This is a genomic window from Paenibacillus solani (genome assembly GCF_050475945.1).
Taxonomy (GTDB): Bacteria; Bacillota; Bacilli; order Paenibacillales; family Paenibacillaceae; genus Paenibacillus_AQ; species Paenibacillus_AQ solani_A.
Genome location: NZ_JBCMXJ010000018.1, coordinates 57672 through 115342 on the forward strand (window position 1 = coordinate 57672; position 57671 = coordinate 115342).

The following is a 57671-nucleotide window of genomic DNA, read 5'->3' on the forward strand; positions in this document are numbered from 1 at the left end:
AAGGGTACAACCGTTATACAGTGGAAGAGCTGACACGACCGTTTGAAGTAACGGCCAGCCTGGTGGGTGCGAAGTACTTGCCTGTATTTGCGGTTCATAATGCCATGCAGCTGACCGATGAAGAGCTGCAGCGTCATGCCGCGGATTTTGCGATCTATGTTGTGGATACTGTGGAATCGAGATAAGATTCAAAGCTAAAATTAATATAACTGATCTATGGCCTGGCGGCAGAAGCTGCTGGGCTATTTGGCGTGCTGATTTATTTCCGGGGTGATAGGACAGTAGGGAAGGGTTACTCATGAGCTGCTTCCTAAATAAAAATGATAGGAAAACACACGTTGCAATGTAGAGATGGTTATTTTATACTCATACATAGATTTACGATACATAGTATATCTAGGTATTGGAGTGATAGAGGAATGAGTATTAACAAAGAGCTGTTGAAAGGCAGCACCGTTATTTTGCTGCTTACCGTGTTGAATAAGCGTGAAATGTACGGGTACGAGCTGATCAAGGAGATCGAGCAAAGCTCGGACGGGGTATTCCTGATGAAGGAAGGCACGTTATATCCGATCCTGCATACGCTCGAAGCGGAAGGTTGGCTGGAATCTTCCTGGAGCCAGCATGATGGACGTAAACGCAAATATTACCGGATTACCGAGCGCGGCAGGGAGCAGCTCCGTGAAAAGACCAAGGAGTGGGTCCGGTTCCGTACAGCTGTGGATACCGTCATTGGGGAGGGAAGTTAGGATGCGACCGGTTGAAGAATACAAGGTTGTACAAGACTTTCTGAGCCGCGTGTGCAAGCAAGTGCGAGCCAGAACCATGCATCCGGAGATTCGCGAAGAGCTGCTTGGCCATATTGAAGAGCGGACAGAGCTTCTAATGCTCGAGGGCAATGCCGAGGAGCCAGCGGTACAGGAAGCGGTGAAACAGATGGGGGCTCCCGAGGAGATCGGGAAAAGCTTGCATTTGGCCCATCGACCTCAGTTAGATTGGAAGCTGCTCGTTTTGCTGGTCTTAATGACGATGATTGGGTTGTTCGGGGCACTGAGTATCGATAATGCGGGAACAGAAATATTGTCGGACTTTTTCATAAGAAAGTTAGTTTTCTTCTGCATAGGCTTGATCTTCCTCATTGTCCTCTATTTCCTGGATTACAGAAAGCTCAAGAAATACTCCGGTATTCTGTTTTTTATCACGCTATGCCTCATGGCGATGACGGAGTTTTATGGGACCAATACTAACGGGGCCAACCTCTATCTTTATTTTGGACCTATTGTGATTCCCATGCTGGGAACGGTTTCCGTCTTCCTTCTCCTATTGGCAGGGGCAGGTATGAAGCCTGCAAGCCAGTGGGGTCCTTGGGAGGGCGTGCTGCAAATTCTGTATCGGGGCATTCTGCCTGTTTTTTTGTACGGTTGGAGTGACTCGATGGTGTATTTATTTGTTTACGTGCTTGGGTTCCTGATGTTGACCTGGACTTCGAAGAAGAATGTCAAGCAATTTGCTGTCTTGACGGTATTTTCGTTAGCAGGATTAGCCTATATTCTATTTACAAAAAGACTTTATCTCATGTGGAGACTGGAGGGACTCACAGACCTTGAGGGGAACGGCGGTTATCACATGCGGGTCATTGCAGATGCCGTTTCTTCTGCTGGCTGGTTCGGTCAAGGGTTTGCCGCACCTAATCCGGGAATTCCGTTCGTTTACAGCGACTCCATATACCCCTATTTGATTTATTGCTTCGGCTGGTTGTTTGGCATTGCGGTCGGGATGGTTGTTCTGTTGTTCCTCGCCAGAATGTGGAGCATATCGAGTGTACTCCACGACTCCTATGGGAAAAATATAGTGACCTGTATTATCGTTGTTTTGGGCCTGCGTCTGCTTATTCCGATCATTATGGGATTGGGTGTGGTACCCCCAGTGAGCCTAGATTTTCCTTTTATTTCATATGGCGGAACCAATCAAATCCTGGACATGGCAGCTGTCGGCCTGCTCCTCTCCATCTATCGACGCAAAAATATGATTCCAAGCGGCATGGGGGAAGCAGCTCCAATGAAGGCAGCCTAGCGTCTGTTTATTACCGCTATCGAGATGTTAAAGCTTTTACCACAGCCATCAAGCAGGATGTAACGTTATATAAAGATGCCTCTGAAGAAACCGTTCTCTTGAAAGAAACGGTTTCTTTATTTTGCGTCCGGGTTAAATTTGATTAAAGACATTTGAGCAGATAAGGAAATTCATGATTTTGGCTAATTTCGAAGAAAATATCTCTCCATATGGAATAAGTAAATTTTATTAAAATTAAATCCATGTTATATTAAATTTACTAACGCCTGTGGAGAGGGGATAGTTTAATGAGTGGTTTGAAGGAAATTGCGAGGCTCGCGGAGGTTTCGGTGTCTACAGTGTCCAACGTGCTTAATGGGCGCAAAAATGTAGGCGCGGAGACGAGGGAGCGGGTGCTGAAGTTATGCTCAGAGCACGGCTATTTCCCGCATAAGTCTTCCAAATCCGATAAAAACAATACCATTATTTTCGTCTTCAGCGACTTTGATCGCGATTATTATTTAAAGATCATCAAAGGCATCAGCCATTGCCTCACAGAGAATGGATATGACCTCATCATCTGCACGAATAAATCGAGCACGAATTTTATGCGCAGCAAGTTTGCAAGCGGTACCATAAGTCTGGACCGGAACATGACGGACGAGTACTTAATATCTGTGGCCACGCCGCAATTCCCCGTCGTTCTTATGGACCGGATTATTGATAACGAGTACGCAAACACCAAAAGCGTCATTGTCGACAACTACCCGGTCATGTGTGAAATGGTTCAGGCGCTCGTGGATAAACAGTTCAAAACATTCGGCTACATCGGCGGACTGGAGTTTACTTTAGATCACAAGGAACGTTTTGCCGGGTTTATGGATACGCTTTCAAAGAATGGCATCACATTTGATCGCCGTAATTACTTCCATGGCGACTACAGTGAAGAAAGTGGATACCAGGCTGCCAAAATCCTAATTCTAAGCAATGCCCTGCCGGAGGTGCTGGTCTGTGCAAACGACAACATGGCACTGGGTGCGATCAAGGCATTGGAAGAGAACGGGATAAAAATACCCGAGGACATTTCCATCACCGGATTCGATAATTCGGATGCGGCTGCGATGGCCGGCTTGACGACGATTGCGATCCCTCGTTACGAGAGCGGTTATCTCGCAGCGAAGGAGCTGCTTGAGATGATCAAGGGGACAACGGGCAAGGAGCCCTTTAAACTGAATGCCACCATCCAGTGGCGAAAATCCGTGAGATAAATTTTATGTGTGAAACTAGTAAAATATTAATCATTTTACTAGTTTTTTTACTTAATAGTTTTATGAAAACGTGTACATTCTTTATTGACATTCCAGGTAAACAGCCCTATGATTGGTTTGTAAACGTTTTACTTTATAGAGTCCTTAAGGGGAGGCGTGTCACTTGAAGAGAGTAAAAAAAGTACTAAGCGTGTTGACCGCAACGGCTTTGATTGCAACACTTGCAGCTTGCGGCGGTACATCTGACAAAGATTCCGGATCCGCATCTGGAGGAGACAAACTAAAGAAAATCACACTCTTCCAATCGAAAGTCGAAATTACAGAACCTCTTGAAGCCCTGGTTAAAACTTATAAAGAAGAAACGGGCAATGAGGTTGAAGTATGGGGTGCCGCTGGCGACGCTTATCAACAGCAGCTGGTAGCCAAGCTCGGAAGCAACCAGGGACCAACGATATTCAGCGTGGCTCCGGGCCCGGAATCCGAGAAGCTGAAATCCTATTTCTCCGATTTGAGCAGCGAAGAGTTTGTTAAGAACATTGCACCTGATATGGAATTGAAGGTTGACGATAAGACTGTCGGCATTCCATACGGTGTAGAAGGCTTCGGTCTTGTATACAACAAGGATCTGGTGGATCCGGCTAACGTAAAAGACCTGGATTCCTTCACTAAGACGCTGGAGCAGCTGAAGGCTGATGGCAAGAACGGTTTAAGCTTGTCTCAGGAGGCTTACTTCCTGATCGCACATATCATCAATACGCCGTTTGCGCTTCAACCTGATCCGATCGCCTATATCGATCAGCTGAACAAGGGCGAAGTGAAGATGGCCGATACGAAGGAGTTCCAAGAGTGGGCGAAATTCATGGACGCAATCAAGGCGAACACCAAGAACCCGCTTGAAGTGAAGTATGACAGCCAGATGGGCGACTTCGCTACGGAAAAAACGGCTATGGTGCATCAGGGTAACTGGAGTTACTCCATGCTTGCAGACTTCGGTGACTTCGGCTCCAAGGTCGGCATGATGCCATTCCCGCTCGCAGGCAATGACAAACTCGCCGTCGGTGTAGCGAGCTACTGGGTCGTAAACAATCAGGCGGATGCTGACGAAGTCAAAGCCGCGAATGCTTTCCTGAACTGGCTGTTTACCAGCGAGACTGGCAAGAAAGCCATCGTAGACGACTTTAAATTCATCCCGGCGTTAACGAATATTGAAGCAGGGGACCTGGATCCACTGTCACAAGCGGTGCATGAAGCAACAACGAAGGGTGAGACAATCACTTGGGCACTGAACTACTTCCCATCGGGTATCGTCACCAACGACTTGGCTCCGGCTACGCAGGAGTTCTTCATGAATCCGAGCATGACAGGCGAGCAGTTCCTGCAGAAGCTCGATGAAGTGTGGGCGAAAGCATCGAAATAATCGAGGCCAAAACGGAATCATCTGAAATAACAATTCCATCATATCGAAAGCCTAGCCTCAGACGTTCTGTAATGAGCGTTAGGCTTTTGTTTTTTCTAACATGAATTCAAGATTTGATGCCGCCTTGCAGGAATCAATCGGACGGAAAGAAGGTATGAATGATGAGCAACAGAAAGGATAAAGCCTGGTTTGCCCTGTTTACAGTGCCGCTTCTGTTTATTTTTACGACGGTAGTGATCATCCCGTTCATCATCGGGGTTGTGTATTCTTTCGTAAAATGGGACGGCATTCCGGCAAATCCCAAAGTATTCGTAGGATTGGATAATTACGTGCAGCTGTTCCAGGACGATCGATTCTTGTCATCGGCTTGGCATACAGTCCAATTCACGCTGCTGGCGCTGATCTGCGTCAATGTGTTGGGACTTGCATTTGCGCTGCTTGTGACGACGAAGCTCCGCTCAAGAAACGCGGCACGCACCATGTTCTTTATGCCCAACCTCATCGGCGGTTTGATCCTGGGTTACATCTGGCAGTTTATTTTTACGGATGCCTTCAGCTTCCTTGGTGAGAAAACCGGGTTTGACAGCGTGTTCTTTAATTGGCTGCTGCATCCACAGTTTGCATTGTACGCGATCGTTGCGGTATTCACCTGGCAGCTGGCAGGTTACACCATGATCATCTACATCGCGGGTATCCAGGGCATTCCGGATGAACTAATGGAAGCGGCCAAGGTCGATGGTGCCAACCTGTGGCAGCGCCTGAAGGGTATCGTGTTCCCGCTGTTAATGCCTTCGTTCACGATCTGTTTGTTCCTGACACTGTCCGGGGCGTTCAAAATCTATGATGTGAACCTGTCGCTGACCAAGGGCGGTCCGAGCAATGCGACAGAGATGTTTGCTATGAATATTTTTAATGAAATTTTTGCTTACGGTAATTATGGATTAGGTCAGGCCAAAGCGATCATCTTCTTCCTGATTGTTGCCGGACTTACGCTGACACAAGTGATCATCACGAAGAGAAAAGAGGTGCAGATGTAATGAAGAAATCAGGCAAATGGTTGCTCGATATCCTGCTGTTCCTCGCTGCGTTGGTCTTCTTGTCTCCCGTCTTCATCATGCTGATTAACTCGTTTAAGACTCGTGCCGAGCTGTATGAGAATGCGCTTGCGCTTCCTACTTCCTTCAGCTTTGAGTACTATAAATCGGCGATGGAGAAGATGAATTTCTTTACCGCTCTGGGCAACTCGCTGTATGTCACCATCATCTCGGTAGTTATCGTTATCATACTCGCCTCCATGACGGCATGGATGCTGGTACGGACGGACAATAAGCTGAGCAAGATCATCTTCTTCACGTTTGTAGCGACCATGTTGATTCCGTTCCAGACGCTGATGATGCCGCTGATGCAGGTCATGGACTGGATCCGCACCAATCTGCATATTCCGATGCTCAATACCCATGAGGGTCTGATCTATATGAACATTGGCTTTACGTCCAGTATGGCGGTCTTCCTGTACCACGGGTTTATCAAATCGGTGCCCGTAGCACTGGAGGAGGCGGCTACCCTTGACGGCTGCTCCAAGCTGGGAGTGTTCTGGCGAATCGTGTTCCCGCTGCTGACGAACATCAGTGTAACGATCGCGATTCTGAACGTCATTGCGCTGTGGAACGACTACCTGCTCCCATCGTTGACGCTGTCGGACAAAGGGCTGCGGACCATTCCGCTTTCGACCTTCTATTTCTTCGGAGAATTCACGATTGTGTGGAACCAGGCAATGGCTGGCTTGACGCTGACCATTATTCCGGTTGTGATTTTCTATATTTTTGCGCAAAAATACATCATCAAAGGGATTGCAGCAGGTGCAGTAAAATGAAGCGGATCATTACGAGAGCAGACGATTACGCTTCCAGCCGTTCTGCCAATCTTGCGATTGCCGCTGCGGTAGAGGCAGGATTCATCAAAAATGTGTCCATCATGGCGCCCGGTCCTTATCTTGCTGAGGCCGCGCAGCTGTTGGCACATCGCAGGGATATCTGCTTCGGCTTTCATATGACGCTGAACGCAGAGTGGGATCATGTACGCTGGGGACCTGTTACCGCGAAGGAACAGGTTCCTTCGCTTGTCGATCAGGCTGGATACTTCCATCAGCATCCGAGTCTGTTTCAACATCATCCGCCCTCCCTGGAGGAAATCCTTACAGAGTGCGATGCCCAGTTTGATAAACTAACCGCAGCAGGCTTCAACATCTCTTACGCCGATTCCCATATGCTGCCGGAACGCTTCATTCCCGGGCTGCAAGAAGAGCTTGACCGCTGGATGGAAGCGAAGGAGCTGATTAATCACCGCTATTATTACAACTTTTTCCCGGGCGGTGTGCCAAGCGGAATTGAGTCGTTTGAAAAGGTGCTTGGCAGCCTGACAGACGATCAGTACTTCTTTTTGTCCCATCCGGCACTGTATTCAGAGGAAATGGTACAATGCGGCAATGCTGAAGTGGACGGAGAGGAGCTCGCACGAGGGCGGCATCAGGAGGCATCCTTCCTTACACGGAAGGATTTGAACGAGATCAGTGAGCGATGGGGCTTCCGTGCCGTACGATATGATGAAGCGGTACCGATGTCAGATGTATAATGGAAGGTAATGATGATTGATAATCTCATATAGGCGAATCTGTCCGCTTATTTTTTAAACCCAATAACTGTACCTACAATATGCTTGCTATGAATCGGGCCAAATGTAAAACTATCGACACTCCTCCACCAACTATCGCCTATAACAAAATAATGTTCCGGGGGAATTGCGGTTTCTTTAACGTTCTGATGAAAATAATCATTAAACTGGCGAGGATCTTTCCCATTCTCTTTTGCCCATTTCATATATTCCTCCTCGTTCATTCCGTGATGCCTAGCGGTGCCATAAAAAGCATCAAGACGCAGATCATTGATAAAAACTTGACCTTTTTTTACTTTTAACTTTTCTCCCGGCATTCCGACAATCCGTAAAATTTTGGCCTCCGGTATATACGGGAATTTGTTTTTTAACTTTTCTATAGGTGTTTCGATGTACACCACATCACCTCTGTTAAATTCACGTTGATTGGGGTTAACAACAAATTTCCCCCACTCACCTGAATGATACTCAAATGTCCCCTGATCCATCTCATCGATTAGGTTTTCTACTAGAATGGTATCTTCAGGCACCTCTTTCATTTCACTAACGTAATAAGGGGTCACTGTATCACTAATTGTTTGAGGTGTCGATTTTTGAATATCACAACCGGTTACCAAGATTGAAAGAATGACTACTAACCATACGATTCTCATCTTTCTCCTCCAAAGTATAAAAATTAAATGCGATTTGTAGGTATATAAAATTATTAACGAAGTATTAGACATCATGACGATCATCTTCTTCATGACTACTTTACTACTACATATAACGGAAGCTATTCCTTAAGAGTTACGAAAATAATAAAATTAAGGACATCGCCATGTTTAGCCAGTTTTATCTTCAGAAGGGAGTCTGAGAGTTGCATTCTCAAGCAGTAATACATAAAAAAGCCTCCCCATTTACATGGAGAGGTTTTTTTGCATGTTCTATTCAAAATCGTTCGGATACCAACTTCGCCTGTGTGAACAAAAGCAGGTAATCACGGCCGCCGGCCTTGGAATCGGTTCCGGACATATTGAAGCCGCCAAATGGGTGAATGCCCACGAGTGCACCGGTGCATTTTCGGTTCAGATACAGATTGCCGACATGAAATTCCCGCCGGGCCTGCTCCAAATGAGCACGGCTGTTGGAAATTACAGCACCCGTCAGCCCATAGTCGGTGTTGTTGGCGAATTGGATCGCTTCAGCGAAAGAGGCTGCCTTCGTGAAGGCGACCAACGGGCCGAAGATTTCTTCTTGGGAAATACGTGCGGTGCTGTCCACATCCGCAAAGATCGTCGGCTGAATAAAATAACCCTCCGGGTCTCCAGGGAACCCCCCGAGCACGAGTCTTCCTTCAATCTTTCCAATATCGATGTATTGCAGAATTTTACGGTAGGCTGTTTCATCGATGACAGGTCCTACCTGTACCTCAGCATGAGAAGCGTTCCCGATCACCAGCTTTTTGGAGCGATCGATCACCTTCTGCAGCACGGTATCATAGACGTCCTCATGAACAATGGCTCGGGAGCATGCAGAACACTTCTGTCCGGAGAAGCCGAAAGCAGACGCAGTGATGGCATCCGCAGCGAGATCCAGATCGGCTTCGTTGTCCACGATGATCGTGTCTTTTCCACCCATTTCGGCTATGACACGTTTGATCCATTTTTGACCTGGTTGTGTCTTGGCCGCGCGTTCCTGAATCCGTAATCCCACGTCACGGGATCCTGTAAAACTGATGAACCTTGTCAGCGGATGGTCCACAAGATAGTCTCCCACCTCCTGACCCGGACCAGGCAGGAAGTTAACGACACCCGGAGGCAGGCTGACTTCTTTCAGTAACTCCACGAATTTGGCAGCGATGACCGGAGTGGTGCTCGCGGGCTTCAGCACAACCGTGTTGCCGGAGACGATAGCCGCTGCTGTCATGCCGGCCATAATCGCGAGTGGGAAGTTCCACGGAGGAATGATGATGCCAACGCCAAGCGGGATGTAATAGAGATGATTCTCTTCCTCCTCGTGGACCGTCAGCGGCTGGGGTGCACTCAGGCGCTGCATTTCACGTGCATAAAATTCCATGAAATCGATCGCCTCGGCTGTATCCGCATCCGCTTCGGCACGCGTTTTGCCGGCTTCGAGTGTCATCAGCGCAGAGAATTCGAGCTTACGTTGTCTTAAGATTGCTGCTGCCTTGTAAAGGTATCGTGCCCGCTCATTCGGATCGATGTGCTTCCAAGTCTCATAGGTAAGCGCTGCTGTCTGGATGGCTTGCTCTGCAAGTGTAACATCCGCTTGAGAAACAATCCCAATGACTTGTTGTTTACGAGATGGATTGAACGATTTAACCGTGCGCTCCGTCTGGATGTAGGTACCGCCAATAATGAGCGGATAGGTTCTACCAAGCTCAGCTTCGACTGCCGTAAGGGCAGACTCGTATAACCTGTTGTTCTGTTCATTTCTGAAATCCAGGAATGGTTCATTCCGAAAAGGTATGCGCATGGGGAGGCCCTCCTTCACGAGATATGCTGCAGTTTCATCGATGGCCCTGCTGTTCAATAAGTTTGGATGAGAGTGAGCTCTTAGTGTAAATAGACTATGTTAGATATGTATGTGTCCCTGCATGGCGTCATGATTTTTGCATATGAGTTAAGATAGGTGCTTTTTTTATAATAAAATTCAGCATAATTTGTAATATTCGTTTTAAGTTTTCCTTGTACAGCATACGGACAACGAATACGCTCGGGTTCAATCAGCATATTGGCATTGGACAGTCGCTTCATGCATTTTGCACATCTCACCTTCTAAGGGGGCCCTTATGGACGGAAATGAGTTTTACCGCAAAGTGATCTTGACGATATCCGGTAACAAAATCGTGAAGTGGTTGTCGATCAAGTATGGCCGGAGGCTGGCGGGCCGCTTTATAGCCGGGGATACGCTGGATGAAGCACTGGATGAAATTGAGAGGTTGAACGAGAAGGGGATTCTCGTCACGCTAGATCATCTGGGCGAAGGGATCCGTACGCTGGACGAAGCAGCCGGTTACCGTGAAGAATACTTAAGGCTTGTGGAGGGGATCTCGAAACGGGGCGTAGAGTCCCACATATCGCTGAAACCGACGCAGATGGGGATGGTTTTGGACCGTGAACAAGCTTACGAAAACATCAAGCAGGTGGTAAGAAGGGCAAAAGAGCACCGTAATTTTGTCCGTCTGGACATGGAGGACTCACCGTATACCCAGGCAACGATCGATATGGCGCTGCGGCTTCATAAGGAAGGGCTGACCAATGTGGGCACCGTACTGCAGGCCTATTTGTTCCGAACGGAGGAAGATGCCAAGCATTTGATAAAAGCCGGTGTCCACCTGCGGCTCGTGAAGGGGGCATACAAGGAGCCAGCAAACATCGCTTTTCAGCAGAAGCGGGAAGTCGTGAATAACTATAAGAAGCTGATCAAATTGCATTTCGATCAGGGGGTCTATGTTGCGATTGCCTCACACGATGACCACATCATCGACTGGGTGAAGGTGTTTGCTGAGCAGAGCTGCATAGACAAACAAGATTATGAGTTTCAAATGCTGTACGGGCTGCGGATGAACGATCAGGCCGCGCTTGCGCAGGATGGTTACCGGATTCGGTGTTACATGCCTTATGGAACGATGTGGTACCCATACTTTACACGGCGGCTGGCAGAGAAGCCTGCCAACCTGATGATGGTGCTCAAAAATATGTTCAAGTGAGACAATAACGAAAAAATGTCAAAACGCCCGCCATCCTGCAACCACAGGTAGGCGGGCGTTTTTCTATGATGCTGCCAAAATGGACGAAAATTCAAGCTCCGCAGGTATTATTCACCCGACAAGGTGTGATCGCCGCTCAAATATTTCTCAGTCAGGATGGAGAGCAGGCGAATGCCAACTTCGTTCTCTCCGCCTTCGGGAATGATCAGGTCGGCGTATTTCTTGGACGGTTCAATGAACGCCTCATGCATCGGCTTAACGGTTGTCAAATACTGATTATGGATCGACTGAATGGTCCGGCCGCGGTCCTCGATATCACGTACGACCCGGCGCAGCAGGCGCACATCGGGATCGGTATCCACAAACACTTTAATGTGAAGCAGCTTGCGCAGATTCTCATCAGACAGCACATGCAGACCTTCAATGATGACAATCTTATTCGGCTTGAGCTCGATGGTCTGATCCGTGAAACGGGCGTGAGCAGTAAAATCATAGACCGGAGCGAAGGCGGGTTGTCCGCTTTTTAAAACACCGAGATGCTCGATGAGCAGCCCATTGTCAAAAGCGAAAGGATGATCATAGTTGATCGCTTCGCGTTCCGCAAAACTGAGTTCTTGATGGTCTTTATAGTAGTTATCTTGTGAAATAAATGTCACTTTATCTGAACCAAGACGGTTGATGACAGAACGGGCAACCGTCGTTTTGCCTGATCCGGTGCCGCCGGCGATACCAATAATGAGCATAGCGAACCATAACCCTCCCTAGAGTTTACAATTTTTTTATTGTAGCACAGCATGTCCTTTATTTCACTATGGGATAGAGAGCAAAATGATGGGATTTCCTGATTTTCTTTATTCTTACCACGGAATAGTAAACCGAATCTGTATGACTTATCATAGAGGATATCATGACAACAATTGAGAATGTCTCGGAGGGAATCATTCATGCTTAATACCGCTATTTACCAGTGCAAGCCCGCCATATATCTTCAGCAGGGAGAGAATCGGGTAAGCATCGATTGGAGCCGCTATGATGCTGTGGCCCTGAGCGATACCGTTACGGGGCTTGACCCGAGCGAAGCGACGGAGGTTCGTGCCTGCTGGAGCTCCGACTGCTTCTACGTGCAGTTTGTTTGCGAGGATTCCTATATCGTCTCGGAGTATCGGCATCGGGATGACCCGCTGTATGAACAGGATGTCGTGGAGTTGTTTATAGATGAAGCAGGAGAGGGTTTGGAATATATCGAGCTTGAGGTAAGCCCGAACAATGTTATATTTGATGCGCGGATCCAAAACGATGGGCAAAAGTCGATCACGGACAGTGATGCAAAGTGGGATCTTACCGGTCTTCTGACCACGGTAGAAAACGATGGTAAGGGAAATTTGGTTTACGAGATTCACATTCCGGCGCAGAACTTTCAGAATCCGCCGCAAGCGGGACGAAGCTGGAACGTAAATTTTTACCGCATTGACGAGGACACCAACGGAAATCGGGGATATCAGGCATGGAGCCCCACCGGAGAGGTCAATTACCATATACCCTCGCGGTTCGGAAAGCTGGAGTTTGTGGATGCCATATAGCATGTACGCCCGGATATTGAAGAGGTGGACTACTAAGTGAAACCGGATGAAAGAAGCACCCCTAATGCCCAATAACCTTGCCATAAGTCGTCCCTTAGGAGTGATGAAGATTCAGCGAGAGGAGGTGACAGCATGAAAGGCAAACGAATTCTATGGGGAGTGACCGTACTGATTGCAGTCTCGTTGTTGATGCCGGGTTACTTTATTGCGCGCACGTATGGGCTTTTCCAGAATGAGGTGGTCCTGACTAAATACCAGCTGGCTGTCGATGTGGACGGTGAACAAGTGGATGCTTGGCCGCTGCTGGCCGGCTTTGCCGCCACCGATAAGCAGGGGGGAACTTCGACCGTTGTACTACAGGCTGGAAGGGTCGGACCTCAATATGCTGTTTCAATTGGCGTATGGGCATTTCGAGGTGGAGCCCTCGGAGGATAATCCTTTCTTGGCAGGGAGGGTCAAGTATGAACATCTGGAGAATGATTATATCCGAACGCGAAAAGAATATGTGAATGCAAAAGAATACCGTGAGGAATATATCTTCTATGACCATCGTAAGGAGCCTGTATTTACATATGATCCGCACGCCAAGGCGGATGGGGATATGGTGAAAAAGATTATCACCGCAGGCATGACACGCTCCAATGGCCAGGGAGGATCGGGAGTCGTGGAGGACAAGTACTTAAATGTCACCCGGTTGTTTGAGGAGCAGCTGGGCATCAGTATGCGGGTTCAGGTGGATAAGGAACGCAGGCTGGCCACGATTCAGGTGGAGCGGCTTAAATAGAATTTTTGAAAAAGAGGTGTCGTACCATGCAGCATATGAAATTGACTCAAGAGGTGGACCTTACCATCTCGCATCATCAGATTCAAGTCCGTTCGCGAGATTTTGATGAGGAGTTATGTCAGTGGGGAGAAATCAATATCAAGCAGGGGGCGGTCATCCATCCTGGTTATCTAACCTTTGATCCGATTCCTGACGATGCTTTCGGCGCTTGGGTAAAGCTAGCCTTAAAAGAGGCGTTCACGGAAGATCCGAACGCGGAGCGGCGGATGGTCGTACCGTTTGACGTTCTGGATCCCGGGAAGCTGGAGCTGTTGTCCGTCATGTCGAACGCCGTTATTGAGCTTCCGCTGGAAGAAGGGCGTTATGCGCTGTATTACGAGATTTGTGAGGATGAAGAAGTATATTACCGTCTGACTTTTGTGCGTGAAGGAGAGGATATTCAAGCCCGGTTTTTGATGGACGATGAATGGGGCGGCAGGGCTGGAGAGGCTTTGTCGGAGGGGCATTGTTAACAATCTTCCCTATGATTGATATAAGAAGAGGCCGTCTCCGTGTTGGAGAGGCCTCTTTTCTTGCGTCCATGCTGTTGTTCCGGCTTAGCTAACTCTGTATGGAAAGCAGAAACGATGAATTGCGTTGGAATTTGTTATTGTGCTGCTGTCACCGTAATATCTCCATGCTTGCCGTGATCCGCATTCAGGTTCAGCACATCCGTTAGGAAAGCAAGCGGAACATAGACATGGCCTTTGTTCATGACGGGAGCGGAGCCGAGCGAGTGGGGAGCCATTTTACCAAATGCATAGGCATCCTTGTTCAGTGTTACCGAACTCCATACGGCACCCTTGGAGATTTCGGCGGTTTTGCTCTTACCGTTCCACTTTACCTCGAATTGAAGCTGACGCAGCACATGGGCTGCTGGGACCATAATGTTGCCACTTTTATCCTTGTAATAAGCATCTGACTTCAATACGGCCGAAACAGGCTTTTCTTCGGATGCTTTACCTGGCAGCTTCACAGCAAACTCCGGTGTTCCCGTGGATCCTGGGGCGATGCTGTATTTTTGGAATACGATATAGGCCGTCCCGTTCTTAACATAGAAAGCTTGTTCCGCATCGATACCCTGGAATCCATCTTCGTTCGCGAAGTAATTGTCCTGATCCGCGGCAATCGCTGTTTTGACCGCTGTATCGACGATCGATTTGTAATTCTTACCGAATAGGTCCTCCAGCGTCACGAGCTGGGCTTCGGCTTCGTTTGTGAAGTTATACGTATCCACGCGGGGATCGCCGTTGTTCATTCCCATGCCTTCGGTGATCACCTTGAGGGAAATCAGATTGTCGTTCGTGCCGTCCGATGTGAGCTCGTAGTTGATCGTCAGCTGATAAGGGCGCATGGTAAAGCCGTTCTTTTTCGCACTTGCCGCCGTTTCGGCTGCTTCCTTCTCCCATTTGGTAATATCCTTATTAGCATGAGATTCGATGATGTCGTTTAGCTGATCTTGATACTTGGCATCGGCCAGACCCTGAAATACAGGAATTTGGATGTTCGTTTCCAGCCATTTCTCTTTGGATTGCAATGTTTTGGACGTGACCAATGGCAGTGCCTTGGCAGGAGCCTTTACCTGTTCCGTACTCGCCGCAGCTTTGGTTTCAGCATGGACATGAGCGGATGGCAGGCCCGAAGCGGATATCATCAGAATGCCAGCTAATCCGGCAGCAGCCAGGGTTTTGGTTAATGGGGTTGTATTTCTCACTGTTTTCATCATAATTACCTCCAGGCTTATGTTTATGTTTGTATTGCTTTGCAACAGGGATCGGAAGAACGATCTGCAATAGTAGTGTTGAACGATAAATTTACCGGATGTACTCGTTGCTGACGAGCAGATCTTGAATCACTTCCGTTGGGATCGTAAATTCCACGACGCCCATATAACCGGGAGCAACATCGTATTCGTTAAAACTGATGACCAGTTTGCCGCTTGGACTAATATAGAAGTTCTGGTCCTTGTCGATCGTTTGGAACAGATCTTCCGGTAACTCTGGCTCCACTCCAGGCTGCTCAACCCAGTAGATGTTGTCCGGATTATCCTGCATCTGCTGGCGCATCTGTTCCTTGATATTGTCGCTGATGACCTGGATATAAGAATCATCCTTGAACAGGCTTGGCAGTGTGATCACCAAATGGTTGATCTTGTCGATCGTATCGTACTGTCTGGATTCGGCCGAGCCTCCGGCAGACTCCACAACATAGCGCAAAAGAGTCAGCAGCTGTTCATTATCCGTGACCACTTCATAACCGCTGTCGAGGCTCAGATGTCCGCCGCCTTCCTGATTGAGCTGGGCAACTTCGTCTTTGAAGTTTTCATACAGTTTCTTGTTTTCTTCGAGGTATTTGTTATTCAGCGTTTGCTCTAGCTCCGTATTGCCCAGATTGGAAATGCCGGGCGTCTCGATATGCACTGCCGTGTTGTCGTCCTGCTCGGCGTATTCGCGAATGGTCATGACCTTGACGATCTCACCCAGAACGGGTACATCGGACATGGCTTTAGCGAAGGCTGGACTCGCGTTCACGCCGGCAAACAACAGTGCGCAGGCAGCGGCAACGCTGGCGATCCACGGTAAAGCTCTATTTTTTCTTCGTCTGGTTGCTATGGTCTTGTTGACAATCGAGCTTAATTCATCGGGAATAGGAGTGCTCTCGTACTGCTCTTTCATCCTATTCAGCTTGTCATGCATTATCGTTGTGCCTCCTCTTGATCTTCCTCACTTAGGTTCACCCGCAGTCTCTGTAGTCCCTGGTATAACCTCGTTTTTACCGTGCTGACATTCTCGTGGAGCACCTCGGCAATTTCGTCAATCTTCATATCTTCGAAGAACCGGAGAATAATGATGGACCGATATTTGTCAGGCAAATCGTCCAGAGACTGAGCCAGATCCAAATTTGGATAATGGTCATGGCTGCCGGGTAATATGAACTCCAGGTTCTCGTCGTCCATGACGTGGACTTTTTTCTGTTTTCGAATGAGATCCAGGGAGGTTGTGACAATAATTCGGAAAAACCAGCTTTTTAATGAACCCGTTTGCTTTAGTTTTTCCACGGATAAAAATGCTTTGTGGATCGCGTCCTGAACGATATCGAGGGCATCCTCTTTATTTCTGACGTAGCTGTATGCCAGCCTATAGGCGCTGTCTTGATTTTCGGTTATGCATTGGATAAGAAGCTTCTCAAGCTTCCGGCCGCCTCTCATGTAAATATGACACTCCTTTGGGCCCGCGCGGGTAACCATCAATTGCAATTGACTTACGGAAGCAAGACGTGCGAGTCTTTCAAAAAGTTTGATTTTGCGAAAAAAAAATTTCTAAAGGCGTTTCTGTCTTCATATTCAACTTATCCTTCAACAATCGCAACAAGAAAAAGCCCCCAGTTTTCACCGGGGGCTTGCAGACTCATCGTTATTCGCTCTCATATCTCTTAAGAATAATCGCTGAGTTATGTCCGCCGAAGCCGAAGGAATTGGACATGCCAATGTGGAGCGTGGCGTTTCTGGCCTCATTCGGCACATAGTCCAAATCGCAGGTTGGATCGGCATGTTCAAGATTGATCGTTGGCGGTATAACGCCTTCTTGCAGGGATTTCAGAAGGGCAATGGCCTCTGCGCCGCCAGATGCGCCCAGCATATGCCCGGTCATCGATTTGTTGGCCGTTACCGGGATGCGGTATGATTCCTCGCCGAACACCTGCTTGATAGCTGCTGTCTCCGAACGGTCACCGATGACTGTGCTTGTAGCATGGGCGCTGATGACATCTACATCGGCCGGAGAGAGGTTCGCTTCGGACAACGCCAGCTTCATCGCTCTTGCCGCGCCACTGCCGTCTTCCGGCGTAGCGACCATATGATAGGCATCCGAGCTGGCGCCGTAACCAATGACCTCTCCCAGTATGACCGCGCCCCTGTTTAGGGCATGGGAGAGTGACTCCAGAACGAGGATGCCAGCACCTTCTGCTATGACGAATCCATCGCGGTCTGCATCGAACGGCCGGCTCGCCCGGCCCGGTTCATCATTACGTGTGGACAGGGCGGTGGCATTAGCGAAGCTGGCTAGCGAGATATCCGTCAGCGCGGCTTCGGAGCCTCCCGCGATAATGATGTCGGAGCGGTCGGCCTGGATGTTAAAGAAAGCTTCGCCAATCGCCGTATTGCCGATCGAACATGCCGTAACCGGGGCAAGCGTAGAACCCAGCGCCTTATATTTAATGCTGATGAGCGCTGCCGCCATATTGGGAATCATCATAGGTACCAGGGTTGGACTGACCCGTTCGGGACCCCGAGATGACAATGTGTTGCTCTGATTCAACAAGGTTTGAATGCCACCGATGCCGGAGCCTACGTAGACTCCCATACGCTCATGATCAATCTGGTCAAGATCAAGGCCCGACTGGCTTATGGCCTGATCCGCCGCAGCCACTGCAAACTGGCAGAAGCGGTCCATACGCCGGGCTTCCTTCGTGCCGAACAAAGCGTTTGCGTCAAATTCCTTTACGGCGCCTGCAATTTGTACTTTCTGCCTCGATGTATCGATAGTTTCTATATGTGTAATACCGGATTCTCCCCGTACAAGCCGGGACCAAAACGTTTCCACGTCATTGCCCAGCGGCGATACGATTCCCATACCTGTAATTACGACTCTTTCCATAGATCCACAGCCTCCTTAAGACTTTATAACTTGTCAATCTTAAGGTTATAATGTCACGTGTAGTATCCTATTACAAGATACCGTTTATCCTAGTATAAATACTGCTATCCTAAATGAATGGAGATGGCTTATTCGATGAATTCCCAGGTTAGGCTTCAAGCGTTGTCGGCTTTCTTAAAAGGACAGCGCGCCAAAATCTCACCCGAGTCCGTCGGTCTACCGTCCGGTACCCGGAGGCGAACTCCAGGCTTGCGCAGGGAGGAGGTCGCCCAGCTGGCCGGTGTCAGCACCACCTGGTACACCTGGCTGGAGCAGGGACGCGACATCAAGGTATCGTCGTCCGTGCTGGACTGCGTCGCAAGTGCCCTGCAGCTGAACGCGGACGAACGCAGATATCTGTACTCCCTGGCGCTGGAGAGCGGGGCAGAGCCTTATACGGGTAAACACGAGGCGGTTCAGATCAGCCCGTCCCTGCAAAAAATCATCACCGAGCTGAAGTATTGTCCCGTTATGATATCCGATCGTATGTGCAACATCGTGGGGTGGAACCGAGCGGCAGCGTATGTGTTCCTTGATTTTGACCGCATCCCGCCGGAGGAGCGGAATATGATCCGGCTGCTTTTCACCCGCAGGGAATTTCAACGCCTGGCGGTGAACTGGGAGCAGTTCGCCAGTGGCTTCCTGTCCATGTTCCGGTCGTACTACGGGCAGTATGTTGAGGACGCGTGGTATGACCGTTTTTTGGAGGAGATGAAGAATGGGCATCCGGAGTTTAACCGCATGTGGGAGCAAAGCCAGGTCAGTTATGCCCCTGAAGTGCATTTGGAATTCCGTCACGCCAAGGCTGGCAAAATGGTGTATGAGCTCACATCGCTGAAAGTGTATGGAGCGGATGACCTGCGATGCAGCATCTATACGCCCGCCCCCGATACGACAACGGAAGCAAAGCTGCGGCAGTTGATGGAGGAGAAGTGAGCGAGTAATATTATTATTGAGATTGATATATATAATGTCAGACATAAATAGGGGTAATGTCATTTGGAATATAACCTGGAATGGTACCGAGTTTTTTATTGGACAAGTAAGCTGGGGAGTTTGACTAAAGCTGCGGAGAAACTTCACATTACCCAGCCAGCGGTCAGTCACACACTCAAACAATTAGAGAGTAGTCTTGGCGGTCAACTTTTTTTTCGTACTTCAAAAGGAGTTGTTTTAACAACGGAAGGAGAAGTCCTGTTCAACTACGTAGCACAGGCAATGAATTTACTTGAAATAGGGGAAAAGAAAATATCAGAGATGCAAGATTTGACTTGTGGGGCAATTAGCATTGGTGCAAGCGATACACTTTGCAGACATTATTTACTGCCACGTTTGGAGCAATTTCACAAACAATACCCCGAAGTTCGAGTGCACGTTACAAACCGTACTACGCCGGAGACCATTTCGTTACTGAAAGAGGGCAAAATTGACTTTGGAATCGTGAATCTGCCTGCTGAAGATCAAAAAATTGATTTTCGCAAAAGCTCAACCCTTCAGGATTGCCTCGTTGGTAATCAGGAGTACTCTTCGTTAGCCAAGAAAGTCCTCCCTCTTGAAGACCTGGCACGATACCCTTTATTACTCCTTGAACCTGGAAGTAACACTAGGGATTTTTTGGATAATTATGCTTTGACACATGGGATAAATCTCGAGCCTGAGCTTGAGCTAGGCAGTCTTGATCTTCTAGCACAATTTGCACAAAGTGGTTTTGGTCTTACGTTTATGGTGCGCGAATACATAACCGAGGAGTTAACTACAGGGAAACTTGTAGAGATTCCCCTATTCCCACCGATACCAGAACGTCATGTTGGAATTGCCACGCTTAAAGGCATGCCACTGTCGGCAGCATCAAGGCGTTTTTTAGAGCTCTTATAAATGTACAATGAAATCTCTCCTAGGGTAAGGATGGATGGTCCCTCCATTTTACTAATGAGGGGTTTCTTTATGTTTGACAAACTGAAAAGAGGGTCGTTCCTCAGTCACTATGAATGACTAAGGGACGACCCTCTTATGCTTACGATATCTATAGAACGATGTACCGATTAAACCCAATCCCGCCGCAGCGTGAAGAGATCCTTCAGCTCATCAGTAGACAGCTCGGTTATCCAGCCCTCGCTGCTGGCGATGATCTGATCGCTCAGCTGCTGCTTGCTCTCCAACATCTCATCGATCCGCTCTTCGAGGGTCCCCATGGAGATAAACTTGTATACCTGGACATCCTTGGTCTGTCCCATTCGATAAGCCCGGTCGGTTGCCTGATTCTCGACCGCAGGGTTCCACCAGCGGTCGAAGTGGAATACATGATTCGCAGCGGTCAGATTCAGACCGACGCCGCCGGCCTTGATGGAGAGGATCATGACATTCGGCTGCTCCTCGGGCGGCAGCGTCCGGGATTGAAATTGCTCAATCATGCGGTCTCGTGTCCGCTTGGGCGTGCTGCCGTTCAAGTATAGAACGGGCTCCCCAAGCTCTTGATTCAGCACCTGCCGCATCATTTCGCCCATGCCGATATACTGGGTAAAGATCAGGCAGCGCTCGCCCTCATCCCGCAGCTCCTTCACCATGGACAGCAGCCGCTCGAGCTTGGCCGAACGGTTGATGACGGCCTCGGTGTTGAGCAAGCCGCCCGCTCCCGGCAATTCCGGTAGCGGCTCCTTCGTCAGCAGGGCCGGATGATCGCAGAGCTGCTTGAACTGCGTAAGGGCTGCCAGAATGGCCCCTTTGCGTTCGATGCCCTCTAGCTTTTGCATGCGTTCCAGGAGGCTGTTCACGGTCTGGTCGTACAGGGCGCCTTGCTCCGCCGTGAGATGGATATAGGTCTTCATCTCGTTCTTGTCCGGCAGGTCGAGCTGAATCGCAGGATCCTTCTTCTTGCGCCGTAGCATGAAGGGCTTGATCAGCTTCTGAAGATCGGCTGTACGCTCCTCGTTCTTGTCTTTCTCGATGGCCTGGATAAATCGGAGATTGAACGCCCGCAGGCTGCCGAGATAACCGGGGTTGATGAAGTCATAGATTGACCACAGCTCGGACAGCCGGTTCTCAATCGGTGTACCGGTTAGCGCCACGCGGTGACTTGCCGGGAAGCTGCGCACCGCGGCGGATTGCTTGGTATCGGCATTTTTGATATTTTGGGCTTCGTCAATGCCGATTGCTTCCCACTTCATATCTCTTAACATCTCCTGATCGAGTGTTGCCGTCGCATAGGATGTAAGAATAATGTCCGCTTGATAAGCCTCTTGATAGAAATCCTCGCTGCTGCTGCGCTTTCCGCCGTAGTGAAGCATGACCTGGAGTGACGGGGCAAACCGTTCCAGCTCCTTCTGCCAATTGCCAAGCACCGAGGTCGGGCAGATCAGCAGGGAAGGGAGACGCTTTTCTTTTCGTTCCAGTGTTGTCTCCTTCACGTGCAGCAGATAGGCGATAAACTGTACAGTTTTGCCCAGACCCATGTCATCGGCAAGGCATGCGCCAAGGCCGTATCGTCGCAGGAAGGCTAACCAGGCAAAGCCGTCGTGCTGGTATGTCCGCAGCTCGGCCTTAAGTCCGGCCGGGACAGGGGGACTCGGCCATTCGCTTTGCCGGCTGAGCTGGCCGATAAGCTTCACGAAATGTTCATTCAGCTCCACTTCAAGCTTGATTCGTTCCGGGTCTCGCGTTTCCTCAGCATCCTGCTGTTGCTGCTCAGATTCATCGTTGTTTCCAAGCAGATGAAGATGCAGAATATCTTGAAACGATAGACCTTCCTCACGGTCTACGCCCGCCATCATCTGGCGGATTTGAGCGACCAGAGCAGGGTCCAGCGGTATCCACTGACCCCGGAATCGTACAAGCCGTTCGTTCCGGGCAACAAGCTCTGCGAATTCAGCCTCGGAGAGGTTAGCTTCCCCGATGGCGATGCGCCAATCGAAATTCACCAGTGCATCCAGACCGAACAGGGAACCACCGCTGTTACGCTCCGCGCCCTCGCCTTCGCCGGAGCGGACTTTCGCGCGCAGCTTGGGTTTCTTCCTGCTGGCGGCTTCCCACCAGGCGGGCAGCAGCACCAGCCATCCTGACTGAAGCAGCCGCTGGCTGTCGATCGTCAGAAATTGCCACGCCGCCTCGTCAGTCAGAGGGTTTCCGAGCACGTCTTCAGCAGGAGCATGAATCACCCGCTCCGGCAATGCGGCCCGCAAGCCTTGGAGCCAGCCGGAGGATCGCTCCATAACATGATCCGTCCAAGACTCCGGGCATGCTCCGTATGCATGCCCGTCATCAGCCAGACGGACGGCGACAAGCGCTGCTGCGTCCAACTTGTCCTGCAGCACGAGCCGAAGACGCCATTCGGCTTCTTCCTCGTCCGGCTCAAGCAGTTGCAGCAGGGGGCGGAACGGAGCCGTGTCCGGCCGCCACCCGATGGCGATCAGCCAGGACTTTTCATCCATGCCCTCGGCAGCGGTACGGTTCGGCGAGAAGAGCAGAGGATACTCTCTGCGCAGGTCGGCCGCCGCCTCTTCGCTGCCGTAATATTGCTCCTGCACAGCAGCCGAGAAGGCAGCCCGCAAGCCGTCCTCCCATATTTCATCTCCGTTCAGCAAAGCGAGGCGAACCTGTTCTTCGGTCGTGAAAGCCTCGGTATCCCAGACCCATTGTAGCTTGCCTGACTTGTAGGCATTTAAGCTGGGCGCATATTGTTTATTCTGAATGCAATTTGCCAGCGAAGGCGCAATCTCAATGAAGGGAAGGCAGTTCTCGTCCCATACCCATTCAATATGTTCAAGGAGCCGGCCATCCGCGAAGAAGGGGATGACTTGCTCGGAAGGCAGGACGACCACTTCCATATCCTGCACGGATTGAACGGCAAGCTCTGTTCCGTAGAAGGAGGCTTCGTGCCAAGCGAATAAACGGTGCTTCAGGTATTGTCCCGCTAAGTAACCCCGCATGACGGTAGACCCGTAAATTACGGCATCTCCGTATTCGCTTAATGCGATATGAACGGTGATGGTTTCAGTATGTTTGCTCATGATATCAGCTTTCCTCTCCGAAGCTCTTCCTGGAAGGCGCGAAGCCGGCTGTTGCGAACGGACAGGGAGATGATGAATACATCCCAGCGCTCCTGCTGCTTGAGCTTCTTATATAGCTTGGCCAACCGTTTGAGCAGCTTAACGGCTGCTTTATAGCCGGCCCGGTTCTTATGAAGAATGTATCGCTCGACAGCCTGATGGTAAAAAGGCAGCAGCAGCTCGGGCGCATTCTTCTCAATGGGGGCCAGCTCGCCAACCCGAAACTCCAGCGGTTCACGGCCTGTGCTTAATTGGTAGTCGATCCATTCCCGCCATCTGCCATGTGTGATCAAGGCATTCTGGTAGATGTCCTTCGAGTAAGGAAGCATGTCGGCGAGACTCTTCCACATCCGCTCAGCTTTTTCCGGCAGATGCTGAATGACGGCATCCCAGTAGAATTGATAGCTTCCCAGATGCTCACTGCGATGACTGCCAAGCAGCGGGCCGATCTCTGGAAGCCAGCGGGCCAAGCGGTCCCATTGCTGCCTTGCATGCAGCATGCCGAAGAAGCCGAGCACGGCTGCCGGGGGAAGGATGCTGACCTTATCCGCTTCCCGAATCAGGCTCCACGCTTGTTCGTCTTGACCGAGGTAGAAGGACATTAGTCCCTGCGCCATATACCACGAGGCGCGCGCGAGGGAGCTGCCATATTCGGATTCAGCTGCTTGCAGCTGATCTAATTCTTCTCTGATCGTACCTTCACTTGTTTTCATAAGCGGGTAGATCCAGTATATCCAGAGCTGCATATAGACCTGGGTGTAAAATTTACGATTCCTAGGTTCAGTCAGCATACTCTGTCGCACAAGGACATTGGTTTCAGATAAACGCTGGCCAAAAGCTTCCTTAGACTCGCTGTCCTCCAGTCCCTCCTTGAAGATGCGCTCGATACTAGCCTGGATATGATCCGCAGCAACCTGCGTGTGATAGCCGATATAAGAGCCGGAAGAATTCCAGGCACTGGTCGGCTGTTTAACGAGCTTCCCCAGAACGAATAAATGGGCATGAAGCTCATATAAAGCATCCATATCCGGCGGCATCGGTGGCTTGATGTGATGAAGGGAGGAAAGGGCATTTTTGGCGTAAAATGAATTCTGCGTATTTGTCCCCAGCGAAGCCGTGCAAACTTCAAATAACTCATGCCATGCAGAGATGGGCAGCTCGGGCAGATGGTCTGCCTTGGCTCTCCAGCTCGATGTTCCGGGAGACGGCCGTTCCTGTGTGTAACGGAGATTAGTCTCGCTTCGGTCATAGGTAGAGCTCGCGGTATACGTAGTGGAATGCGCATTAACGAGAGCATGGATGGAACGACCCTGGAGCTGGGCATAATCCAGCAGAACCGCAACCATATGCTTGCAACCCTCCTTAACGGGACAGCTGCACTCGCTCTCATCCAGGGCAGTAAGATGAAGCTGGACATGATAGGTTTCCGTTCCGTCCACAGCAGCTTCGAGGATGCCGGAAGCGTCCGAATACTCCATATCATGAACGCGGCCTTGCTTGTAATATTGAAATCCCCGCTTGATCGTCAGATCGCTGAAATAACCGGCGGTTTGCTGAATAAGCGCCTGCCATTGTATATCATCTAAAGTTTGATTTGGGTTCATTATCGGTTGTCTCCTAAGAGAAAATAATTCTGAGTATCCATCCATTTAATCTATCACATTCCTATAGATGAAGAAACAAGCCGGAGATCTTGTGCAGGCAGTCGGCTCCGGTCATGTCGGATGTCCAAGTGGATCATGAGGTGAGAAGTTCAGGCAGAACTTGGGGAGGAGGGGTCATGGAAACAATTGCTGCATATCACAACACGCAAAAGTCTCCCATTCCGAAGGACCGGAACAGGAGACGTCTTATTCTGTACATTGTAAGCAATGTGCCCTGTGCGCACGGTGTTTGGTCCGGGGCAAACTCGTATGGCTAATGGTCACAAATACCTTCTGACTTAGTCGGGTCCTTTACTGGTTACCATTTCTTAGTGGCCCAAACTAAGTCCATCTTCATAATCGCCGGTTTCTTTTCTCATCAATATAAATTTCTAGTAGAGTTATGGCTCGAATCATCAATTTGATAAGCAGATATAATGCATATAATCCAAGCAGCATGAACAGTCCATTGATGATGAAAAACAACATGGGCCATATGCTGAATATGGAACTCCCCATCATTATGTCGCTCACCTCCCTCCAAGGCTTTATTCTTACTGCAAACCAAACCAATAGCGAACATTATTGCTGCCTCATCTTTAGATGGTCTTATCCAGCAGCCTGGATACAGGGGCGGGAATCATCTGAATTCAGGACATATCAATAGTGTCCATCCCGGATGAACGCCAGCTTCGCTTGCGTGCAAAAATTCCATAATATAACAACCTTAACACAACATAAGCAATTATGTGATGATTTTCTTTTGCAAAATGAAGGAAAACCAACCGGGCATATGTCAGGAAAGTTACAGTTACAAGGAGATTTACTTTTTGTCTATTTCTCTTAAAAATCGACAAACTTCTCCCGGTCACGTTACGTCTAAGTTATAGTTAGATATATATTTGGATCCCCAAGGAGAATCAGAGATTATGAGAACTGGCAAATGGACAAAAAAAGTCGCAAGCAGTGCTGTGGCCCTCACCATGCTAATGAGTACAATGGCTCATGCCAGTGCGGCGCCCAAGCAGGAAATACAACTAAATATTAATCATTGGATGGTGACGCTCGATGTTGATTACGCCATCAAGGACCAGACCACATTAGTTCCCTTGCAAGCTATGAAGTATTACCTGGAATCCATGGGCCTGCATTGGAACAACAAAACCAAGACGGTAACAATCAGCACGGGTGCCGATCAGGTCGTGTTAGAAATGGGAAGCCAGAAGGCGAAGGGAGACAGCAAGGTATATTCACTATCTACTCCTGCGTACTTGAAGAATGGCCATGTTATGGTTCCTATTCGATTTATAGCGGATTTGTACGATGCACAGGCAGGCTGGGATAAGAAGGAACGCATGGTCTACCTCTATATGCCGAAGGTCGACGTATCGACCTCGGAGGAGAACGGTTATGTGAAGCTTTACCCTTTCAAAGTCACGAAATATGGAAGATATGAAGGCATGGTGGTCGAGGTAGAAGGGAGGAAGCGGGTATTTAAAGAATGGCATGGTGGAGACGGTACACGTAAACCCATCGTTCATTACCAGGATGTTACGGGCGATGGCAAGCCGGAAGTGGTTGTGTTCTATGTAAATGGGACCGGCACGGGGCTATATATGGGGGAAATGCACGTAGTCGACGCAGAAACGTTGAAAGAAATTCCTATTGAATCATTAGAACAGGCCGTATCGACTTATGTACAATCCAGTATCAAGAAGTATGCCGATCACTTCCTTGTTAAGGTTACAATTGATGGGAAAGAAAGCGTCCAGAGGTTTGAGGATGACTCCGAAGATAAAGGCTACTTATATGACAAGGTTGGTTTTGGGGCTGTGGTTAATCATAGTCTGGTGAATGGGAGGCTTCAGACAACGGCTGCGGGAAGCATAAGCCCAGCCGGCTTCGCTGGTGAGATTAAGATGACTTATCGGTTTCAGGAGGATCTGAATCAGTTCGTGGTGGATACCATTGAATACAGTTTGTCAGATGAAGGACGATAATGTAATGCCATGAATCATGAGAACTACACATACACGCATTCGACTTTTTTGTCATGAATAATATTTCAAAAGTATATAAGAAGAACACGGTTCTTGGCAGAATGACATGATTCATGAACCAAAAGGGCGCTGCGGCGTCCTTTTTGCGCTGTCTGCACTTGAAAATAAACGTTATTTTCCCATTTTCTGAAGCTCAAAATTCGATAGGTAACAAGCTGCGCAAACAACCTGGATTTAAACAATTTTTCCCTATCTATAGGCCTTTATTACCATTTACTTGAGTCTAAAGATTCCTCTAAGATAGTTAATAAATCTGACACCTTTTTCACTTTGTATCAAAAAAGTTAAAAAAGTAAACGCATTCAATGTTAACAAATATGACAAGCCCATACCATATGGACATTGAACGGGGGAGCGTGTATGCAACAATGGCTTGGGAAATCGCTGAAGCATAAATTATCCATATTGATTATTATTGCTACGCTGGTGCCGCTGCTGTTTCTGGGGATTTTCTCTTTTAACATAGCGAAGAGCCTAACTGAGGAAAAAGCGAAGATCACAGGGATGAACACTCTCCGTCAGCTGGAAGCTTACCTGGACACCATGGTCAAGGATGTAGAGAATATGTCGCTGTTTCTCATCGGTCATACCGGTGTGCAAGCCTACCTCAAAACGGAAGAGAGCAATTACGTCCAGCAGACGACTATTATCAATTTCCTGACGAATTTGGCCTTTTCCAAGGACTATATCGCCAACATCATCATTGAGCCGCTCGGCAGTAAAGATCATATTTCACACAAGTCGTTAGTACGCTCCGAATTCAGGAATATTACCGAGGAGATTCCGGATTATTATGACCAGCATCCGAAATGGTGGTCCTTCGTTCATCGGCAGTGGACCTTCGAAGGGGTAAGGAAGGTCATCACGCTGGCCAGACCGATTCGGAGCACGGATAAATATAAGCCGATCGGGAATTTGCAGATCAATCTTGATCAAGCCGTTATTGCAAATCAATTCAGGCAGGCTGTACTGGAGAAGACGGGCTTTGTCCTTCTTCTGGACGAGAACAATCGGATTATTGCCGGACCGCCCGATATGGAGACCAATATGACACTGGCGGATTACTATCCTTCGATTCAAGAGTTCGACGGACTTAGCGGAAATATGGACTATGGCGAGGGAAGCAATAAGAAAACCATTCTATATAAGAAAATGTCCAGCGTAAACTGGAAGTTGGTCGGCATTATTCCCTCTCAGGAATATCGCTCCCAGAACCAATATTTCATCAAATTAACCGTGGTCGCTGTAAGTGTAGCCATTCTGCTGGTCATTATTCTGGTCCTTTTTCTGATCCAGAAAATAACGAATCCTCTGTCTGTATTAACCAAGTTCCTCAAGAACGCAAGTCCGGAAGAACCCCTGCCTGCACTGCCGGTCAAAACCATAGATGAGGTTGGTCAGCTGATCATCAGCTATAACCGGCTCAGCTCCCGGATTGTGAAGCTCACGGACGAAGTGAAATGGAACGAATCGCTGAAGAAGGAAGCGGATATGCATGCGCTGCAAGTACAGATCAATCCGCATTTTCTTTATAATACGCTCTCTTCAATCCATTGGTTGGCACTGATGAACCAGGATGTGAAGATTGCTGAGATGGTGGGATCGCTCAGCGATTTTCTGAGGTTCAGCCTGAACAATGGGCAGGAATACTGCACGATTCAGCAGGAGATCATGCATGTCCGCCATTACGTTAATATTCAGACCATCCGCTATCCGGATAAATTCAAGTTTGAGGTTCATGTGGAGGAGGGACTGTATCAGCACACCATGCTGAAGCTGCTGCTGCAGCCACTGGTCGAAAACTCCATGCTGCATGGCATTTTGAGCCGTGACGGGTTGGGAACGATTACGATTCGCGGCTATCGCGAACAGGATGATATTCACTTTGTGGTGGAGGATGATGGCATCGGAATGTCGGCGGAGCGCCTGAATTGGCTTCAGGAGCAGCTGGTTGAAAATCCGCTCCAGTACGAGAAGGGCCAAACTAAGCGCGGAAGCTATGGACTGCGTAATGTGCATAAACGGCTGCTCCTTCATTACGGCAAGGATGCGGGATTACGTGTGGAGAGCACGGAGGGTGCCGGAACACGGGTGATGTTTACAATACCTGATTTACCTGAAATTCAACAATCGGAAGTTTCCGACAAAGGGGATGGCGACATTGAAGGTACTGATCGTTGATGATGAAGTGATCATTCGGAATGGTTTGAGTACAGTGATCAATTGGGCAGATAACGGTTTTACGGTGCTTGCGCCTGCAGCTTCAGCAGAGGAAGCTCTTAAGCGGATTCCGGCTGAAATGCCTGACATTATATTTACGGACATACGCATGACAGGTCTGAGCGGGCTGGACATGGCGCGTGAAGTTAAACAGCAGTACCCCGAGATCGAGATTATTGTCATCTCGGGGTACGATGAGTTTTCGTATGCACAGCAGGCGATGCGGGAAGGCGTGAGTGATTATTTGCTAAAGACAAGCAGGCCCGGAGAAATTATCGAGGCTGCTGTCCAGGCGAGAGAGCGGCTGCTGCTGCAAAAGCTAAACCAAGCCAAGCAAGAAGAGCAGGAGAAAGTGGTCAATCGAGGGTTTCTGAGAAGGCTGCTTGCATCCGGAAAACCGCTGGATGACTCCGCAAGTAATGAATTGTGGGAGCGGTACCCTGAGCTGTGTCTGGAATCGATGGGCTCGACACTTCAGATTTGGATACTGTCTGTGTATCCGTTAGAAGAGAAGGGGGAGCTGACGATTGGGGAGCAGCACAGCGTACTCGGGACGGAACTCACTGAAGAAGTTGGCGGCGCGTGGCTGGAGTGGCACGGCTCCCTGCTTCTATTGAAACGAACAGAACCGAACCGAGAATGGGATCGGGTAGCTTCCGCAATACGGAATATAGAATCCAAGCATGGTTGTCAAATAATGGCGGCTTGCGGCCAGCCGGTTTCCAGTGTGCAAGAGCTGCATATTGCACTTAGTACCGCATTAGAGGCCAGCTCTTACGAGTGGCTGCTGCACTCGGAGCAGATTATCCGTTATGAAGAGATCAAAGGACGCCATGGAATCCGGACAGTTTGCTCAATAGAGGAAGAAACCAAGCTATCTTCTCTGCTGCGTTCAGGACAATCTTCCGAGCTGCAGACTTGGATTGCCGATTTATTGAGACGGATCCGCAGTCAGAGCCAGGCTACGCCTGCCTCGGTTCAGTCCTATCTGCACTCTTTGATCGTTTCGGCACAGCGCTGGTTGATACGATCGGCGACATCGATCGGCTACACCAGTCCGGTTACCGTGGAAGAGACATATGATATTCGTGAGCTGACGAAAACACCGGAGAAGGTGCTGATGGAATCTCTGGGAGTGATCATGAAGCAGTACCATGATATGGTGTCGACCACGAGTCCCGTGCAGCGGGCGATATCTTTTATCCATGAACATCTGGGACAAAGCCTGTCGCTTCAACAAGTGGCTAAGCATGTTCATATGAACCCCAATTATTTTAGCGAGATGTTTAAGAAGGAAACCGGACAGAATTATATTGAGTTTGTGACGCAGGCCAAGCTGCAAAAAGCGATGAATCTGCTTAGGGAAACGCCAGCCAAGATTAGCGAAATTGCAAACGAAATCGGCTATGAGGATATTAAGTATTTCAACCGCTTGTTTAAGAAATGGACTGGGCAAACGCCGTCGGAATATCGGGCAAATCCTGAATTTTGTCCCTCTATGGACTGAAGTATATCCCCTATGTAAGCGCTATCTCCTCTTTTATACTTAGGCTAATCATCTCAATATGCTTCATTTTCGTAAATTAAAAGGGGGATTGACCATGAGATCAAAACGGAAAATAGGTCTTGTACTGCTGATGATGACACTGGTCCTCGCAGCTTGCGGAGGCGGGCAAAGCAAAGAGCAGGCAGGGGGAGGAAATGAAGGTAGCCAGGAGAAGGTCAAGCTTACAATTTGGCATAACTTTGCCGGCGATGACCTGCGTGCGAAGTCTGTCAGAAGCTTTATCGATCAATTTGCTCAGGATCATCCGGAAGTTACGCTGGATGCGCAAGCCATTCCACCGGATGGTTACCGTCAGCGTCTGAGTACAGTAGCGGCTGCGAATGAAATGCCGGATGTATTCTTCGTGTATGCAGGAAGCCATTCCTCTGAGCTTTATCAGGCGAAGCTGCTTCAACCGATTACGGAGGTGCTCGATGCGCATTCCGATTGGAAGGATAAGTTCCTGCCGGGAGCATTTGATCCATACCAGTTCGAAGAAGGTCAGATCTACTCTGCACCAGTCGGCATGTCCGCCACTTCGATTTTGTACTACAACAAAGCGCTATTTGACAAACACAACGTAAAAGTTCCAACGACTTGGGAAGAAATGATGACGGCGGTTAAAACGTTCAACGATAACGGCATTACGCCGATCGCCCTCGGAAACAAAGCGCCATGGGTTGCGCAGTCCACCATTATCGGATCGATTGCCGACCGCGTGACAGGTACCGAATGGTTCAAAAAAGCGGCAGCACAGGATGGCGCGAAATTCACCGATCCTGAGTTTATCGAAGCGCTCGGCTATTTCAAAGAGCTCGTCGACAACAAAGCATTCCAGGAAGGCGCGAATAGCATCGACAACACGCAAGCCGAGCAGTATTTCATTCAAGGCAATGCTGCGATGATGATCAGCGGTGCCTGGACACTGACAAACCTTGCGGCTTCCTCCTCGGAAGAGCAAATGAAGGATATCGAGGTAACGACATTGCCTTCAATCCCTGGAGGTAAAGGGGAAGCAGGCACTATCTCCGGTGGAGCTGGTGGTGGTCTGGCTCTTAGCAGCAGAACGGAAGGGAAAGCAAAAGAATTGGCGCTGGAACTGATTTATGCTGTGAGTGGACCGGAAGCACAAAAGGCAATTGCTGAAAGCAATTCCATGGTTATGTACGATACCGACATTGATGAGTCCAAAGTTACGTCTCTGTACTATAAAGCTTTTAATCTGGTGAAAACAACAGGCATTACGCCGGTATACGATGCTTATCTGTCTGCAGAGGCGGCTGATGTTATCAATAACGGCCTGCAGGAGATCATGATGGGCGGTTCCATCGAAGGCGTTGCCCAGAAACTTCAGGACGCGCAAGCCAGATCCGTTACTCCATAAGAAACAGTACATCATTGCATAAGGATTAGGAGGGAGGAGGCTGCCATGCCTACAGCGGTAAGAAGCAAAGGATTTATAGCGATAGCACTTCTTCCTGCGCTTCTGTTGTTCCTGGTATTTGTCATTATTCCAGTATTCTGGTCGGCCTACTATGGATTCTTTAGTTGGAAGGGATTCGGAGACGCCAAGTTTATCGGATTCGATAATTATATAGAGATGTTTAAGGATCCGATATTCTGGCGGGCACTACGCAATAACTTGATTTTGGTGGTATCGTCCATCATTGGTCAGATTCCCATCGCTTTAATACTTGCTATCGTATTGTTCAAAAATTCGCTATTTTCCAGGTTCATCCGGTCTGCGGTCTTCATGCCGATGGTTCTCTCCACGGTTGTCGTCGGTCTCATCTGGGGCTATATTTACCACCCGCAGTTTGGGATTGCCAACTATGTGCTTGAGATGCTCGGTCTGGAGTCCTGGACTCGTCCCTGGCTGTCAGATCCTAAAGTGAATATGCTGGCCATCTCGATCCCGATTAACTGGGCGAATGTTGGTCCGTATCTGGTAATCTTTATTGCCGCACTGCAAAATATTTCGCCGGAGATCCACGATGCAGCCAAAATTGATGGCTCCACAGGCTGGAACAAGCTGACGCAGATTACGCTGCCGATGGTCTGGAGTACGGTAGTTGTGACCATTGTGCTCTGTATCTCAGGAAGCCTGAAGGCTTTTGACCATGTTATTGTCATGACGGGCGGCGGCCCGGCTCAATCGACCGAGCTGCTTGCCACTTATATGTACAACAGCACGTTCAGTGTCTATCGCTATGGTTACGGCTCTGCCGTATCCACGATGATCATGATTGTCAGCGCTATTCTTATTGCACTTAACTATTTCGCAACGCGCAGAAAGCCAAACTAGCATGAAGGAGGGAGCGATGTGAATATACAGACGACCGAAAACGGAAGTGCTGCGGGGAGCCGAGTCATCAAGAAGGGGCTGTCCGGATTCGTAAAATTGCTGCTGATTGGTTATGCGCTTCTTACGCTCTATCCCTTGTACTGGCTTTTTACAAGCGCGTTTAAGTCGAACCAAGACTTCTTTACGAATCCCTACGGCTTGCCGAAGGCGTGGATGACGGAGAATTTATTCCGGGCATGGGAGCTTGGAAATATGGGTAGAGCCATGCTGAACTCAACGGTGGTGACGATCACCGCCGTTGTGCTCACCATTTTGCTCAGTGTGCTTGCGGCCTATGTATTATCCAGATTCGAGTTTCGGTTCAAGAAAATAGTGGTTGTGCTGTTTACGACCGGGCTGCTGATTCCGATCCACAGTACGCTGGTACCGCTGTTTATTATGATGAAGAATATCGGCTTGCTTGATACGTACGGAGCGCTTATTCTGCCTTATACGGCGTTTGAGCTTCCGATCGCGATCTTCCTGGCGATGGCCTACATGTCATCGATCCCTAGAGAGATTGAAGAGGCAGCTATGATTGATGGCAGCGGTTGGTGGGGAATCTTCGGAAGAATGATTCTTCCGCTCTGCACGCCGATCGTTGCAACGATATCGATTCTGGCATTTCTTCGATTCTGGAATGACTTCTCCTTCGCCCTCGTATTTATTAATACGCAGGCTTTGAAGACGCTGCCGCTTAGTCTGTCCTTATTCTCGGACGGTTTTGGCACAGATTACAGCCTGACAATGGGAGCGATGGCAATCGCCGTCATTCCAACGATCGTGGCCTACCTGATCTTGCAGGAGCAGATCATGAAGGGTATGGTGGCAGGATCGATTAAAGGTTAAGTGAACACCCCTTCCGTTTGAATCGGAGGGGGTGTTTGTTATTTTTATATACCGGTTTCTTCTATATTAATGTAGATAAAATTCAGCGAGGGCCTTTCTCTCGTTCAGGCTTGGCCGGTACCGTTGCCTGTTCCCGGAATTTTACCGGAGACATGCCGTAGTTGGCCCGGAATACCCGGTGAAAATAGGAGTAGCTAGCAAAACCGCAGGTTTCCGCAATTTCCTCTAGCGTCATGGTGCTGTATTTTATCCGCTCGACGGCTGCGTTCAGCCGGATCTCCAGAGCATATTGAATCATCGTTTTTCCGTAATATTCTTTGAACAGTTTAACTGCCCGGGATAAGCTGAGACCGACATGAGAAGCAGCCTCCTCCAGCTTGAAGGTGATGGTGGCATGTTCCTCAACGAATCGCTTCAATCGCAGAGCGGTGAAAGCCAGACGATCAGTCGGCTTAATATCGGTAATGGCACGGTCCAGACACAGGCAGAGACTGCGCAGCAGATAGTCGGTCAGTTCCCCAATTTCTCCTTCAAGTCCACGCCGCTTCTCCAGCAGCATCTGTCTCCACAGACCCAGCAAATGATCGTCGAGCCCAATATGGCTCACGACAGGCCGGTGGGTTCGTTCCCACCAATCATCAATCCAGGAACCATCGCAAAAAATAAAATAATCCCCGCTGGACACGCGGCCATCCTCGCCGTCTTCCTTTACCCGCAGCTCGTATGAATCACCTGGCCTCAGCAGCAGCAGATCGCCTGCTTGCACATGATGCTCGATGCCGTTGCAGTAAATCTCACAAGAGCCTTCGGTTTGGAGACGGAACAGATACGTGGTCAAGCCGCCCCGGTGACTGTTGCTGAATTGCTGGAAATGATAGGAATAGTCGCAGATCAGCAGTTTTGCCTCCGCCATGGTAATAACCCCCAGTAAAAAAGTAAGCAGATAGTTCATGTTGCAGCCATATTGTTTATGTTCATTTTAGCCTATTCGCATGTATGATAGTAGCAGATAGAGCAATAACTCATTTTTTGAATCGAGGTGCGCTATAATGAGAAGAATGAATATTGGTTTGCAGATGTATACATTGCGCGATGAGACGGCACAGGATTTCCGTGGCACGCTTCGCAAAGTGGCTGAACTGGGTTATGAAGGAGTCGAATTTGCAGGTTATGGAGACATTCCAGCCGAGGAAATGAAAACGCTTCTTCAAGAGCTTGGTCTGAAGGCGATTGGCAGCCACGTAGGCCTGCATCTTCTTCGTGCTGATCTGCAAAAGGAGATCGACTACCTGAAAACCATTGGCGCTAAATATATGATGTGCCCTTATGTTGCAGAAGAGGACCGTAAAGATGCGGAAGATTGGAAGAACCTTTTCTCGTTCCTGCAGGAAGTAGGAGTTGAAGCTCGCAAGCAGGGATTGATTTTTGGTTACCATAATCATGCATTTGAATTTGAAGCCGATGTGGATGGTCAGTTCGTATTTGATGCGATGTATTCCGCGACAACTCCGGAAGCTGTACAAGTTGAGATGGACGTATGCTGGGTACAATTTGCCGGACAAGATCCGCTTGCCTACATTCCGAAATATGCAGGACGGCTGCCGCTGCTTCACCTGAAGGATTTCAGCAAGGATGCTGAGGGCAACATGAAGACATTGGAACTGAGCCAAGGCTCGGTTGATCTGCCAGGCGTCATTCAGGCTGCATCTGATGCAGGTACGGAATGGCTGATCGTGGAGCAGGATGTATGCCAGAACCCACCGCTGCAAAGCGTGGAGAACAGCATGAACTGGCTGAAGCAGAATTACCTGAACCAATTCTAATAATTCAACAATAAAGGAGATTATCCATGAGCAAAATTAAAGTGGCTGTATTTGGCTGCGGCGCTATCGCCCAGCGTAGACATATCCCTGAGTATGCAAACAATGCTAACGTAGAACTGGTTGCCTTTGCCGATCCGGTGAAGGAGCGCGCAGAAGAAATGGCTGCCCAGTATGGCGGTAAAGCCTATGCGGATTACGCAGAATTGTTGAAAAATGAGAAACTGGACGCTGTTAGCGTGTGTACGCCGAACTATCTGCATGCTCCAATGACTATTGCAGCAGCGAATGCCGGCCTTCATGTGCTGGTTGAGAAGCCGATGGCAACAACGGCTGAAGAAGGGGAGCAAATGATCGAGGCAGCCCGCAAAAATGGCGTTTATCTGATGGTAGGACACAATCAGCGCCTGATGCCTCCGCACGTGAAAGCGAAGGAAATTCTGGATTCCGGCAAGCTCGGAAAGGTTCTTACTTTCCGTACATCCTTTGGTCATGGCGGTCCGGAGGGCTGGAGCTTGGATGGCCGGGACAGCTGGTTCTTCCGTAAGGAAGAAGCGATTATGGGCGCTATGGGAGATCTAGGCGTTCATAAATCAGACTTTATTCGTTATTTGCTGAACGATGAAATCGTAGAAGTGGCCGGTTTCATCAGTACAGTTCATAAAGAGGGAACTGACGTAGACGACAACGCAACATGCATCGTTCGCATGAAGAGCGGCGCGGTAGGTACGCTGATGGCAAGCTGGACGCATTACAGAGCAGGCGATAACGGTACGGTATTATGGTGCGAGAAAGGTGCCATGCAGATTGGTACTGTGAACGGCGACGAGGTAATCGTGGAGCTGACGGACGGTACGGTAGAAACCTACAAGGTTGGTGCCATGGCTACGAACGAGAAGCAGGTTCCGAGTGGCGTCATCGACGCTTTTGTCGAATCCATTATGACAAGCACGCCTCCTAGCATTTCCGGTGAGGAAGGCCTGCGCTCCTTGAATGTCATCCTGGGTGCATTCGAATCCCAAGATACAGGCAAAATTGTGAAGTTGTAATAGATGAGTTTAAAGGGAAGCCGTATACGTACGGCTTCCCTTTTTGTTGTATGGGGATAGTCTAAAACAAATTCCGGAATACAATTCTTAATAGTGATGGACTGCTCTGTCGTGGCTGATCCGTCTACGGAACTTATATATCTTGTTCAATAATATATGAGTTCGGCATTCATCGTATTTTGTACATAATCGCCCTCCCGCAATGCATATTTTGCTATAATTTAGGAGATGTGAGCAACACAAGGAGAGGGGACTGATATTTCATGTATTTAACTAGTGTTGGTTTAGATGGACTGATATTTATGTTACTCTTATTAGTAGTCAATTATTTAATCATTTATCTGATTGTAAGCGAAGGAATTAAAATTCCGGTTTGAAATCGGATATAAATACATTAAAAAATGAAGTGGAAAATTTGAAGGAATTATTAGTTGAAGGTTCAAGGAAGTCACCTGAGAATATAGATAGGTAATTAAGAAAAACGGATCATGAGAGAGCGTAACATGATTTTGAGTTTGAGTACTCAATTTGTCGGGTAATAGAAGCATCACATTCATCGAGCTGGATCAGCGGGTGATTGTGGTGCTTTTTGTTGTGCATATGATATCTTTGAATGGAACGAAAACGGAAAACGCCATGTTTGGTAGATTCGTTGAGAGGATCGACAGTTAAAATGAAAACAAAAATACAAGAGCTGCCGCTGTCGCCGGGCGTATATCTTATGAAAGATTCGCGGGGAACGGTTATTTATGTTGGCAAATCCAAAAGTCTCAAGAAGAGAGTACAGTCGTATTTTTACAACAATAAATCGCACTCCCCAAAAGTGAAGAGACTGGTTCAGCATGTGAAGGACCTGGAATATATCGTCACTGACACGGAGTTTGAGGCTTTCATGCTGGAATGCAGACTCATTCAGGATATAAAGCCGATGTACAACCGTAAAATGAAGAATCCGCTAGGTTATCATTATATTGTGTTACGGCAAAAGCGAGATTGGCGGTGGCTGGAAGTTACAGATACACTGGATGAAGGTAGTCCCGATCGCTCTCATTTTTTTGGTCCATACACAGCCGGCAGAAATAGTCTTGAACAAGCCGTGCAAAAGATTAAAGAATGCTGTAAAATCGCCTGCAACTATACACCTGCCACTACGACAAATACCCCCTGCTTGAATTACTCGATAGGCTTCTGCCTTGGCAAGTGTCTTGGGGGCGACGCCGCTCGTCAATTTGATGAAGTCATGGATCAATTCATTGCTCTGCTTCAAGGGGAAGACCGAAGTTTGTATGATCAAATGGAGCACAACATGCTCGGCGCCGCAGAGTGTTTCGATTTTGAACAGGCGGCTAAATACAGGGACGGCATGAATGCAGTGAATTTGCTCTTAAGTAAACAGCATGTGATCGAGTTCGCCGAAGAGAATCAAAGCATCGTTGTCTACGAATATTTAGACGATGATACCATCAAGTTATTTCTGATTAAGGGCAACGTTGTGCTGCACAGCGAGCGATGTTCTGTGGCTGCCACAGTGGACATGGAATCGCTGAGGAAGAGGGTCAAAGCCTTGATCCTCAGTTATTTCACGAAGGATGTAGAATACGATGCTGCCGAGATTACCCGGGAAGATATCGATACGGCACAAATCATCTACAGCTATTTGCAGAGCAGCGCCTGCCGCTATCTTCTTATTCAGGATTCATGGACCAAAGATGACGGGGAGCCTGATATGGAGGCTGCACTGAAGGATTTTTTTAATACTGATATGGTGTCATCTTAATTGAGAGTTTGGTGGAAAAATCAGAAAATATTAAATTGGATATCTTCATAACAAGACGTTCCTGAGTGATAAAGGGACGTCTTTTTGTGTTTGTTTATCTGTGAAATTCCAGATAGGGAAATAGCTTTAGTTCACCCTAACTACCCATGAACATCGTACCCAAAAACATGTACAGAAAAATCGAGAAAAATGCAAAGACGTTCATGAGTATCAAGGCGACATCTAACTTTGAACCGGTTTTCTTCACAGATATAACAGAAGCGATACACCCTATCGGAGGCAGTACGAATGTGGAAGCTAGACCATATCCGTCAAAGGGAGAACCGTAATGCAGAAAAAAGCCATCTATGATTACTAGTACAACAGTGATTGCAAAAGTTACTAGAGCGATAATACGCTCAATATGGATCTTCTCCATGTTTAGAACCTCCATTCACCTCGGTACCTTAATCACTATCAAAAAATCGCCCCATCGGCATCTCCCTCGTAAACGTAATACCCCAATATGTATATTTTACTTCAATCTGCCGGATCGGCGTTTCGTTATATAGACGGACGCCATAATTGAGGGGAGTGCGAACACCCTGATTGAGCGCGGCTCTCTTCTCATCTGGTGTAAGCTCAGGCTTCAATGGCTGCTTCTGAATATCCACGAATTCAATATCAGGATCTTCATCAAGGCCGCCGCCGCCGACCAGATGCAGGGAATAACTGACGCCCAGCTCAGCTCTGGTCGGCTTATTGCCCTTGTTCACCCGCACTTCCAGCAGCTTTACATCGGTGAAGCCCTTATTGATCGCCTCAAAGATGATGGTGTTTTCGCCCGTATAGGATGTAAACCCACCGACCTTAATAGGAGTTGGACGAAGGAACAGCAGGTATAGAATAATGACCGAGAGCAGGATTCCCAGTCCCAAATAGCCGAAGCGGCGGATATATGTAGATTTTGGTTTCATAGCGAAGTACTCTTCCTTCTTAAAATTAAATAGATAGCGTTACAACGGATTTACCTGCCTCAATATCAGCTTTCATCCCTAAGAGATAATTCCGGGTGCGCTCGTTCATCTCATTCCAATTGACGAATTTGGTGAAGTAGACAAAGGAATAAATATTGCGAAAGTCGATGAATAACGGTATCCGCTGGATCCATTCCTCGCTTAGCGTGTTTTCTTGTAGATAGCCGGATAAGAACGAATCGAAAAATCTGGCAACAAATTCAGCTTTTCCGCTTTCAGGTACGGTCTGTACCGCATGATAGATGGCAATAGCAATATCGTAGGCGAACCAATGGTACGAGACATCCCCAAAATCGAAAAAGATAATCTTCCCATTATGTACATGAAAATTATTATGATGAAGATCATTGTGGACAATGCCGTAGCCTTCCTGATCTTGCGGGAGGGACTCTAATTCCTTAAGATACTGCTTCCACTGAGTGTGTACCTGTTCACCAGCCGCCTCCGGGAACGCATCCGTAAACATGACGTGGTCATTCCACTGAGGAAAAGCCATTCGGTGCACAAGCGAAGCAGCGTGGGAATCCTTTTTGCCGAGTATATGCATCCGGCCCATCCCGCGTCCCCACTGCTTAATCATGGCATAATCCGCTGCCAAATCCGTTAATGGACTGCCGGGAGCCTTTGTAAAAGCAATGACATAATATTGCTTGGAATCGTGAGTTACTTCTTCAATCAGAAGATCCTGAGCGGATCGAATCGACTCCGCCAAGTTTAGCCCCTGCTCCTTAAGATAGGCCATCCACGTTAGCTCGCGGATGATCGAGGCTTTGCGATATTTGGCTGCATCCAAGAATTTAATCACGAAGCGGTGCCCGCCTTCACCGATGTATTCAAATACATTCTGATCGAATCCTCCGAGCAATTGCAGCGAGTACGAACCTCGGCCGAATCGTTCGGCGCCTTGATCCAAGACAGCCTGTTCCATGGAAAGTCCCCTTTATCGTATTCTCGATATGAAATCTTATGTTTGCATACCGGATAAGTTACGAGTATTTACCAACAATTACAGTCTAACGAAGATCATAGGTGGTTGCAAAAAAAGGAAAGGCAAAAGAAAAAGGGTGCTCGCTTAAGAGCACCCCTTCACTTCTATTTACCTTCGAACGTCTGCGCGAGCTCACGGAAATTCAGCTCTGCCGTGCCGGGCAGCACGACATCCGCATGCGGGAAGTGCGCGGCGTTGCCGATGGCCACGGCGAACATGCCGGCGCCCTTGATGGCATCAACGCCCGATGCGGCATCTTCCACCCCGATGCAGTCGGCAGGCTCTACGCCGAGCTGCGCGGCAGCGGTGAGGAAGATCTCGGGGTCGGGCTTGCTGTTCTTCAGCTTGTTTACATCGACTATCACGTCGAACTGGTCCATTACGCCAAGCCGTGTAAGCACCGCAATGGCGTTCTTGCTGGCGGACGCGATTCCGGTCTTCAGGCCGGCCGACCGGATGTCTGCCACAAATTTCGTAATTCCTGGCAGCAGGTCGGCTGGCGTAATCGTTTCAATCAGCTCCACGTACAGCTTGTTTTTGCGGTCAGCCAGCTGTACCAGCTCTTCATCCGAATAGTTGACGGGCTTCTCTGCTTGGCTGAGCAGCAGCTTCAGAGAATCCATGCGAGATACTCCCTTGAGGTTCTCATTGAATTCACGGGTGAAGGGGATGCCAAGCTCGGTTGCCGTGGCTTTCCATGCCTGATAATGATACTCCGCAGTATCGGTAATGACGCCGTCCAGGTCAAAGATAACGGCCTTCAGCTTGCTTGTTTCGTTCATGTTCTTATGGCTCCTTTTTGCGATATCAGACAGCCTAAGCCTTATTATTTGTTTTGAAGCGAATGCTTCACGGGCTTCCCGGCTTCAAGCTTAACTACTTCGTCGTACAGCTTGATCTCGATGGATTCGCCTTCTACGATTTCTAGGGTCACGCCGTCCTTCTCGATGGATACGCCGATGAGGCGGCCGCGGAAGTTGAGGCGGAATGCATACTTCTCCCAGTCCTTCGGAATGGCAGGGGAGAGGGAAAGTCCGCTTTCTTTCAGACGCATGCCGGCAAAGCCGTAGACGATCGACATCCAGGTACCGCCCATGTTGGCCATATGCAGGCCGTCTTTCGTATTGCCGTGCGTATTGTCCAGGTCAAGGCGTGCTGTCTCGATGAAATATTCATAAGCTTTGTCCATATTGCCAATCTTCGAGGCCATGATGCTGAAGATGCAGGAGGACAGGGACGAGTCATGCGTTGTGATACCTTCATAATAGTCATAGGAGCGCTGAATCGTTTCGAAGCTTTGCTCATCTTCCAGCAGGAAGTGAGCGAGCACTGTATCCGCTTGTTTACATACCTGATAGCGGTAAATGGTGAGCGGATGATAGTTCAGCAGCAGCGGATATTTATCCTCCGGCGTATTCTCGAAATCCCATACCGCTTTGCGGAGGAATGTATCATCCTGCGGGTTAATGCCGAGTGCTTCATCGTATGGCAGCAGCATGGCATCGGCGGCTTTCGCCCAAGCTGAAATTTCATCCGCGGTTACGCCAAGTCGGTCACACAGGGATTTGAAGCCTTGCGCATCGTAGGATTCCAGAATGGAGCAGCTCTTGGCAGCCCACTTCAGGTTATGCTTCGCCATGACATTGGTGTAATAGTTGTTGTTCACGCAGCAGGTATATTCATCCGGCCCTGTCACCTCATCGATATGGAAGGCGCCATTATAATAGTGGCCGATATCAGCCCACAGGCGGGCGGTTTCGATCAACACCTCGGCCCCGTAGGACAAGAGGAAATCCCGGTCCTGCTCGGCGAGATAATACTGGATATAGCTGTAAGCGATGTCTGCGCTGATATGGTATTGCGCCGTTCCCGAAGGGAAGAAGGAGGAGCATTCCGTCCCCGATATCGTGCGCCACGGGAACAGAGCGCCTTGGCGGTGTCCCATTTCCCGCGCTCTGTCTCTCGCTTGCTCCAATGTGGAATAGCGATACAGCAGCAGCTGGCGTGCAATGTCCGGCTGTGTCATCAGAAATACAGGGAACATGTAAATCTCCGTGTCCCAGAAATAATGGCCTTCATAGCCTTCGCCGCTCAGACCTTTGGCAGAAATGTTGCTGTGCTTGTCACGGCCCGCGGATTGCAGCAGCTGGAATAGATTGAAGCGGATGCCTTCTTGGAGCTGGTCATCGTTCTGAATTACCACATCGGCAGATTTCCAGTAGTCGTTCAGGTACTCAGCTTGCTCGGCAAGCAAGTCCTCGAACGAAGTATCCTTCAACTCTTCCTGCAACTGAATGCCGTGATCGATCATGTCCTGACCGTGACGAAGACTGTCGGTATACAGATTGTATTTCGTAAACTGGATCGGTCCAGTCAATGGAAGGGCAGCCGTAAACGTGACTTCTCCGGTTCCGGCCTCGAGCTGAATGTCGGCATCAACATCCAAGCGGTGACGTGTCACGCAAGCCGCACGCAGCTGGGAGGCCATCGTCTCGTCGACGACATAGGCATCATCGCCCTTCACGCCAGCATCGATGACGGTCATCCGTTCCGCGTGGCCTGCTCCTACCCGTGGATCATTAGCATTGGTGTAGTTTTTCACTTTGCCGTTCACGGTGGAGACGATGCGTACCTGGCCGTTGAAATTGATCGGCTCTATTTGTACATAGATGGCAAACAGCTCCCGGCGCGCGAAAGATACCAGGCGGCGGAAGGTCAGCTTGATCTCTTTGCCTTCGGGGGATTTCCACTGAATGATTCGTTCGGAATACCCCTTATCCATATGCAAGCGGCGTTCATGTGAAATGATCGTACCGTGATCAAGGCGGAAAGGCTCCTTCTCATCTCCTAAATAGATCAGGACCGTTTGGGCATCAATATTGTTAACGAGTTTTTGCTGTGTATCGGGAAAGGCGAAGAGCTTCTCGCCGTAAGGAATGTCAATAACGTCGTGGAAAGCGTTCAGATAGGTACCGCGAATGGTGGACATGCTCTCTCCGTAACCTTCTTCGAAGTTGCCGCGCACACCCAAGTAACCGTTTCCGAGTGCAAAAATACTTTCCATATTCAGCAAGGCTTGCTGCGACAAATCAGGATTTGATATCATCCAGGTCATGGTCTACACTTCCTTCCTAGCATGGTTATGCTTGAATTTTAGAACCAATCGGGGTTATGTTATACTAAAATAACAAGGTTTTTATCAATATTTTTAGGTGGTGTGTAAATAATGAAAGAGCCCGCACGCTCGGGAAGCTATGGAAACCAACCGTTTTATCTGTCTTCCCGCATGCATTATTTGCGCGAGAATTTTATACATCCCCCGTTCGACTATGAGCACGAACTGCTGGAAGCAATCCGTTTCGGCGATGAGAATAGAGCGATGGACATGCTGCGCAAGATTAACGAGCTGGAAGCGGCTGTGCTTGCAACGTATCCGCTGCGATCGAAGAAGAACGCCTTGATTGCTTCTTGCACTTTATTCACCCGGGCGATCATCAGGGGCGGCGTGGATCCGGAGATTGCCTTTCATTTAAGTGATACGCTAATCCTTGAGATTGAGAAAATGACCGATGTAGAGCGGCTGGTCCATTTTGAATATGAAATGCTGGTACAGTTTGTGTCGATGATTCGCTCAGAGAAGGAAGACATATCTTTCTCTCATATCGTGAATCTGGCGATATATTACATTAGGGAGCATATTTTCGAGGAGCTGACCTTGCAGGGGGTTGCTGAATATTTGAAAGTCCACCCGAGCTATCTATCCGATCGCTTTAAGCGGGAGACGGGTGAGGCGATAACCACTTTTATTAATCGGCGGAAGATTGAGGAATCCAAGCATTTGCTGGCCAATACAAACCAGTCGATATCCGAAATCGCGTTTACGTTCAAATTCTGCAGCCAGAGCTATTATACGCAAGTATTCAAGAATTTTACGGGAATGACGCCGAGAAAATTTCGGATTAGCGGTACAGCGCGATAAAGTAAAGATCACATAATGAACAACAAGAAGAGAGACGCGGCCCATGAAGAAACTAAAGCAGAAAATGCTTCACTTAACTCTGGAGAAGAAACTGATCGCAGCATTCTCCGCCTTTATCATCGTTCCCCTCCTTCTGATCGGCGGCATCGTATCCTGGGTGTACGTGGAGAATAACCGGAATACCATGATTGAGGCTGCGGTGGAGAATAACAAGCAAATCATTAAGAATATCGATACCTCCCTTCAGCCGCTTACACGGCTGTCCATGTTCCCGATTCAGGATGCAACGGTATACCCGATCATGCGCAAGGACTATAGTAAGGTGGCCTATCCACTGCTTGAGCGGGGGCAGGATTTTGATAAAGTGAATGGCTTGATTCAGAGCGGGGTCATGCTTTATTCGGACTTGATAGACTCCGTTGTCATCTATCACGAGAACAGCCAGTCGATCATTGGCCGAAGCAACAGGGAATACATGAACTTTTTCTATTTCAAGGAGCAGTTTACCCGTGAGCCTTTCGTTCAAAAGATCAGAGAAGCTTATGGACGCTTAGTTCCTGTAGGTATTCATCAGGAGCGGTTGCTGTCAACGAAGGGTATCCCGGTCGTGTCTGTTGGAAGGGCGATTATGGATCCGTATACGAAAGAGGATCTTGGTTTTATTCTCTTTAACATTTCGGTTGATAAGCTGAAGACATTATGGAGCGACACGGCATTTTCAGAGAACACGAAATTCTATCTGATCGATGAAGCGGATCATATTGTGCACAGCATCCATCCTGAGGAAATTGGGCGGCCGGCGTTCGAGGTATTGGGGAGTGATATTCAATACAGTGCAGACGGCCAAGTGAACACGCAGATCAATCGGGATACCTATATGATTTCATCTTCCTCTTCGATGGCGAATTGGAAGGCGGTGACGGTCATTCCCAAGAAGGATCTGTTCTCCATCGTATACCTGATGGTGTCCATCCTGATCGGTGCATTGATTCTGCTGCTCGTGCTGTCCATCCTGATATCTGCTCGGATTGCGACTACGATCATGAAGCCGCTGTCCGTGCTGAATAGTAAAATGAAGCTTGTCTCTCAGGGTCAGCTTGACGTTAGCTTCGATACGAAGGATCGAGGCGAAATCGGCGTGATCAGCAATACGGTGGATCAGATGCTGCAAGAAATTCGTGATTTAATTGAACGTATCTATGTGGAAGAAGAGGAGAAACGAACCCTCGAGATGAATGCGCTCCAGTCGCAGATTCGTCCGCATTTTATATATAACACGCTGAATGTGATCAAGTGGATGGCCAAGATTCAGGGGGCAACGGGCATTGAAGAAGCGCTGCAGGCCTTCTCTTCGGTTATCAAGTTTACAGTGAAGAAGGAAGGCGACTTCGTGACCATTGCTGAGGAAGTCGAATTCATGGAGAACTATACGAAAATTCTCGATTTCCGCTATTTTAATAAATTTGATGTCACGTACGAGATCGATCCTGCCGTAATGAATCATAGGACCCTGAAGTTTCTGCTTCAGCCCATTGTGGAGAATGCGGTCTTCCATGGTTTTGAAGGGATCGATTACAAGGGCATCCTGGTCATATCCATTTATGAGGAGTCGGATGCGTTGATCATGAAAGTAAGCGACAACGGGCGCGGGTTTCCGGAGGGCGGACAAGCGAAGACGGAGCAGGACGGTCCACAGGATGCCTTCAATTCGATCGGACTGAACAATATACGTAACCGGATCTCCCTTCATTTCGGGCCGGAATATGGCTTGAGGATCCAGAGGGGAGAGCACGGCGGAACGGTGGCCTGGCTTCGGGTTCCAATCATCACAGAAGAAACAGGGTGATCAGCAAGTGCGAATACTTATTATAGATGACGAGCCGCTGGTTCGGATCGGAATTAAATCGGCGATTGACTGGGAAGCCCAAGGCGTGGAGATTGTGGGTGAAGCGGGTGACGGTGAAGAAGCACTGCGCATGATAGCGGAGACTGCGCCGGATGTCGTGCTGCTGGATATCAAAATGCCGAAGATGGACGGGCTCGAGATGCTCCGGACGATCAAGGAGCGGCAGATTCCGGTTCAAACAGTCGTGTTAAGCAGCTTCGATGATATTGCCTACGTGAAGGAAGCGCTGAAGCTGGGTGCATTTGATTATTTTCACAAACCTGACATGAACGAACGTGAGCTGACAGCGATGCTGAAGAGCATCCGGGAACAGTTTGGAAGCCAGAAGGCTTCCGCCCCTATAGGAACGGGAACAGTTGGCAACAGGCGGGAGCAGATTCTATATGATGCCCTTCACGGTCATGTCCATGACCTGTCTGAAACAACTTTAAAGGAAGGGAATATGTATGTTTTACTTTTTAAAATCAAGAATTACGGCACGGTTATCAAAAGGTATACCAAAGAAACCGAGTCGATCCTGCCAAATACGGTGCAGAACATTGTAAACGAGATTCTTTCCACAGAGAAGGAGGCTGAATATCTTCAGCTTGATGAGCAGCTCAGTGCCGTATTCATAAGCAACAGTGAGCTGAAAAGCCTGCTGGCCTCGTTGACTCGCGTAAATAAAATAGTTCAGATGATCAGTGCGGCGCTGAAGCGCTTTGTGAACATCGATATCGTCCTTGGCGTTAGCGACTGGTTTGCCGATTTTGACGGCATTAAGGCAGGCTATGAGCAGGCGGGCAAAGCGTTATCCCATCAATTCTACCATCCGGATACGTCCATATTTTATTATCAGCATCTGAAACAGAAGGGTGAACAGGTCTATAAACAGGCGGATGCCTACTTAAGCCAGATGAAGACGGCACTCAGGGAAGAAGCGAATGACTTGTTTATGGAGCTGCTGTCCAGGTGGGAGAAGTTTCTTGAGCAAGAGGAATGCATGGAAGAGAAGGATGTCCGCAAGGTGTATGAAGGTCTGCTGTTTATGATTGGAGAGAGTGGAGATTCGCCAGGCGGGGCTATTCCCGAAGGTGCAGCTGGATTTGAAGAGGTCCATGAGTTTGGGCAGCTGTCAGCTATGTACCGGCACATGTTCGAGGAACGTTTTAAGACTCGCAACCATATGGAGCTTAAAGGATACAGCCAGCTCACGCGCAATATTATGGAATATACAGAAGAGCACTACTCGGAGAGCCTCTCGTTGAAATTGTTCGGGGAGCTGTTTCATGTCAGTCCGAATTATGTTAGCCGATTATTTAAACAAGAGGTTGGGCAAGGACTGTTTGATTATATTAACCAGCGCCGGATCGAGAAGGCAAAGGTGCTTCTCAAGGACTACCGCTACAAAATCTATGACGTTGCCGAGATGGTGGGATTTAATAATCAGGCCCATTTTGCGATTGTATTCCAGAAATACACGGGCTTTACTCCTAAACAGTATAGGAAAGAAGAAGTGTGATTTTAGATAAAAAAGTGTGATATTTCATAAAAATAATTTGGCAGTGCAAGATATGGATAAAAAAATAGTCAATTTTAAAAAATTAATCATCATTTGATTAATTTTTTTTGTTGTCTCGGCTCTTTATCATGGAGATGTAAGGTAAAACGACAAGAAACGTGGGGGGTAGCATCATGGGTAAGATGAACAAGAAGTTTTCAGCCATGCTGGTGTTGTGTTTGGCGCTTGTTGTAAGTTTATCCGCTTGCGGCGGCAGTAAAAGCTCTGACAATACAGATAAAGCTTCTGGAGACAAAGCGGAAAAAGTTACGGTGAATTTCGGATTCTGGGGCACGGCGCAGGATTTGGAGATTTATCAGAAAGCCGCAGACACCATCTCCGAGCAGTATCCGGAGATCGAACTGAAAATTAAACAATATCCAAGCAGTGAGCAGTTCTGGAACACACTTCCGGGTGAAATTGCCGCTGGCGTTGCACCTGATTTCATTAAGATGTCCAACGAAGGTGCTTACGAGTACATCAACAAAGGATTGTTCTCTCCAATCGATGACCTGGTTCAAGCGACTGGTGTGGACATGAACCGATTCCCGGATACATCGAAGAAAATCTGGAACGTAGATGGCAAGCAATACGGCGTGCCGAACAGCGACATGCCGGCGATGTTCTTTATCAATGAGCAAATGTGGAAAGATGCCGGTCTCGGCGAGTACCCAACCACTTGGGATGAAGTTATTGAAGCAGCAAAAGTGCTGAACAAAGGCAATGTGAAGGGCATTATCGTAAACCTGGATGCTTTCCATATCACGAACTATGTGAAGAGCTTCGGCGGCGGCTGGGGCAACGGTGAGACCATCAACTCGCCAGAGAACGTGAAAGCGCTGGAAATGATTATCGATATGTATGACCAAGGACTGGCCGTAACCCCAAAATCGCTCGGCTTCGGCTGGGACGGCGAGGTATTCAGCAATGAGCAAGGTGCTATGAGTACAGGTGGTTACTGGTATAAAGGTTACTTGAAGGATGCGAATCCGGATCTGAAAATGGTAGCAATTCCGGTTCCAAAAGGTACAACAAACGGAAGCACCATGAGCTCTGATGCTTACATGGTACTGAAAGACGCGAAGAACAAGGAAGCTGCGCTGAAGGCTGCTTATAACATGACCAATGATGATACGCAAACTGCATTCATGGAGCTTGGCTTCAATCCAGCTGTATCCTCGTTGTCTGAGCAGTATTTTGAGAAGAACCCTGAATTCAAGGCGCTGCAGCCTGCACTGGAATACAGCACAGACTACGGTTATCCAACGGATACCAAGCGCTTTACAGATGAGCTCGTAAAAGAATTGGAAGGTTTGATTCTTGGCGGCTCCGGTAAAACGGCTCAGCAAATTCTCGATGATATTCAAGCCCAGTTCAAATAAGAAAGAGGCTACACCCGCTCCCGCTCCTTGTTCTCAGGGAGCGGGAGCCTTTTTTCACATAGTAGAATTTATAAGTTTTTTGGGGTACCCGCAAAGTATTTGGAATAAGCATCGTCGCATAGATTCCACTTTGTGGGGGGATTTTCATAATCAATCTATTTTAAGTATGGGAGTGGGGGATAATTCATGTCCGATTACAGCAGCAAGCACGCTGATTTGAAGGGAAACAAGATCAGGCAATCCTGGTTCCGTTCCTTGGCAGACTCCGATAAGACGCTGGGCTGGTTGTTTACGCTGCCCTTTTTGATTTTATGGGCGTGGTGGTTTCTATATCCATTCATCCAGTCTTTCGTAAGAAGTTTTCAGGATGCGAATTTTGCTGCCTTGGACCAGGCGAAATTCATCGGCCTCGAAAACTATGTCACCATTCTCCAAGATAAGGAATTCTTCCGGGCGCTGCTTCATTCCCTGGAGATTGTGGTGATCTCGATTCCGATACAGACCGTGCTCGGTCTGCTGTTGGCGATCCTGGTCAATCAGAAGCTGAAGGGCAAGGGGATATTCCGGACGGTATTCTTCATTCCGTATATCACCTCGCAGATCGCGATCACGACCGTGTTCATGATGCTCTTCAAGCAGGGCACCTTCTTGACCAAATTTTTCGGAGCATTGGGCTTCGGGAATGTGACATGGTTTGCGGATACTAATTATGCGCTCTTATTCGTATGTATTCTGTTTATCTTCCAGCAAGCGGGCTTCACCATGATTGTGTATTTGTCGGGCCTGCAGGAAATTCCGAAGGATCTGTACGAAGCTGGCGAAATCGACGGAGCGTCCAAATGGAATAAATTCCGCTACATTACCGTACCGTTCCTCAAACCGATTACCTTTTTTATCGTGTCGGTATCAACGATTGCCGGGTTCCAGATCTATGACCAGATTGCGGCGATATCCCGTTATGGCGCACTCGGTTCACCGGCTGGTGCTACCAGCACGGTCGTTACGTATTTCTATCAGCACGGTATTCGTTACATGAACATTGGTTACGGAAGCGCGGCGGTGGTGCTGTTCTTCATGATCATCATGCTGATTACGTACCTGCAAAAAAAATTCTTGGATGAAAAGGAGTGAGAGTAATGTTGACCCGTAAGAATAACGGTCGGCTGTTTCTGTACATCGGCACGATCATCCTGGGGCTCTTATTCGCCCTTCCTTTTCTCTATACGATCTATACGTCCGTCATCCCGATGCGCCATGTTAACACCCTGACGTCGCCGGCCAATTGGACATTCGAGAACTTCAAGATCTTCTTTACCAACGATGCGTACAACGTACCGAGATGGTTTCTGAATACGGTGATCATGACCGGTGCCGTTGTCATCGGTAACCTGATCATTAATCCGATGGCTGGTTTTGCACTGGCCAAGCTGAACTTCAAGGGTAAGGGCCTGATTTACTGGATCGTTGTTGCCACCATGATGGTGCCGTACCATATGATCCTGATCCCGGTTTATGTGAACGTAGCACAGCTCGGATGGCTGAACACGTTCTGGGGATTGACGGTGCCGTTCCTGTATCAAGGCTTGTACATCTTCATGCTTCGCCAGTTCTTCATTTCGGTTCCGAACGAGTTCCTGGAGGCTGCGCGGATGGATGGCCTGACGAAGATGGGCGCTTTCTGGCGGATCGTATACCCTCTGGCCCGTTCATCGCTGATTACGATGTCCATTCTTGCTTTTGCCGGAACATGGAATAGTTATCTCGTTCCGAGCACACTGGCGAATACGCCGGAAATGTATGTGCTGGTGGTTGGTCTGAACAGCGTGAAGGATATGTTCTTCGAGAATACGCCGATGATCATGGCCGGAGTCGTGCTGTCCACGCTGCCGATCATCCTGTTCTTCTTCCTGTTCCAGCGTCAATATATCGAAGGAATATCGAACGCAGGCGTCAAAGGTTGATATAGAAGCATCGGAGGGATTAGACATGGATAAGGTGGAACAGCGTGCGAAGGATCTTCTCGCGCAGATGACCTTGGCCGAGAAGATCGGTCAAACGGTGCAGTACGGCCGATGCGAGGAGCGGGAACATCAGCTGGTTGCCGAAGGCAAGATCGGATCATTGCTGAATGTTCATGGTCCGAAAAAGATCAATGAGCTCCAGCGGCTGGCCGTGGAGGAGACCCGGCTCGGGATTCCCCTACTGATCGGGGATGACGTTATCCACGGTTTCCGCACCATCTTCCCGATTCCGCTCGGCGAAGCCGCCAGCTGGGATCTCGAGGGGATGGAGAAGAATGCCCGCATTGCTGCAGAAGAGGCGGCAGCGGAAGGCATTCGCTGGACCTTTGCCCCCATGGTGGACATTACGCGCGATCCCCGGTGGGGCCGCATCGCGGAGAGCACTGGGGAGGATGTCTATTTGTCTTCCTTGGCTGCTGCCGCGAAGGTTAGAGGATTTCAAAGTCCGAACGAGGACGGTTATCCGACGGTGGCGGCATGCGTGAAGCATTTTGCCGGCTATGGCTGGGCTGAAGGCGGCCGGGACTACGATACGGTGGACATGTCGGAGCGGACCTTACGGGAAACCGTGCTGCCGCCGTTTGAGCGTGGCATTCAGGCAGGTGCTTTGTCCGTGATGAGTGCTTTCAACGAACTGAACGGGGTTCCGGCTTCCGGAAGCCGCTATCTGCTGCGGGATATATTGAAGCGAGAGTGGGACTTTGACGGTGTGGTGGTCAGCGACTGGGAGTCGATCGAAGAGCTGATCTACCATGGCTATGCGGAAGACCGGAAGGATTCCGCACTGAAGGGACTGAATGCCGGTGTCGACATGGACATGCATTCCGGAGTCTATCTCGATCATTTGGAGGAACTGATCCAGAATAACTCTGACCTGCTTAAGCTGTTGGATGATGCGGTGCTACGCATTTTGCGGATGAAAATTCGCCTCGGATTGTTCGAGAATCCGTATGTAAGCGAAGAGACCGAAGAAGCCGGAGATACGCTGGAGGGGCAGGCCATTCCAGCTTCGCATCTGGCTCAGGCCAGAGACAGCGCCCGGAAATCGATCGTGCTTCTGCAGAACAAACGCGGAATTTTGCCGCTGGATACAGGCAAGCACCAGAAGCTGGCACTGATCGGGCCGCTGGCCGATGATCGTCACAATTCAATGGGCTGCTGGGCTTGGAAAGGCCGCGATGAAGACGTAGTCACGGTGTGGGATGCGTTTCAATCGGAAATTGCACCGAAGGCTGAGGTGTTCTACGAGCCGGGCAGCGGCATTCTGGAAGAGCTGGATGGCGGTGTGGAACGGGCCGTGGAGCTTGCTGGACAATGCGATGTCGCGGTGGTCGTTGTAGGCGAATCCGAAGCGATGACCGGTGAGCATTACAATGTGACCTCCATTACGCTGCCACCCTGCCAAGAGCGCCTGATTCAGGAGCTGAAACGTCAGACCGACACGCCGATTGTCGTCGTGCTGATGAATGGACGGCCGCTTGCCACGCCATGGCTGCATGAACATGCGGATGCTGTGGTGGAAGCATGGCATTTGGGAACAACGACAGGGCATGCAGTTGTGGATGTGCTGACGGGCGCGTACAATCCGAGCGGTCGCCTACCGGTTACCGTTCCGCGCGCGACGGGCCAAATTCCGATGTATTATAACCGGAAGAATACCGGGCGTCCTCATCTGTATGAAGATTATATCGATTGCGACGACGATCCGCTGTATCCGTTCGGGTATGGTCTCAGTTATACAACGTTTAAATATACAGACTTGCAGCTGGATCGGCATCAGATCGGCCGGGACGAATTCGCGCAGGTATCCGTGAGTATCACGAATACTGGAACCAGAGCGGGCGAGGAAACGGTTCAGCTCTATATCCGCGACTTGGTGGCGAGCTCGACTCGGCCTGTCAAAGAATTGAAGGGTTTCCGCAAGGTATGGCTGCAGCCTGGTGAAAGCTGTACCGTTCATTTTACGCTGGGACGTGAAGAACTGGGCCTCTTGGATGAGAGACTCGAATTTACGGTTGAGCCCGGGAAGTTCCATGTCTGGGTCGGACCGCATTCGGAAGAAGGACTGCAGGCTGAGCTTGCGGTTGTTTAAATGAACCGAAATCGAAGGGGGATTTATGCATGGACTACCGTGTAATTAAAGAAGGGGACATATTCTTCTTGACCGGACTTAATGGAGATATCGTCCTGGGGGATGATCAAGGCCATGGTTTGTACACAAAGGATACGCGTTTCCTGAGCCGCATGGAGCTGTTCATCGACGGTGAGAAACCTTCGCTCCTGACCTCAGCGGGGGACAAGAGTTATGTAGCATCTTTCCGCCTTATGAAGGAGGCCAAGGACGAAGGGGCGATCGAAGTGCTTCGGGAACGTTTCATCTACGATGGCGTCCTGTATGAGCGCTGCACTTTGACCAATTATTTTGTAACGGATTCGAATATCGAGTTTACGATGTCATTTGGTGCTGACTTTCAGGATATGTTCCTGGTGCGGAAATACCGTACCGGGGAGGTCGGCAAGATGGAGGGCGTTCAGACAGGGGATCAGGATATGACGCTGGCCTATGTCGGCGCTGACAACCTGAGAAGGCTGACGCGCATTGCTTGGGATACGGACGGCGGCCAAGCGGATGAAACCGGAACTGTCTCGTTCCCATTGTCCTTGAAAGCTAAAGAGCAGAAGGTCATTACGTTCTTTATTACGCCATTGACCGAGCAACAACACCCAGCGGAGCCGCTGACCTACGAAGAGGGACTGAAGAAACTCGAAGCCTCCTATGAGGCTTGGTATGGGAACAGCTCGCGGGTAGAAGCCGATTCCAAGCTGTTCAGTGGCTTGTACCAGAGAGGATTACAGGATCTGCGGATGCTGACGACCGATGTAGGCTTTGGTGATACGACGGTGGCAGGGCTGCCGTGGTTCGCAGTACCGTTTGGCAGAGACAGCCTGATCACGGCTCTGTTCATGCTTCCGATGAATCCGCAGCTTGCCGTAGGAACCTTGAGAACGCTGGCGGCTTATCAAGGCGAGAAGACGGACCCTTGGCGGGACGAGCAGCCGGGTAAAATCATGCACGAGATTCGCTATGGAGAGCTGGTCACAACGAATCAGTCCCCGTTCTCGCCGTACTACGGCACCATTGATTCCACGCCGCTGTTCCTGGCGCTGATAGGTGAGTACTACCGCTGGACAGGCGACCTTTCCCTGGCGGAGGAGCTCAAGCCGAACATGCTGCGGGCATTGGATTATATCGATGCTGCGCTCGAAGCGGGCTCCGGCTTCATGGCCTATAAGCAGGAAGCCGAGAAGGGCTTCCCGAATCAGGGCTGGAAGGATTCTGCTAACTCGATCATTCATGAGAACGGGGAGTACGCAGAATCTCCGATCGCGCTCTCGGAAGTTCAGGGTTACGTGTATCAAGCGAAGAAATCGCTGATACCTGTCTTCGCCGAACTGGGCGAACCGGAGCTGGCCCGCAAGCTGGAGACGGAAGCCGAGGAGCTTCGCGTGCGCTTTGAAGCGGCCTACTGGATGGAGGATGAGCAGTGTTATGCGATCGCTCTGGATAAGAACCTGCGCCAGGTACGCAGCGTAACCTCGAATCCCGGACATTTGCTCATGAGCGGACTTCCGGAAGCAGGCCGAGCAAAGGCACAAGCAGAGCGGATGCTTAGAACCGACATGTTTAACGGTTATGGTATCCGTACGATGAGTACGGACTCCACCGGATATTACCCGATCAGTTACCACAATGGCAGTGTATGGCCGCATGACAATGCGATGATTCTGCTGGGACTTGGCAAGCAGGGATTCAAAGAGGAGGCAGGCAAGGTCATATCCGGTCTGCTGCAGGCATCGGCCCATTTTGAATACCAGCGTCTGCCGGAGCTGTTCTGCGGTCATGATGCAGGACTGGGCCATCCCGTTCCGTACCCGACAACCTGTTCGCCGCAGGCTTGGGCAGCGGGAACTTCGATTGTCTTTCTGCAGGCGATGCTCGGATTGTATCCGAACGCGGCGAAGAAGGAAATCGCATTGTCTCCATTCCTTCCGGAAGGGATGAATGAGCTGAAGGCCGAACGGATTGCGATCGGAAGCGGCCATCTGTCCGTAAGCGTCGTACGCGAAGGGAACGGCAGCACATTCAAAGTGGAAGTGCTTGAGAATACAACGGGGTTTGCCCTGGTTGGCTGAACTTTCGTAATATTTACTTTGGAATAACCTGACTCTCTCTCAAGGGTCAGGTTTTTCTGTTGAAATATAGGGAACGTATGTTCTATAATGAGTGAGTTGAGGTTAAATATACTACGGTATACATACTGGACTGGAGAGAACCTATGAATTCTTATTGTACATATGCATTACATCAAATCGAGGTGGCTGTCGTCTCAATAGTTGCCATCATCGATAAGCTGGATGAAGGGGATTTGCTCGTCAAGCCGACGCAAGGCAAACATTCGGTCGGTGAGCTGCTTAAGCATATCGCTGTCCTCTGTAGGGCCGATTTCCACATATCAGAAGGAGCTACGCAAGAGGAGATGAATGTTTATCACGCAGGCGTATCGTTAAACAACCTGAAGGACATACAGGCTGAAATACTGAGCAATTATTCTTATCTGGAGAGGGCGTTCCGAGAGATGACGGAAGAGGAGCTTCATCAGGAGATGACATCGTACTGGGGAGTCGCCTATTCGAGGTACGAATGGCTGCTCCAAATCGTGGCACATATGTATCACCATCGAGGACAGCTGCATGCAATGCTGGTTCACTGTAACAGGAAAGACCCGAGGGTACCGTTATTTGAATAGTTCTAGCGAAAGACCGGACTGAGGTTCATGTGCCACCCCTCATACTATGATTTATCGGAGATGCCGAGCCGCGAGGCAGCATCTCTTCATTTCGATTAACTCAGGATCGGGTTACACCTTTGAAACGTGTTGACTACCATATCCACGCTCTTCGCGCTATGATTTTTGTTACTTCAGACCAGGAATCTTTCAAATTCGACAAAATAATACAAATTTCGCTATAGACTCAAACGGATTGATTCCTCTATGATAGATATTAAACAGTTGGCCAAGCTATTCTGAAAGCGCTATCTAATAAACGCTGTAAGAAAATGATCCTATGTCTTGGAGAGAATCCACCACACCAGGCATCTCGTAGAGTCTATTATCAGCGGTTTGGAAAGCGCATTCATGGCGATGAGCACCATGGCCAAAGGTCAGTTAACACAGATTTTACATATCGTTAATACTCTGATGATTTACACGTCCTATGATAAGAGTGTTCAGTAAATGGACATGCACTTGAAATAGTTCGTTTCAGAGGATATGTAGTGGAAATGTGAGCGGTCATGTGCCGCTAAATAGTAGGAGGTTTTTCGAAGAGAAGAAATTATATATGAAGCGCTGGCTGACGTGCCGCTCTCGCATCGATAGGAGATGCACATTTGGACATATGGACGTAATGGATCCTGTCTGATTGGTGAACAACGATAATTACATATTTGCTAGGGGTGGAGACGATGAGATAACCCAGGTAGCAGCTACTTTAGCTTTTTTAGGAGGTGGTGGCTCTTAGGTTGTGCTCTTTTTGATGTCTCTATTTTTGTGCGCTTTTTAAGGGATAGAAGAGGTGTTTTACACGATGAATGGATTAATGGATTCGAAAGGGGACAATAGATTACCAATGAAAAAGAAATCATGGTTGCTCATGTTACTCACCATATTCATGGTTATTACGACGGCTTGCGGAGGCGGCGGTGGAAGCAAAACTGCCGAAGGAGAGGTTTCACTCGATGACGTGGAAGCTGCTTCCATGGATATGAAGAATGATACAACGCCTATCAAAATCCAGTATTGGCACGCTCATGCTGATGCCCAGCTGGAAGGTTTGAACTATATGATTTCCGAGTTCCAGAAGAAGTATCCTCATATCACGGTTGAGCCAGTATTCCAAGGCGGCTATCCGGACCTTCACAAGAAATTGTCGGCTGCCGTAGCGGCGAATGATGTTCCGGCAGTTACGAACGTTGAGGTATCTTCCCTCGCTAACTTTGCAGACAGCGGCGTATTTGCCGACCTGGGTCCGTGGATCAAGCGTGATGAAGTGAAAATGGACGATTTCGCAAAAGGCATGCTGAAGGCTTATGCGTACAATGGCAAACAATACGGGTTCCCTCTGATCGTCAGCACCAGCGTGTTCGTATATAACAAAACAATGCTGGATGAGCTGGGTGTAGAGCCGCCTGCGAAATGGGATGAGATT

50 protein-coding genes (2 of these 50 cut by a window edge) are annotated in these 57671 nt (G+C 49.0%); 35 read left to right on the forward strand and 15 right to left on the reverse strand.

Features of this window, described 5'->3' with window-relative positions:
• The 8 genes from ABEQ74_RS23805 to ABEQ74_RS23840 all read left to right on the forward strand — a co-directional run.
• Positions 1-185 carry the 3' end of an NAD(P)H-dependent oxidoreductase gene (locus ABEQ74_RS23805; RefSeq protein WP_430124673.1) on the forward strand. Its footprint begins 352 nt before the window's first position, so 185 of the gene's 537 nt are visible here — the last part of the coding sequence; its start codon lies beyond the left edge, outside the window; the stop codon is at positions 183-185.
• A gap of 234 nt (positions 186-419) precedes the next feature.
• Positions 420-749 carry a PadR family transcriptional regulator gene (locus tag ABEQ74_RS23810; RefSeq protein ID WP_430124674.1) on the forward strand — a complete coding sequence of 110 codons (330 nt, stop codon included), beginning with the start codon at positions 420-422 and terminating at the stop codon, positions 747-749.
• Position 750: 1 nt separating this feature from the next.
• Positions 751-2073, forward strand: coding sequence for an FtsW/RodA/SpoVE family cell cycle protein (locus ABEQ74_RS23815; RefSeq protein WP_430124675.1), 1323 nt, complete (start codon positions 751-753; stop codon positions 2071-2073).
• 287 nt (positions 2074-2360) lie between these two features.
• Positions 2361-3320, forward strand: a complete 960-nt coding sequence (locus tag ABEQ74_RS23820) for a LacI family DNA-binding transcriptional regulator (RefSeq protein ID WP_430124676.1) — start codon at positions 2361-2363, stop codon at positions 3318-3320.
• A gap of 163 nt (positions 3321-3483) precedes the next feature.
• Positions 3484-4737: an ABC transporter substrate-binding protein gene (locus ABEQ74_RS23825; protein ID WP_430124677.1), complete on the forward strand. Its 1254-nt coding sequence runs from the start codon at positions 3484-3486 to the stop codon at positions 4735-4737.
• A 161-nt stretch (positions 4738-4898) separates the two neighbouring features.
• A complete protein-coding gene (locus tag ABEQ74_RS23830) occupies positions 4899-5774 on the forward strand; it encodes a carbohydrate ABC transporter permease (protein WP_430124678.1) in 876 nt (291 codons plus the stop codon).
• Positions 5774-6610, forward strand: coding sequence for a carbohydrate ABC transporter permease (locus ABEQ74_RS23835; RefSeq protein ID WP_430124679.1), 837 nt, complete (start codon positions 5774-5776; stop codon positions 6608-6610). The genes ABEQ74_RS23830 and ABEQ74_RS23835 overlap by 1 nt, the downstream gene beginning before the upstream one ends.
• On the forward strand, positions 6607-7368 hold the full coding sequence (locus tag ABEQ74_RS23840; RefSeq protein ID WP_430124680.1) for a ChbG/HpnK family deacetylase: 762 nt from the start codon (positions 6607-6609) through the stop codon (positions 7366-7368). The genes ABEQ74_RS23835 and ABEQ74_RS23840 overlap by 4 nt, the downstream gene beginning before the upstream one ends.
• A 47-nt stretch (positions 7369-7415) precedes the next feature.
• Here ABEQ74_RS23840 and lepB read toward each other — a convergent pair whose 3' ends face one another.
• Both lepB and pruA read right to left on the reverse strand, forming a co-directional pair.
• On the reverse strand, positions 7416-8060 hold the full coding sequence (gene lepB / locus ABEQ74_RS23845; RefSeq protein WP_430124681.1) for a signal peptidase I: 645 nt from the start codon (positions 8058-8060) through the stop codon (positions 7416-7418).
• Between the two features lie 277 nt (positions 8061-8337).
• Positions 8338-9885 (reverse strand): L-glutamate gamma-semialdehyde dehydrogenase, encoded by a 1548-nt coding sequence (gene pruA / locus ABEQ74_RS23850; protein ID WP_430124682.1) that lies wholly within the window; start codon positions 9883-9885, stop codon positions 8338-8340.
• 316 nt (positions 9886-10201) lie between these two features.
• Here pruA and ABEQ74_RS23855 point away from each other — a divergent pair, with 316 nt between their 5' ends.
• Positions 10202-11122 carry a proline dehydrogenase family protein gene (locus tag ABEQ74_RS23855; protein ID WP_430124684.1) on the forward strand — a complete coding sequence of 307 codons (921 nt, stop codon included), beginning with the start codon at positions 10202-10204 and terminating at the stop codon, positions 11120-11122.
• 107 nt (positions 11123-11229) lie between these two features.
• On the opposite strand, the gene udk is transcribed toward ABEQ74_RS23855, so the two are convergent.
• Positions 11230-11865 carry a uridine kinase gene (gene udk, locus ABEQ74_RS23860; RefSeq protein ID WP_053490295.1) on the reverse strand — a complete coding sequence of 212 codons (636 nt, stop codon included), beginning with the start codon at positions 11863-11865 and terminating at the stop codon, positions 11230-11232.
• A 201-nt stretch (positions 11866-12066) separates the two neighbouring features.
• Between udk and ABEQ74_RS23865 the strand changes: the two genes are divergently transcribed.
• The 4 genes from ABEQ74_RS23865 (at position 12067) to comJ (ending at position 13998) form a co-directional block, all read left to right on the forward strand.
• On the forward strand, positions 12067-12702 hold the full coding sequence (locus ABEQ74_RS23865) for a carbohydrate-binding family 9-like protein (RefSeq protein ID WP_430124685.1): 636 nt from the start codon (positions 12067-12069) through the stop codon (positions 12700-12702).
• Positions 12703-12834: 132 nt separating this feature from the next.
• Positions 12835-13137 carry a hypothetical protein gene (locus tag ABEQ74_RS23870; RefSeq protein ID WP_430124686.1) on the forward strand — a complete coding sequence of 101 codons (303 nt, stop codon included), beginning with the start codon at positions 12835-12837 and terminating at the stop codon, positions 13135-13137.
• A 7-nt stretch (positions 13138-13144) separates the two neighbouring features.
• Positions 13145-13486, forward strand: a complete 342-nt coding sequence (locus ABEQ74_RS23875; protein ID WP_430124687.1) for a hypothetical protein — start codon at positions 13145-13147, stop codon at positions 13484-13486.
• Between the two features lie 26 nt (positions 13487-13512).
• Positions 13513-13998, forward strand: a complete 486-nt coding sequence (comJ, locus tag ABEQ74_RS23880; protein WP_430124688.1) for a competence protein ComJ — start codon at positions 13513-13515, stop codon at positions 13996-13998.
• Between the two features lie 134 nt (positions 13999-14132).
• Here the strand turns inward: comJ and ABEQ74_RS23885 are convergent, their stop codons facing one another.
• The 4 genes from ABEQ74_RS23885 to fabF form a co-directional block, all read right to left on the reverse strand.
• Complete coding sequence (locus tag ABEQ74_RS23885) at positions 14133-15248, reverse strand: stalk domain-containing protein (protein ID WP_430124689.1); 1116 nt, start codon at positions 15246-15248, stop codon at positions 14133-14135.
• A 91-nt stretch (positions 15249-15339) separates the two neighbouring features.
• Positions 15340-16221, reverse strand: a complete 882-nt coding sequence (locus tag ABEQ74_RS23890; RefSeq protein ID WP_430124690.1) for a DUF3298 domain-containing protein — start codon at positions 16219-16221, stop codon at positions 15340-15342.
• Positions 16221-16733, reverse strand: coding sequence for an RNA polymerase sigma factor (locus ABEQ74_RS23895; protein ID WP_430124692.1), 513 nt, complete (start codon positions 16731-16733; stop codon positions 16221-16223). Before ABEQ74_RS23895 ends, ABEQ74_RS23890 begins: the two co-directional genes overlap by 1 nt.
• A 205-nt stretch (positions 16734-16938) precedes the next feature.
• A complete protein-coding gene (gene fabF, locus ABEQ74_RS23900) occupies positions 16939-18180 on the reverse strand; it encodes a beta-ketoacyl-ACP synthase II (protein ID WP_430124694.1) in 1242 nt (413 codons plus the stop codon).
• Between the two features lie 135 nt (positions 18181-18315).
• Here fabF and ABEQ74_RS23905 point away from each other — a divergent pair, with 135 nt between their 5' ends.
• A complete protein-coding gene (locus ABEQ74_RS23905) occupies positions 18316-19155 on the forward strand; it encodes a helix-turn-helix transcriptional regulator (RefSeq protein ID WP_430124695.1) in 840 nt (279 codons plus the stop codon).
• A 63-nt stretch (positions 19156-19218) separates the two neighbouring features.
• On the forward strand, positions 19219-20094 hold the full coding sequence (locus ABEQ74_RS23910; RefSeq protein ID WP_430124697.1) for a LysR family transcriptional regulator: 876 nt from the start codon (positions 19219-19221) through the stop codon (positions 20092-20094).
• Positions 20095-20261: 167 nt separating this feature from the next.
• Here the strand turns inward: ABEQ74_RS23910 and ABEQ74_RS23915 are convergent, their stop codons facing one another.
• Positions 20262-23222: a DEAD/DEAH box helicase gene (locus ABEQ74_RS23915; protein ID WP_430124698.1), complete on the reverse strand. Its 2961-nt coding sequence runs from the start codon at positions 23220-23222 to the stop codon at positions 20262-20264.
• Positions 23219-24865, reverse strand: coding sequence for an SWIM zinc finger family protein (locus ABEQ74_RS23920; protein ID WP_430124699.1), 1647 nt, complete (start codon positions 24863-24865; stop codon positions 23219-23221). The genes ABEQ74_RS23915 and ABEQ74_RS23920 overlap by 4 nt, the downstream gene beginning before the upstream one ends.
• A gap of 176 nt (positions 24866-25041) precedes the next feature.
• On the opposite strand from ABEQ74_RS23920, the gene ABEQ74_RS23925 reads away from it, so the two are divergent.
• From ABEQ74_RS23925 to ABEQ74_RS23955, 7 genes are all read left to right on the forward strand, one after another.
• Positions 25042-25182, forward strand: coding sequence for a hypothetical protein (locus ABEQ74_RS23925; RefSeq protein WP_430124700.1), 141 nt, complete (start codon positions 25042-25044; stop codon positions 25180-25182).
• A 651-nt stretch (positions 25183-25833) separates the two neighbouring features.
• Entirely contained in the window at positions 25834-26904 is a 1071-nt protein-coding gene (locus ABEQ74_RS23930; RefSeq protein WP_430124701.1) for a copper amine oxidase N-terminal domain-containing protein, read from the forward strand.
• A 420-nt stretch (positions 26905-27324) separates the two neighbouring features.
• Positions 27325-29145 carry a sensor histidine kinase gene (locus ABEQ74_RS23935; RefSeq protein WP_430124703.1) on the forward strand — a complete coding sequence of 607 codons (1821 nt, stop codon included), beginning with the start codon at positions 27325-27327 and terminating at the stop codon, positions 29143-29145.
• On the forward strand, positions 29117-30691 hold the full coding sequence (locus ABEQ74_RS23940) for a response regulator transcription factor (protein WP_430124704.1): 1575 nt from the start codon (positions 29117-29119) through the stop codon (positions 30689-30691). Before ABEQ74_RS23935 ends, ABEQ74_RS23940 begins: the two co-directional genes overlap by 29 nt.
• Before the next feature lie 94 nt (positions 30692-30785).
• Complete coding sequence (locus ABEQ74_RS23945) at positions 30786-32114, forward strand: extracellular solute-binding protein (RefSeq protein WP_430124706.1); 1329 nt, start codon at positions 30786-30788, stop codon at positions 32112-32114.
• A 45-nt stretch (positions 32115-32159) separates the two neighbouring features.
• Positions 32160-33035, forward strand: coding sequence for a carbohydrate ABC transporter permease (locus ABEQ74_RS23950; protein ID WP_430124707.1), 876 nt, complete (start codon positions 32160-32162; stop codon positions 33033-33035).
• A gap of 18 nt (positions 33036-33053) precedes the next feature.
• Positions 33054-33923 carry a carbohydrate ABC transporter permease gene (locus tag ABEQ74_RS23955; RefSeq protein ID WP_430124708.1) on the forward strand — a complete coding sequence of 290 codons (870 nt, stop codon included), beginning with the start codon at positions 33054-33056 and terminating at the stop codon, positions 33921-33923.
• 82 nt (positions 33924-34005) lie between these two features.
• Here ABEQ74_RS23955 and ABEQ74_RS23960 read toward each other — a convergent pair whose 3' ends face one another.
• On the reverse strand, positions 34006-34836 hold the full coding sequence (locus ABEQ74_RS23960) for a helix-turn-helix domain-containing protein (protein ID WP_430124709.1): 831 nt from the start codon (positions 34834-34836) through the stop codon (positions 34006-34008).
• Between the two features lie 136 nt (positions 34837-34972).
• On the opposite strand from ABEQ74_RS23960, the gene ABEQ74_RS23965 reads away from it, so the two are divergent.
• From ABEQ74_RS23965 to ABEQ74_RS23975, 3 genes are all read left to right on the forward strand, one after another.
• On the forward strand, positions 34973-35746 hold the full coding sequence (locus tag ABEQ74_RS23965) for a sugar phosphate isomerase/epimerase family protein (RefSeq protein ID WP_430124710.1): 774 nt from the start codon (positions 34973-34975) through the stop codon (positions 35744-35746).
• A gap of 26 nt (positions 35747-35772) precedes the next feature.
• Positions 35773-36792 carry a Gfo/Idh/MocA family protein gene (locus ABEQ74_RS23970; protein ID WP_430124711.1) on the forward strand — a complete coding sequence of 340 codons (1020 nt, stop codon included), beginning with the start codon at positions 35773-35775 and terminating at the stop codon, positions 36790-36792.
• Between the two features lie 673 nt (positions 36793-37465).
• The gene (locus ABEQ74_RS23975; RefSeq protein WP_430124713.1) at positions 37466-38569 is read left to right on the forward strand and encodes a GIY-YIG nuclease family protein; all 1104 of its coding nucleotides are present in this window, start codon (positions 37466-37468) and stop codon (positions 38567-38569) included.
• Between the two features lie 136 nt (positions 38570-38705).
• On the opposite strand, the gene ABEQ74_RS23980 is transcribed toward ABEQ74_RS23975, so the two are convergent.
• The 5 genes from ABEQ74_RS23980 to ABEQ74_RS24000 all read right to left on the reverse strand — a co-directional run bounded on the left by ABEQ74_RS23980 (position 38706) and on the right by ABEQ74_RS24000 (position 43688).
• A complete protein-coding gene (locus tag ABEQ74_RS23980; protein WP_430124714.1) occupies positions 38706-38987 on the reverse strand; it encodes a hypothetical protein in 282 nt (93 codons plus the stop codon).
• 28 nt (positions 38988-39015) lie between these two features.
• A complete protein-coding gene (locus ABEQ74_RS23985; protein ID WP_430124715.1) occupies positions 39016-39525 on the reverse strand; it encodes a hypothetical protein in 510 nt (169 codons plus the stop codon).
• Between the two features lie 25 nt (positions 39526-39550).
• Positions 39551-40513: a phosphotransferase enzyme family protein gene (locus ABEQ74_RS23990; protein WP_430124716.1), complete on the reverse strand. Its 963-nt coding sequence runs from the start codon at positions 40511-40513 to the stop codon at positions 39551-39553.
• A 164-nt stretch (positions 40514-40677) separates the two neighbouring features.
• Positions 40678-41355, reverse strand: a complete 678-nt coding sequence (pgmB, locus tag ABEQ74_RS23995) for a beta-phosphoglucomutase (RefSeq protein WP_430124717.1) — start codon at positions 41353-41355, stop codon at positions 40678-40680.
• 44 nt (positions 41356-41399) lie between these two features.
• Positions 41400-43688 carry a glycoside hydrolase family 65 protein gene (locus ABEQ74_RS24000; protein WP_430124718.1) on the reverse strand — a complete coding sequence of 763 codons (2289 nt, stop codon included), beginning with the start codon at positions 43686-43688 and terminating at the stop codon, positions 41400-41402.
• A 111-nt stretch (positions 43689-43799) separates the two neighbouring features.
• On the opposite strand from ABEQ74_RS24000, the gene ABEQ74_RS24005 reads away from it, so the two are divergent.
• The 10 genes from ABEQ74_RS24005 to ABEQ74_RS24050 all read left to right on the forward strand — a co-directional run.
• Entirely contained in the window at positions 43800-44552 is a 753-nt protein-coding gene (locus ABEQ74_RS24005; RefSeq protein ID WP_430124719.1) for a helix-turn-helix domain-containing protein, read from the forward strand.
• Positions 44553-44595: 43 nt separating this feature from the next.
• Positions 44596-46398, forward strand: a complete 1803-nt coding sequence (locus ABEQ74_RS24010) for a sensor histidine kinase (RefSeq protein ID WP_430124720.1) — start codon at positions 44596-44598, stop codon at positions 46396-46398.
• A gap of 7 nt (positions 46399-46405) precedes the next feature.
• On the forward strand, positions 46406-47959 hold the full coding sequence (locus tag ABEQ74_RS24015; protein WP_430124722.1) for a response regulator transcription factor: 1554 nt from the start codon (positions 46406-46408) through the stop codon (positions 47957-47959).
• A 173-nt stretch (positions 47960-48132) separates the two neighbouring features.
• Positions 48133-49380 (forward strand): ABC transporter substrate-binding protein, encoded by a 1248-nt coding sequence (locus tag ABEQ74_RS24020; protein ID WP_430124723.1) that lies wholly within the window; start codon positions 48133-48135, stop codon positions 49378-49380.
• 186 nt (positions 49381-49566) lie between these two features.
• Positions 49567-50511, forward strand: coding sequence for a carbohydrate ABC transporter permease (locus tag ABEQ74_RS24025; protein WP_430124724.1), 945 nt, complete (start codon positions 49567-49569; stop codon positions 50509-50511).
• Between the two features lie 5 nt (positions 50512-50516).
• Positions 50517-51341 (forward strand): carbohydrate ABC transporter permease, encoded by an 825-nt coding sequence (locus ABEQ74_RS24030; protein WP_430124725.1) that lies wholly within the window; start codon positions 50517-50519, stop codon positions 51339-51341.
• A gap of 25 nt (positions 51342-51366) precedes the next feature.
• Positions 51367-53493 carry a glycoside hydrolase family 3 N-terminal domain-containing protein gene (locus ABEQ74_RS24035; protein ID WP_430124727.1) on the forward strand — a complete coding sequence of 709 codons (2127 nt, stop codon included), beginning with the start codon at positions 51367-51369 and terminating at the stop codon, positions 53491-53493.
• 29 nt (positions 53494-53522) lie between these two features.
• Positions 53523-55595: an amylo-alpha-1,6-glucosidase gene (locus ABEQ74_RS24040; protein ID WP_430124728.1), complete on the forward strand. Its 2073-nt coding sequence runs from the start codon at positions 53523-53525 to the stop codon at positions 55593-55595.
• Positions 55596-55738: 143 nt separating this feature from the next.
• Positions 55739-56209 carry a DinB family protein gene (locus ABEQ74_RS24045; protein ID WP_430124729.1) on the forward strand — a complete coding sequence of 157 codons (471 nt, stop codon included), beginning with the start codon at positions 55739-55741 and terminating at the stop codon, positions 56207-56209.
• Positions 56210-57092: 883 nt separating this feature from the next.
• Positions 57093-57671, forward strand: the start of a protein-coding gene (locus ABEQ74_RS24050; RefSeq protein WP_430124730.1) for an ABC transporter substrate-binding protein. The gene runs 759 nt beyond the window's last position; 579 of the gene's 1338 nt are visible here — the first part of the coding sequence; it begins with the start codon at positions 57093-57095; the stop codon falls past the right edge of the window.

Bases quoted from the DNA above. Each gene is read 5' to 3' on its own strand.
- ABEQ74_RS23935 (WP_430124703.1), top strand. From the start codon at position 27,325: ATGCAACAATGGCTTGGGAAATCGCTGAAGCATAAATTATCCATATTG.
- ABEQ74_RS24025 (WP_430124724.1), top strand. From the start codon at position 49,567: ATGTCCGATTACAGCAGCAAGCACGCTGATTTGAAGGGAAACAAGATC.
- ABEQ74_RS23815 (WP_430124675.1), top strand. From the start codon at position 751: ATGCGACCGGTTGAAGAATACAAGGTTGTACAAGACTTTCTGAGCCGC.
- comJ (WP_430124688.1), top strand. From the start codon at position 13,513: ATGCAGCATATGAAATTGACTCAAGAGGTGGACCTTACCATCTCGCAT.
- ABEQ74_RS23890 (WP_430124690.1), bottom strand. From the start codon at position 16,221: ATGCATGACAAGCTGAATAGGATGAAAGAGCAGTACGAGAGCACTCCT.
- ABEQ74_RS24035 (WP_430124727.1), top strand. From the start codon at position 51,367: ATGGATAAGGTGGAACAGCGTGCGAAGGATCTTCTCGCGCAGATGACC.
- ABEQ74_RS23870 (WP_430124686.1), top strand. From the start codon at position 12,835: ATGAAAGGCAAACGAATTCTATGGGGAGTGACCGTACTGATTGCAGTC.
- ABEQ74_RS23855 (WP_430124684.1), top strand. From the start codon at position 10,202: ATGGACGGAAATGAGTTTTACCGCAAAGTGATCTTGACGATATCCGGT.
- pgmB (WP_430124717.1), bottom strand. From the start codon at position 41,355: ATGAACGAAACAAGCAAGCTGAAGGCCGTTATCTTTGACCTGGACGGC.
- ABEQ74_RS23905 (WP_430124695.1), top strand. From the start codon at position 18,316: ATGAATTCCCAGGTTAGGCTTCAAGCGTTGTCGGCTTTCTTAAAAGGA.
- ABEQ74_RS23925 (WP_430124700.1), top strand. From the start codon at position 25,042: ATGGAAACAATTGCTGCATATCACAACACGCAAAAGTCTCCCATTCCG.
- ABEQ74_RS23835 (WP_430124679.1), top strand. From the start codon at position 5,774: ATGAAGAAATCAGGCAAATGGTTGCTCGATATCCTGCTGTTCCTCGCT.
- ABEQ74_RS24000 (WP_430124718.1), bottom strand. From the start codon at position 43,688: ATGACCTGGATGATATCAAATCCTGATTTGTCGCAGCAAGCCTTGCTG.
- ABEQ74_RS23930 (WP_430124701.1), top strand. From the start codon at position 25,834: ATGAGAACTGGCAAATGGACAAAAAAAGTCGCAAGCAGTGCTGTGGCC.
- ABEQ74_RS23980 (WP_430124714.1), bottom strand. From the start codon at position 38,987: ATGGAGAAGATCCATATTGAGCGTATTATCGCTCTAGTAACTTTTGCA.
- ABEQ74_RS23920 (WP_430124699.1), bottom strand. From the start codon at position 24,865: ATGAACCCAAATCAAACTTTAGATGATATACAATGGCAGGCGCTTATT.
- ABEQ74_RS23945 (WP_430124706.1), top strand. From the start codon at position 30,786: ATGAGATCAAAACGGAAAATAGGTCTTGTACTGCTGATGATGACACTG.
- ABEQ74_RS23970 (WP_430124711.1), top strand. From the start codon at position 35,773: ATGAGCAAAATTAAAGTGGCTGTATTTGGCTGCGGCGCTATCGCCCAG.
- udk (WP_053490295.1), bottom strand. From the start codon at position 11,865: ATGCTCATTATTGGTATCGCCGGCGGCACCGGATCAGGCAAAACGACG.
- ABEQ74_RS23950 (WP_430124707.1), top strand. From the start codon at position 32,160: ATGCCTACAGCGGTAAGAAGCAAAGGATTTATAGCGATAGCACTTCTT.
- ABEQ74_RS23975 (WP_430124713.1), top strand. From the start codon at position 37,466: ATGAAAACAAAAATACAAGAGCTGCCGCTGTCGCCGGGCGTATATCTT.
- ABEQ74_RS23960 (WP_430124709.1), bottom strand. From the start codon at position 34,836: ATGGCGGAGGCAAAACTGCTGATCTGCGACTATTCCTATCATTTCCAG.
- ABEQ74_RS23840 (WP_430124680.1), top strand. From the start codon at position 6,607: ATGAAGCGGATCATTACGAGAGCAGACGATTACGCTTCCAGCCGTTCT.
- ABEQ74_RS23965 (WP_430124710.1), top strand. From the start codon at position 34,973: ATGAGAAGAATGAATATTGGTTTGCAGATGTATACATTGCGCGATGAG.
- ABEQ74_RS23915 (WP_430124698.1), bottom strand. From the start codon at position 23,222: ATGAGCAAACATACTGAAACCATCACCGTTCATATCGCATTAAGCGAA.
- ABEQ74_RS24010 (WP_430124720.1), top strand. From the start codon at position 44,596: ATGAAGAAACTAAAGCAGAAAATGCTTCACTTAACTCTGGAGAAGAAA.
- ABEQ74_RS24020 (WP_430124723.1), top strand. From the start codon at position 48,133: ATGGGTAAGATGAACAAGAAGTTTTCAGCCATGCTGGTGTTGTGTTTG.
- ABEQ74_RS23810 (WP_430124674.1), top strand. From the start codon at position 420: ATGAGTATTAACAAAGAGCTGTTGAAAGGCAGCACCGTTATTTTGCTG.
- ABEQ74_RS24030 (WP_430124725.1), top strand. From the start codon at position 50,517: ATGTTGACCCGTAAGAATAACGGTCGGCTGTTTCTGTACATCGGCACG.
- ABEQ74_RS24005 (WP_430124719.1), top strand. From the start codon at position 43,800: ATGAAAGAGCCCGCACGCTCGGGAAGCTATGGAAACCAACCGTTTTAT.
- ABEQ74_RS23830 (WP_430124678.1), top strand. From the start codon at position 4,899: ATGAGCAACAGAAAGGATAAAGCCTGGTTTGCCCTGTTTACAGTGCCG.
- lepB (WP_430124681.1), bottom strand. From the start codon at position 8,060: ATGAGAATCGTATGGTTAGTAGTCATTCTTTCAATCTTGGTAACCGGT.
- pruA (WP_430124682.1), bottom strand. From the start codon at position 9,885: ATGCGCATACCTTTTCGGAATGAACCATTCCTGGATTTCAGAAATGAA.
- ABEQ74_RS23820 (WP_430124676.1), top strand. From the start codon at position 2,361: ATGAGTGGTTTGAAGGAAATTGCGAGGCTCGCGGAGGTTTCGGTGTCT.
- ABEQ74_RS23940 (WP_430124704.1), top strand. From the start codon at position 29,117: ATGGCGACATTGAAGGTACTGATCGTTGATGATGAAGTGATCATTCGG.
- ABEQ74_RS23885 (WP_430124689.1), bottom strand. From the start codon at position 15,248: ATGAAAACAGTGAGAAATACAACCCCATTAACCAAAACCCTGGCTGCT.
- ABEQ74_RS24040 (WP_430124728.1), top strand. From the start codon at position 53,523: ATGGACTACCGTGTAATTAAAGAAGGGGACATATTCTTCTTGACCGGA.
- ABEQ74_RS23985 (WP_430124715.1), bottom strand. From the start codon at position 39,525: ATGAAACCAAAATCTACATATATCCGCCGCTTCGGCTATTTGGGACTG.
- ABEQ74_RS24045 (WP_430124729.1), top strand. From the start codon at position 55,739: ATGAATTCTTATTGTACATATGCATTACATCAAATCGAGGTGGCTGTC.
- ABEQ74_RS23895 (WP_430124692.1), bottom strand. From the start codon at position 16,733: ATGAGAGGCGGCCGGAAGCTTGAGAAGCTTCTTATCCAATGCATAACC.
- fabF (WP_430124694.1), bottom strand. From the start codon at position 18,180: ATGGAAAGAGTCGTAATTACAGGTATGGGAATCGTATCGCCGCTGGGC.
- ABEQ74_RS23865 (WP_430124685.1), top strand. From the start codon at position 12,067: ATGCTTAATACCGCTATTTACCAGTGCAAGCCCGCCATATATCTTCAG.
- ABEQ74_RS23990 (WP_430124716.1), bottom strand. From the start codon at position 40,513: ATGGAACAGGCTGTCTTGGATCAAGGCGCCGAACGATTCGGCCGAGGT.